The sequence below is a fragment of the Nocardioides sp. Z30_9 genome (genome assembly GCF_058215735.1).
In genome coordinates, this window is record NZ_JBZAJF010000001.1 from 1 (window position 1) to 54,798 (window position 54,798).

The 54,798-nt window shown below is 70.4% G+C and carries 56 protein-coding genes, 1 tRNA gene and 1 pseudogene (1 of these 58 only partly in view); 24 read left to right on the forward strand and 34 right to left on the reverse strand.

Features of this window, described 5'->3' with window-relative positions:
• Positions 1 to 101 precede the first annotated feature (101 nt).
• The 9 genes from AC4BGB_RS00005 (at position 102) to AC4BGB_RS00045 (ending at position 6,903) form a co-directional block, all read left to right on the forward strand.
• A complete protein-coding gene (locus tag AC4BGB_RS00005; RefSeq protein WP_490543893.1) occupies positions 102 to 740 on the forward strand; it encodes a CoA transferase subunit B in 639 nt (212 codons plus the stop codon).
• A 56-nt stretch (positions 741 to 796) separates the two neighbouring features.
• On the forward strand, positions 797 to 1,180 hold the full coding sequence (gene aroH / locus AC4BGB_RS00010) for a chorismate mutase (protein ID WP_490543894.1): 384 nt from the start codon (positions 797 to 799) through the stop codon (positions 1,178 to 1,180).
• Between the two features lie 17 nt (positions 1,181 to 1,197).
• Entirely contained in the window at positions 1,198 to 2,286 is a 1,089-nt protein-coding gene (locus AC4BGB_RS00015) for a prephenate dehydrogenase (protein ID WP_490543895.1), read from the forward strand.
• A 59-nt stretch (positions 2,287 to 2,345) separates the two neighbouring features.
• A complete protein-coding gene (gene cmk, locus AC4BGB_RS00020; RefSeq protein ID WP_490543897.1) occupies positions 2,346 to 3,098 on the forward strand; it encodes a (d)CMP kinase in 753 nt (250 codons plus the stop codon).
• Between the two features lie 7 nt (positions 3,099 to 3,105).
• The gene (locus AC4BGB_RS00025) at positions 3,106 to 3,846 is read left to right on the forward strand and encodes a lysophospholipid acyltransferase family protein (protein ID WP_490543898.1); all 741 of its coding nucleotides are present in this window, start codon (positions 3,106 to 3,108) and stop codon (positions 3,844 to 3,846) included.
• The gene (der, locus tag AC4BGB_RS00030) at positions 3,843 to 5,195 is read left to right on the forward strand and encodes a ribosome biogenesis GTPase Der (RefSeq protein ID WP_490543899.1); all 1,353 of its coding nucleotides are present in this window, start codon (positions 3,843 to 3,845) and stop codon (positions 5,193 to 5,195) included. Before AC4BGB_RS00025 ends, der begins: the two co-directional genes overlap by 4 nt.
• A 195-nt stretch (positions 5,196 to 5,390) precedes the next feature.
• Positions 5,391 to 5,464 (forward strand) — tRNA-Pro (locus AC4BGB_RS00035).
• Between the two features lie 191 nt (positions 5,465 to 5,655).
• Positions 5,656 to 6,051, forward strand: a complete 396-nt coding sequence (locus tag AC4BGB_RS00040; RefSeq protein WP_490543901.1) for a helix-turn-helix domain-containing protein — start codon at positions 5,656 to 5,658, stop codon at positions 6,049 to 6,051.
• A 9-nt stretch (positions 6,052 to 6,060) separates the two neighbouring features.
• Positions 6,061 to 6,903: an SCO6745 family protein gene (locus tag AC4BGB_RS00045; RefSeq protein ID WP_490543902.1), complete on the forward strand. Its 843-nt coding sequence runs from the start codon at positions 6,061 to 6,063 to the stop codon at positions 6,901 to 6,903.
• Positions 6,904 to 7,044: 141 nt separating this feature from the next.
• On the opposite strand, the gene AC4BGB_RS00050 is transcribed toward AC4BGB_RS00045, so the two are convergent.
• Genes AC4BGB_RS00050 through AC4BGB_RS00065 form a run of 4 tightly spaced genes read right to left on the reverse strand, consistent with a single transcriptional unit; the run spans position 7,045 to position 8,530 of the window.
• Positions 7,045 to 7,377, reverse strand: coding sequence for a rhodanese-like domain-containing protein (locus AC4BGB_RS00050; RefSeq protein WP_490543903.1), 333 nt, complete (start codon positions 7,375 to 7,377; stop codon positions 7,045 to 7,047).
• Positions 7,374 to 7,637 carry a hypothetical protein gene (locus AC4BGB_RS00055; RefSeq protein ID WP_490543905.1) on the reverse strand — a complete coding sequence of 88 codons (264 nt, stop codon included), beginning with the start codon at positions 7,635 to 7,637 and terminating at the stop codon, positions 7,374 to 7,376. Before AC4BGB_RS00055 ends, AC4BGB_RS00050 begins: the two co-directional genes overlap by 4 nt.
• Entirely contained in the window at positions 7,634 to 8,089 is a 456-nt protein-coding gene (locus AC4BGB_RS00060; RefSeq protein ID WP_490543906.1) for a hypothetical protein, read from the reverse strand. The genes AC4BGB_RS00055 and AC4BGB_RS00060 overlap by 4 nt, the downstream gene beginning before the upstream one ends.
• Before the next feature lie 24 nt (positions 8,090 to 8,113).
• Positions 8,114 to 8,530 (reverse strand): MarR family winged helix-turn-helix transcriptional regulator, encoded by a 417-nt coding sequence (locus AC4BGB_RS00065; RefSeq protein WP_490543908.1) that lies wholly within the window; start codon positions 8,528 to 8,530, stop codon positions 8,114 to 8,116.
• A 605-nt stretch (positions 8,531 to 9,135) separates the two neighbouring features.
• Here AC4BGB_RS00065 and AC4BGB_RS00070 point away from each other — a divergent pair.
• Positions 9,136 to 9,429, forward strand: a pseudogene (locus tag AC4BGB_RS00070) (CPBP family intramembrane glutamic endopeptidase); the annotation flags it as partial.
• A gap of 332 nt (positions 9,430 to 9,761) precedes the next feature.
• On the opposite strand, the gene AC4BGB_RS00075 reads toward AC4BGB_RS00070, so the two are convergent.
• The 5 genes from AC4BGB_RS00075 to AC4BGB_RS00095 form a co-directional block, all read right to left on the reverse strand.
• A complete protein-coding gene (locus AC4BGB_RS00075) occupies positions 9,762 to 10,454 on the reverse strand; it encodes a GAF and ANTAR domain-containing protein (RefSeq protein ID WP_490543909.1) in 693 nt (230 codons plus the stop codon).
• Between the two features lie 588 nt (positions 10,455 to 11,042).
• Positions 11,043 to 11,342: a hypothetical protein gene (locus tag AC4BGB_RS00080; protein ID WP_490543911.1), complete on the reverse strand. Its 300-nt coding sequence runs from the start codon at positions 11,340 to 11,342 to the stop codon at positions 11,043 to 11,045.
• Between the two features lie 202 nt (positions 11,343 to 11,544).
• The gene (locus AC4BGB_RS00085; protein WP_490543913.1) at positions 11,545 to 11,676 is read right to left on the reverse strand and encodes a hypothetical protein; all 132 of its coding nucleotides are present in this window, start codon (positions 11,674 to 11,676) and stop codon (positions 11,545 to 11,547) included.
• Between the two features lie 567 nt (positions 11,677 to 12,243).
• Entirely contained in the window at positions 12,244 to 12,918 is a 675-nt protein-coding gene (locus AC4BGB_RS00090) for a sigma-70 family RNA polymerase sigma factor (protein WP_490543914.1), read from the reverse strand.
• Positions 12,919 to 13,664: 746 nt separating this feature from the next.
• A complete protein-coding gene (locus tag AC4BGB_RS00095; RefSeq protein WP_490543915.1) occupies positions 13,665 to 14,006 on the reverse strand; it encodes a nitroreductase/quinone reductase family protein in 342 nt (113 codons plus the stop codon).
• Between the two features lie 140 nt (positions 14,007 to 14,146).
• On the opposite strand from AC4BGB_RS00095, the gene AC4BGB_RS00100 reads away from it, so the two are divergent.
• A complete protein-coding gene (locus AC4BGB_RS00100; RefSeq protein ID WP_490543917.1) occupies positions 14,147 to 15,145 on the forward strand; it encodes a zinc-binding alcohol dehydrogenase family protein in 999 nt (332 codons plus the stop codon).
• A gap of 63 nt (positions 15,146 to 15,208) precedes the next feature.
• Here the strand turns inward: AC4BGB_RS00100 and AC4BGB_RS00105 are convergent, their stop codons facing one another.
• The 6 genes from AC4BGB_RS00105 to AC4BGB_RS00130 form a co-directional block, all read right to left on the reverse strand.
• Positions 15,209 to 16,723, reverse strand: coding sequence for a sensor histidine kinase (locus tag AC4BGB_RS00105; RefSeq protein ID WP_490543918.1), 1,515 nt, complete (start codon positions 16,721 to 16,723; stop codon positions 15,209 to 15,211).
• Entirely contained in the window at positions 16,716 to 17,480 is a 765-nt protein-coding gene (locus AC4BGB_RS00110) for a hypothetical protein (RefSeq protein ID WP_490543920.1), read from the reverse strand. The genes AC4BGB_RS00105 and AC4BGB_RS00110 overlap by 8 nt, the downstream gene beginning before the upstream one ends.
• Before the next feature lie 68 nt (positions 17,481 to 17,548).
• Positions 17,549 to 17,785 (reverse strand): DUF3099 domain-containing protein, encoded by a 237-nt coding sequence (locus tag AC4BGB_RS00115; RefSeq protein WP_490543922.1) that lies wholly within the window; start codon positions 17,783 to 17,785, stop codon positions 17,549 to 17,551.
• Positions 17,786 to 17,795: 10 nt separating this feature from the next.
• Positions 17,796 to 18,665: a hypothetical protein gene (locus tag AC4BGB_RS00120; RefSeq protein WP_490543924.1), complete on the reverse strand. Its 870-nt coding sequence runs from the start codon at positions 18,663 to 18,665 to the stop codon at positions 17,796 to 17,798.
• A 180-nt stretch (positions 18,666 to 18,845) separates the two neighbouring features.
• A complete protein-coding gene (locus AC4BGB_RS00125) occupies positions 18,846 to 19,331 on the reverse strand; it encodes a flavodoxin family protein (RefSeq protein WP_490543926.1) in 486 nt (161 codons plus the stop codon).
• Entirely contained in the window at positions 19,331 to 20,350 is a 1,020-nt protein-coding gene (locus tag AC4BGB_RS00130; protein WP_490543929.1) for a zinc-dependent alcohol dehydrogenase, read from the reverse strand. Before AC4BGB_RS00130 ends, AC4BGB_RS00125 begins: the two co-directional genes overlap by 1 nt.
• 284 nt (positions 20,351 to 20,634) lie before the next feature.
• Here AC4BGB_RS00130 and AC4BGB_RS00135 point away from each other — a divergent pair, with 284 nt between their 5' ends.
• Positions 20,635 to 21,498, forward strand: coding sequence for a class II glutamine amidotransferase (locus AC4BGB_RS00135; protein ID WP_490543931.1), 864 nt, complete (start codon positions 20,635 to 20,637; stop codon positions 21,496 to 21,498).
• On the opposite strand, the gene AC4BGB_RS00140 is transcribed toward AC4BGB_RS00135, so the two are convergent.
• The 3 genes from AC4BGB_RS00140 to AC4BGB_RS00150 all read right to left on the reverse strand — a co-directional run bounded on the left by AC4BGB_RS00140 (position 21,495) and on the right by AC4BGB_RS00150 (position 23,552).
• Positions 21,495 to 22,097: an ion channel gene (locus AC4BGB_RS00140; RefSeq protein WP_490543933.1), complete on the reverse strand. Its 603-nt coding sequence runs from the start codon at positions 22,095 to 22,097 to the stop codon at positions 21,495 to 21,497. The two genes, AC4BGB_RS00135 and AC4BGB_RS00140, sit on opposite strands and share 4 nt — an antisense overlap.
• A 64-nt stretch (positions 22,098 to 22,161) precedes the next feature.
• A complete protein-coding gene (locus tag AC4BGB_RS00145; protein ID WP_490543934.1) occupies positions 22,162 to 23,181 on the reverse strand; it encodes an FUSC family protein in 1,020 nt (339 codons plus the stop codon).
• A gap of 23 nt (positions 23,182 to 23,204) precedes the next feature.
• Positions 23,205 to 23,552: a winged helix-turn-helix transcriptional regulator gene (locus tag AC4BGB_RS00150; protein WP_490543935.1), complete on the reverse strand. Its 348-nt coding sequence runs from the start codon at positions 23,550 to 23,552 to the stop codon at positions 23,205 to 23,207.
• A 64-nt stretch (positions 23,553 to 23,616) separates the two neighbouring features.
• Between AC4BGB_RS00150 and AC4BGB_RS00155 the strand changes: the two genes are divergently transcribed.
• Positions 23,617 to 25,863 (forward strand): LLM class flavin-dependent oxidoreductase, encoded by a 2,247-nt coding sequence (locus AC4BGB_RS00155; RefSeq protein WP_490543936.1) that lies wholly within the window; start codon positions 23,617 to 23,619, stop codon positions 25,861 to 25,863.
• A 47-nt stretch (positions 25,864 to 25,910) separates the two neighbouring features.
• Positions 25,911 to 28,169 (forward strand): helix-turn-helix transcriptional regulator, encoded by a 2,259-nt coding sequence (locus AC4BGB_RS00160; RefSeq protein WP_490543937.1) that lies wholly within the window; start codon positions 25,911 to 25,913, stop codon positions 28,167 to 28,169.
• On the opposite strand, the gene AC4BGB_RS00165 is transcribed toward AC4BGB_RS00160, so the two are convergent.
• The 3 genes from AC4BGB_RS00165 to gadC all read right to left on the reverse strand — a co-directional run bounded on the left by AC4BGB_RS00165 (position 28,164) and on the right by gadC (position 30,501).
• The gene (locus AC4BGB_RS00165; RefSeq protein ID WP_490543938.1) at positions 28,164 to 28,514 is read right to left on the reverse strand and encodes a carboxymuconolactone decarboxylase family protein; all 351 of its coding nucleotides are present in this window, start codon (positions 28,512 to 28,514) and stop codon (positions 28,164 to 28,166) included. The two genes, AC4BGB_RS00160 and AC4BGB_RS00165, sit on opposite strands and share 6 nt — an antisense overlap.
• A 74-nt stretch (positions 28,515 to 28,588) precedes the next feature.
• Positions 28,589 to 29,023: a hypothetical protein gene (locus AC4BGB_RS00170; RefSeq protein WP_490543939.1), complete on the reverse strand. Its 435-nt coding sequence runs from the start codon at positions 29,021 to 29,023 to the stop codon at positions 28,589 to 28,591.
• 5 nt (positions 29,024 to 29,028) lie between these two features.
• Complete coding sequence (gene gadC / locus AC4BGB_RS00175) at positions 29,029 to 30,501, reverse strand: glutamate/gamma-aminobutyrate antiporter GadC (RefSeq protein ID WP_490543940.1); 1,473 nt, start codon at positions 30,499 to 30,501, stop codon at positions 29,029 to 29,031.
• Positions 30,502 to 30,703: 202 nt separating this feature from the next.
• On the opposite strand from gadC, the gene AC4BGB_RS00180 reads away from it, so the two are divergent.
• Positions 30,704 to 31,771: a DUF2776 family protein gene (locus tag AC4BGB_RS00180; RefSeq protein WP_490543941.1), complete on the forward strand. Its 1,068-nt coding sequence runs from the start codon at positions 30,704 to 30,706 to the stop codon at positions 31,769 to 31,771.
• A gap of 31 nt (positions 31,772 to 31,802) precedes the next feature.
• Positions 31,803 to 33,419 carry an APC family permease gene (locus AC4BGB_RS00185; protein WP_490543942.1) on the forward strand — a complete coding sequence of 539 codons (1,617 nt, stop codon included), beginning with the start codon at positions 31,803 to 31,805 and terminating at the stop codon, positions 33,417 to 33,419.
• Positions 33,420 to 33,423: 4 nt separating this feature from the next.
• Here AC4BGB_RS00185 and AC4BGB_RS00190 read toward each other — a convergent pair whose 3' ends face one another.
• Positions 33,424 to 34,035 (reverse strand): TetR/AcrR family transcriptional regulator, encoded by a 612-nt coding sequence (locus AC4BGB_RS00190; RefSeq protein WP_490543943.1) that lies wholly within the window; start codon positions 34,033 to 34,035, stop codon positions 33,424 to 33,426.
• Between the two features lie 81 nt (positions 34,036 to 34,116).
• Between AC4BGB_RS00190 and AC4BGB_RS00195 the strand changes: the two genes are divergently transcribed.
• Positions 34,117 to 35,547, forward strand: a complete 1,431-nt coding sequence (locus tag AC4BGB_RS00195; RefSeq protein ID WP_490543944.1) for an MDR family MFS transporter — start codon at positions 34,117 to 34,119, stop codon at positions 35,545 to 35,547.
• Positions 35,548 to 35,607: 60 nt separating this feature from the next.
• Here the strand turns inward: AC4BGB_RS00195 and AC4BGB_RS00200 are convergent, their stop codons facing one another.
• The gene (locus tag AC4BGB_RS00200; protein WP_490543945.1) at positions 35,608 to 36,477 is read right to left on the reverse strand and encodes a universal stress protein; all 870 of its coding nucleotides are present in this window, start codon (positions 36,475 to 36,477) and stop codon (positions 35,608 to 35,610) included.
• 164 nt (positions 36,478 to 36,641) lie between these two features.
• Between AC4BGB_RS00200 and AC4BGB_RS00205 the strand changes: the two genes are divergently transcribed.
• On the forward strand, positions 36,642 to 36,845 hold the full coding sequence (locus AC4BGB_RS00205; RefSeq protein ID WP_490543946.1) for a hypothetical protein: 204 nt from the start codon (positions 36,642 to 36,644) through the stop codon (positions 36,843 to 36,845).
• Between the two features lie 21 nt (positions 36,846 to 36,866).
• Here AC4BGB_RS00205 and AC4BGB_RS00210 read toward each other — a convergent pair whose 3' ends face one another.
• Both AC4BGB_RS00210 and AC4BGB_RS00215 read right to left on the reverse strand, forming a co-directional pair.
• The gene (locus tag AC4BGB_RS00210) at positions 36,867 to 37,532 is read right to left on the reverse strand and encodes a response regulator (RefSeq protein WP_490543947.1); all 666 of its coding nucleotides are present in this window, start codon (positions 37,530 to 37,532) and stop codon (positions 36,867 to 36,869) included.
• A complete protein-coding gene (locus AC4BGB_RS00215) occupies positions 37,529 to 38,689 on the reverse strand; it encodes a sensor histidine kinase (protein ID WP_490543948.1) in 1,161 nt (386 codons plus the stop codon). Before AC4BGB_RS00215 ends, AC4BGB_RS00210 begins: the two co-directional genes overlap by 4 nt.
• A gap of 164 nt (positions 38,690 to 38,853) precedes the next feature.
• Between AC4BGB_RS00215 and AC4BGB_RS00220 the strand changes: the two genes are divergently transcribed.
• Together AC4BGB_RS00220 and AC4BGB_RS00225 are read left to right on the forward strand one after the other, a co-directional pair.
• Positions 38,854 to 41,034, forward strand: coding sequence for an MMPL family transporter (locus AC4BGB_RS00220; protein WP_490543949.1), 2,181 nt, complete (start codon positions 38,854 to 38,856; stop codon positions 41,032 to 41,034).
• Positions 41,027 to 41,890, forward strand: a complete 864-nt coding sequence (locus AC4BGB_RS00225; RefSeq protein WP_490543950.1) for an alpha/beta fold hydrolase — start codon at positions 41,027 to 41,029, stop codon at positions 41,888 to 41,890. The genes AC4BGB_RS00220 and AC4BGB_RS00225 overlap by 8 nt, the downstream gene beginning before the upstream one ends.
• Before the next feature lie 83 nt (positions 41,891 to 41,973).
• Here the strand turns inward: AC4BGB_RS00225 and AC4BGB_RS00230 are convergent, their stop codons facing one another.
• From AC4BGB_RS00230 to larB, 4 genes are all read right to left on the reverse strand, one after another.
• Positions 41,974 to 42,891 carry a DUF6910 family protein gene (locus tag AC4BGB_RS00230; protein ID WP_490543951.1) on the reverse strand — a complete coding sequence of 306 codons (918 nt, stop codon included), beginning with the start codon at positions 42,889 to 42,891 and terminating at the stop codon, positions 41,974 to 41,976.
• 216 nt (positions 42,892 to 43,107) lie between these two features.
• Positions 43,108 to 44,313 (reverse strand): nickel pincer cofactor biosynthesis protein LarC, encoded by a 1,206-nt coding sequence (gene larC / locus AC4BGB_RS00235; RefSeq protein WP_490543952.1) that lies wholly within the window; start codon positions 44,311 to 44,313, stop codon positions 43,108 to 43,110.
• Positions 44,310 to 45,176 (reverse strand): ATP-dependent sacrificial sulfur transferase LarE, encoded by an 867-nt coding sequence (larE, locus tag AC4BGB_RS00240; protein ID WP_490543953.1) that lies wholly within the window; start codon positions 45,174 to 45,176, stop codon positions 44,310 to 44,312. The genes larC and larE overlap by 4 nt, the downstream gene beginning before the upstream one ends.
• Positions 45,173 to 45,874 (reverse strand): nickel pincer cofactor biosynthesis protein LarB, encoded by a 702-nt coding sequence (larB, locus tag AC4BGB_RS00245; RefSeq protein WP_490543954.1) that lies wholly within the window; start codon positions 45,872 to 45,874, stop codon positions 45,173 to 45,175. The genes larE and larB overlap by 4 nt, the downstream gene beginning before the upstream one ends.
• 231 nt (positions 45,875 to 46,105) lie before the next feature.
• Here larB and AC4BGB_RS00250 point away from each other — a divergent pair, with 231 nt between their 5' ends.
• A complete protein-coding gene (locus AC4BGB_RS00250) occupies positions 46,106 to 46,546 on the forward strand; it encodes a hypothetical protein (protein WP_490543955.1) in 441 nt (146 codons plus the stop codon).
• A gap of 89 nt (positions 46,547 to 46,635) precedes the next feature.
• On the opposite strand, the gene AC4BGB_RS00255 is transcribed toward AC4BGB_RS00250, so the two are convergent.
• Together AC4BGB_RS00255 and AC4BGB_RS00260 are read right to left on the reverse strand one after the other, a co-directional pair.
• The gene (locus AC4BGB_RS00255) at positions 46,636 to 47,466 is read right to left on the reverse strand and encodes a phytanoyl-CoA dioxygenase family protein (RefSeq protein ID WP_490543956.1); all 831 of its coding nucleotides are present in this window, start codon (positions 47,464 to 47,466) and stop codon (positions 46,636 to 46,638) included.
• 36 nt (positions 47,467 to 47,502) lie between these two features.
• Positions 47,503 to 49,485 (reverse strand): family 43 glycosylhydrolase, encoded by a 1,983-nt coding sequence (locus AC4BGB_RS00260; RefSeq protein WP_490543957.1) that lies wholly within the window; start codon positions 49,483 to 49,485, stop codon positions 47,503 to 47,505.
• Positions 49,486 to 49,578: 93 nt separating this feature from the next.
• Between AC4BGB_RS00260 and AC4BGB_RS00265 the strand changes: the two genes are divergently transcribed.
• From AC4BGB_RS00265 to AC4BGB_RS00275, 3 genes are all read left to right on the forward strand, one after another.
• Positions 49,579 to 51,366 (forward strand): thiamine pyrophosphate-requiring protein, encoded by a 1,788-nt coding sequence (locus tag AC4BGB_RS00265; protein ID WP_490543958.1) that lies wholly within the window; start codon positions 49,579 to 49,581, stop codon positions 51,364 to 51,366.
• A 104-nt stretch (positions 51,367 to 51,470) separates the two neighbouring features.
• Complete coding sequence (locus AC4BGB_RS00270; RefSeq protein ID WP_490543959.1) at positions 51,471 to 52,343, forward strand: zinc metalloprotease; 873 nt, start codon at positions 51,471 to 51,473, stop codon at positions 52,341 to 52,343.
• Between the two features lie 35 nt (positions 52,344 to 52,378).
• Positions 52,379 to 52,675, forward strand: a complete 297-nt coding sequence (locus AC4BGB_RS00275; RefSeq protein WP_490543960.1) for a hypothetical protein — start codon at positions 52,379 to 52,381, stop codon at positions 52,673 to 52,675.
• 96 nt (positions 52,676 to 52,771) lie between these two features.
• On the opposite strand, the gene AC4BGB_RS00280 is transcribed toward AC4BGB_RS00275, so the two are convergent.
• From AC4BGB_RS00280 to AC4BGB_RS00290, 3 genes are all read right to left on the reverse strand, one after another.
• Positions 52,772 to 52,960 carry a hypothetical protein gene (locus tag AC4BGB_RS00280; protein WP_490543961.1) on the reverse strand — a complete coding sequence of 63 codons (189 nt, stop codon included), beginning with the start codon at positions 52,958 to 52,960 and terminating at the stop codon, positions 52,772 to 52,774.
• 91 nt (positions 52,961 to 53,051) lie between these two features.
• Positions 53,052 to 53,813: an SDR family NAD(P)-dependent oxidoreductase gene (locus AC4BGB_RS00285; RefSeq protein WP_490543962.1), complete on the reverse strand. Its 762-nt coding sequence runs from the start codon at positions 53,811 to 53,813 to the stop codon at positions 53,052 to 53,054.
• Positions 53,814 to 53,839: 26 nt separating this feature from the next.
• Positions 53,840 to 54,798: the 3' portion of a transketolase family protein gene (locus tag AC4BGB_RS00290; protein WP_490543963.1), read on the reverse strand. Its footprint extends 112 nt past the window's final position; 959 of the gene's 1,071 nt are visible here — the last part of the coding sequence; the start codon falls outside the window, past its right edge — the gene reads right to left on this strand; its stop codon occupies positions 53,840 to 53,842.

Genomic DNA, 54,798 nt, shown 5'->3' on the forward strand with positions numbered 1-54,798 from the left:
ACCCCGGGTGTGTTCGTGCAGCGGGTGGTCGAGCTGACCCCGGAGCAGGCCGCGGACAAGCGGATCGAGAAGCGCACGGTGCGACCCAAGGGAGAGCCGGCATGAGCTGGAGTCGTGAGGAGATGGCGGCGCGGGCGGCCTCGGAGCTGGCCGATGGCAGCTATGTGAATCTGGGGATCGGTCTGCCGACGTTGGTGCCGAACTATGTCGGGGACGACGTGGAGCTGGTGCTGCAGTCCGAGAACGGTGTCCTGGGCACCGGCGCCTACCCGGTGGAGGGTGAGGAGGACGCCGATCTGATCAACGCGGGCAAGGAGACGGTCACGTTGCGTCCGGGTGCCTCGTTCTTCGACTCCGCGACCAGCTTCGGGATGATCCGCGGTGGGAAGATCGATGCGGCGATCCTGGGGGCGATGCAGGTCTCGAGGACCGGCGACATCGCGAACTGGATGATCCCGGGGAAGATGGTCAAGGGCATGGGCGGTGCGATGGACCTGGTCCATGGCGCGAAGCGGGTGATCGTGCTGATGGAGCACAACGCCAAGGACGGGTCCTACAAGATCGTCGAGGAGTGCTCGCTGCCCTACACCGGCCGGGGAGTCGTCGAGCGGATCATCACCGACCTGTGTGTCCTCGACGTCACCGAGAACGGTCTCGAGCTCGTGGAGCTCGCCCCCGGAGTCACCGAGGACGAGGTCCGCGAGAAGACCGAGCCCGAGGTCCTCAGCCCGCGACGATAGGCTGCCGTAGGCGGCATACTGACCTCCGCCGACGAACCCCCAGCCCAGGAGGAGCCGTGTCCGTCCGCGCCGTGCGTGGTGCCACCCAGCTCGAGACCGACACCCGCGACCACATGCTCGACCGGGTCGCCGAGATGGTGCGGGACGTGATGACCTCGAACTCCCTGGAGCTCGAGGACTTCGTCAGCATCATCTTCACCGCCACCTCCGACCTCCACTCCGAGTTCCCGGCGTACGCCGCCCGGCAGTTGGGCTTCGACGACGTACCCCTGATCTGCGCCCGCGAGCTGGAGATCGAGGGCTCGATGCCCCGGGTAGTGCGGATGATGGCGCACGTCGAGACCGAGCTCTCCCGCAAGGACGTCACCCACGTCTACCTGCACGGTGCCGCCGCGCTGCGACGCGACCTGAACCGGGTCCGCGAGGTCCCGGATGCCTGACCGGATCAGCGATCGGCATGGCTGAGCCTGGACAGGCTCGCGCGGAGCTGGTCGGTCCGGTCCACGTCGTCGGCGCCGGCCTGCTGGGGACCTCGGTCGGCCTGGCCGCGGCCGGGGCCGGGCTCGAGGTGTGGCTCAGCGACGCCAACCGCGAGCACGTGCGCACGGCGAGCGGCCTGGGCGCGGGCATCCCCGCGCCCGCAGCCGGGGTGGCCCAGCTCACCGTCGTCGCCGTACCTCCTGACCACATCGCGTCGGCGGTGGTCGAGGCGCTCGAACGCGGCGGCGTCGTCACCGACGTCGGCAGCGTGAAGAGCCTGCCGCTGGCCCAGATCGCCGACCACGTCGGGGAGGACCTGCTGGCGCGCTACGTGGGCAGTCACCCGATGGCCGGCAGCGAACGCTCCGGACCGCTGGCCGCGACGGCTGCCCTGTTCGACGGCCGGCCGTGGGCGATCACCCCGCACGTCCACTCCTCGCCCGACGCGGTGGCACTGGTGGAGTCCCTGGCCGTGCTGTGTCGTGCGGAGCCGGTCCGGCTCTCCCCGGTCGAGCACGACCGTGCCGTCGCACGCACCTCCCACCTGCCGCACCTGCTCGCCGTACTCACCGCCGGGCAGCTCGCCGAGGCCGAGCCCGAGCACCTCTCGCTGTCGGGTCAGGGGGTGCGCGACGTCACCCGGATCGCGGGCGGCGACCCCGACCTGTGGAGCCAGATCCTGCGCGCCAACCACGCCGCCGTGGGGGAGATTCTGCGCGACGTGCAGGGGGAGCTGGGTCGTCTCGTGGAGGTGCTCGCCGCCGACGACCCCGACCAGCTCGGGGAGATCCTCACCCGCGGTGTCGCAGGCACCCGCGCGATCCCGGGCAAGCACGGTGGTCCGCTGCTCCGCACCGCCTCGGTGTTCGTCTCGGTGCCCGACCACCCCGGAGAGCTCTCCCGGCTGTTCGCCGACGTGGGCGACATCGGGGTCAACATCGAGGACCTGCACATCGACCACGACCCCGGCCGACCGGTCGGCCTGGTGGAGCTGGTGGTGCAGGACACAGCAGCGGAGTCGCTCCGCGCCTCGCTCGAGACCAGGGAATGGGTCACTCACCGGTAAGGTTGAGGTTTGCAGCAACGCCCCCGCCGGGGGACTCGAGACAGCGGGAGTTCAGCGCAGTGTCCATCACCGGATCCACCACTGGGATCAGCAGCGTCGTCGTGGCGATGGACGGCCCCTCCGGGTCGGGCAAGTCCAGCACTGCTCGCGGCGTCGCGACGCGCCTCGGCCTGCGCTACCTCGACACCGGCGCCCAGTTCCGCGCGATGACCGCCTGGATGCTCCAGCACGCCGTCGACCTCGAGGACCCGGACGCCATCGCGGCCCGCTCCGGCGAACCCGAGCTCGTCTCCGGCACCGACCCGCAGGACCCCACGATCACCGTGGACGGCGACGACGTCGCCGTCCGGATCCGCTCCCAGGAGATCACCGACCACGTCAGCGCGGTCGCCTCGGTGCCGCAGGTTCGCCAGCGCCTCCTGGAGCTGCAGCGCTCCATCATCGGCGCCGGCGGGATCGTCGTGGAGGGCCGGGACATCGGCTCCGTGGTGGCCCCCGACGCGACGGTGAAGCTCTTCCTCACCGCTGACCCGGCAGCCCGCGCGGCCCGCCGTACGGCGGAGAACGGCGCCGGTACCGTCGAGGCGACCCAGGCCGACCTGCTCCGCCGCGACGCGATCGACAGCGGCCGCGCCGCTGCGCCGCTGCTGATGCCCGACGGCGCCATCCACCTCGACACCACGCCGTACACCCTCGACGAGGTCGTCGAGCAGGTCGTCGACATCATCGGGCAGGCCGTCGCGGCCCCCGCCGAACCCACCCGGTCCTCGGCGTCCTCAGCGTCCTCAGCGTCCTCGGGGGCGCCGGGATGAGCCGGTCATGAGCCCGGCTCTCCCCATCGCCGGTGGAGAGCTGCCCTCGACCATCGGGGTGCCGGCCCCGCGCACGGGACTGCTCCGCGGCGGTCGTCCGGTCGCGCAGCGGCTGCTGCGGGCGTGGTACGACGTCGAGCTGTACGGCGCCGACCGGGTGCCCTCGACCGGACCGCTCGTGATGGCGGCCAACCACGTGGGCTGGATCGACGGTCCGTTGCTGGCGATCTTCACACCGCGGCCGGTGCACGCACTGACCAAGCAGGAGATGTTCGACCGGCGTGGCCTCGGAGAGTTCCTGCTGGCCGCGGGACAGATCCCGCTGGACCGGTTCCGGGTCGACGTGGCGGCGATCCGCAGCGCCGTCCGGACGCTCCAGGCAGGGCGGGCCGTCGGGGTGTTCCCCGAGGGCACCCGCGGCCCGGGGGACATGACCTCCCCGCGTGCCGGAGCCGCCTACCTGGCGCTGGTCACCGGAGCCCCCGTGGTCCCGGTGTCCTTCCTCGGCACGCGGGTGCCCGGCGGCGCCGACGGGTCGATCCCGCCGCGCGGCACCAGGATCGCGATGACCTTCGGGGAGCCGGTCCACCTGCCGAAGAGCCCGTGGCCGCGCACCCAGCACCAGGTTGCCGAGGCGGCGCAAGCCGTGACCTCGGCGATCCTCCAGACCATCCGAGAGGCCCAGGAGAGGACCGGCATGACCTTGCCCGGTCCGCTGGGTCCCAAGCGTGAGAAGAAGAAGGCATGAGCAACGACATCGACAGCACCGAGTCCGCCGACGTGCGGGTTCCGATCCTGGCCGTCGTCGGCCGCCCCAACGTGGGCAAGTCGACGCTGGTCAACCGCATCATCGGCCGACGGGAGGCCGTGGTCGAGGACAAGCCCGGCGTCACCCGCGACCGGGTCTCCTACGACGCGCACTGGAACGGCCGCGCGTTCACCGTCGTGGACACCGGTGGCTGGGACCCCGATGCCAAGGGGCTGGCCGAGAGCATCCGCGCCCAGGCCGAGATCGCGGTGAACATCGCCGACGCGGTGATGTTCGTCGTCGACGCCGGGGTCGGGGTCACCGACCACGACGAGGCCGTGGTCCGGATCCTGCGCAAGTCGGGCAAGCCCGTCGTACTCGCGGCGAACAAGGTGGACGACCAGCGGGCCGAGGCCGAGGCCTACGGGCTGTGGAACCTCGGGCTCGGTGAGCCGATCCCGGTATCCGCACTGCACGGCCGGGGCTCCGGCGACCTGCTCGACGCGGTGCTGGAGGCCCTGCCGGAAACCCCGCAGGAGTCCTTCGAGCCGGTCGGCGGGCCGCGCCGGATCGCGATCATCGGACGCCCCAACGTCGGCAAGTCCTCGCTGCTGAACAAGCTGGCGGGGGAGAACCGCGTGGTCGTCGACGACGCCTCCGGCACGACCGTCGACCCGGTCGACGAGCTGATCGAGCTCGGCGGCAGGACCTGGCGGTTCATCGACACCGCCGGCATCCGCAAGCGGGTGAAGACCGCGTCGGGGCACGAGTACTACGCCTCGCTGCGCACCGAGACCGCCATCGAGCGCGCCGAGGTCTGCATCCTGGTCATCGACGGCTCCCAGTCAGTCTCCGAGCAGGACATGCGGATCATCCAGACGGTGCGCGACTCCGGCCGCGCGCTGGTGATCGCGTTCAACAAGTGGGACCTCGTCGACGAGGAGCGCCGTTACTACCTCGACCGTGAGGTGGAGCGCGACCTGGTGCAGGTGCAGTGGGCGCCACGGATCAACGTGACGGCCCGCACCGGCTGGCACATCGACCGGATCGTGCCGGCGCTGGAGAAGGCCCTGGAGGGCTGGGAGACCCGGGTCACCACCGGCCAGCTCAACTCCTTCCTGGGCCGCCTGGTCGCCGAGCACCCGCACCCGGTGCGCAGCGGCAAGCAGCCCAAGGTCCTGTTCGGCACCCAGGCCACCACCGCCCCGCCGATCTTCGTGCTGTTCACCAGCGGCAAGCTGGACGCCGGCTACGAGCGCTTCATCGAGCGCCGCCTGCGCGAGGAGTTCGGCTTCATCGGTACGCCGATCCAGCTCGAGGTGCGCCCGCGGGAGAAGCGCAAGCGCTAGTCCTCCGAGACCCATGTAAATCGGGGTTATGGACGCTCATCAAGGCCGGGACCGGCCAGTGAGCGTCCACAAGCCGTGCGAAGTTAGGGCCGTGGGAACGGGGGCGACCAGCCCGATTCGGGGACGACGCAGGGGCTGGGGTAAGGTTCCATTCGCCTCGCCAATCGACCAGAACACCGGATTGATCGAGGCTTTCGGGCTGTGGCGCAGCTTGGTAGCGCACTTGACTGGGGGTCAAGGGGTCGCAGGTTCAAATCCTGTCAGCCCGACCGAATTCAGGCTCGGAGATCTGTGATCTCCGAGCCTGAAAGCGTCTGAGATTTGATACACCCTCCACTTCCCCTCCACTTTCAGATCGCGCCCCCGGCGAATCCCGGTCCGGCACCCACGGTGCTCCTGACGGTTCCGGATGACTCCCGTCGGTGCCGGAGCGCGTGCGCACCTGTCCTGCATGGACACGATGTCGAACCCAGCGGCCGCCTTGGAGCCACTGCTGAGCACCCAGCAGCTCGCCGACTACCTCGGCGTCCCGGTGAAGACGATCTACGAGTGGCGCACAGGCGGTCACGGGCCGTGCGCCGTGCCGGTCGGTCGACATTTGAAGTTCGCGGTCTCCGACGTTCAGGCCTGGGTTGCACAACAGCGCGAGAACTCCCCGGGGCGCGTGCTCGAGCGGGGTGATCTGATGCCCAGACCGCGCACCCCGATCGGGACCTTCGGGCAGATCGAGTTCACCAGGATGCCCAATGGCACGGTCCGGGCACGTACGAGGTGCAAGGACGCCGATGGCAGGCTTCGCCGCATCGAGGTCGCCGTACCCACGCGCAAGCACATCATGGAGGTGAACCACTTGTAGGGTGCGGCCATGGAAGAGTCGGTCGCGCAAAGGCTGCATCAGGTCATTCAGCCGGTGCACTCCTTCATATATTTCGCCCCGGAGCCGGCCTCGGAGTATGCCGCCCTCGGCTACACCACCCACGCGGGCTACTTTGCCGGACGCGGAGCCGCGCTTGGGCCGGTCAGCGCTGAGGTGCTCACCGCGACCTTCTTCAACTTTCGCCATGACACGGTCGTCGCGGGTACGCCTTCGGACTGGACGCGGGCCGACACCGACGCCATCCAGCAGGCGCGTTACCGCGCAGTCGGGGCGGCGCTGGACCGGTTGGCCTCGGGGGTGCTGTCGGAGACTGAGATCGCCGAGGCGACGGACTTGTGTCAACGTGCCTGCGACCGGATCGGATACGAGGGCAAGCCGCTCGCGGCTGGCAACCGGTCGGCTCCACTGCCCGCCGACCCGCTCGTGAAGCTCTGGCAGCTCCTTGCCGTCATCAGGGAATGGCGCGGCGACGCCCACGTCGCGGTCCTCTGCTCAGAGCCGCTCACGGCACTGGAGGCCCTGGTGCTCGAGAGCAACCGGTCGTTGCCGGTCAAGCTGCTCAAGGCGACGCGTGGTTGGTCGCAGGACGAGTGGAGCGGCACCGTCGAACGACTGGCTGCGCGGGGACTGGTCACCTCGGGCGGTGAGCTCACCGATGCCGGCAACCGGTTCCGCGACGCCATCGAGGAACGCACGGACCGAGCGAATCTGCCCCTGTGGGAGACGATCGGTGAGGAGGCAACGATCCGGTTGCACGACCTGTTGGTCCCCCTGCGTTCAGCGATCGTCCGGAACGGCGGCTTCGCACGTCGCGACGCAGCGTTCGGGTGAGCTGTCGGTCGGCGGGCTCGTCAGTGCCCGTCGGCGCGACTTCGCCAAGCCACGCCATGGGGGTGGGAGAGTCATGGTCGTTCCACGCCGGCGCTCCGCACGCTCGCTGTACGGGCGCAACATGCGCCAGCTGGTTCTGAGTCAGGGGCTGGTGAGCGGGCCTCCGACGGCCCGCCAGTCGATCAGGCCGCGGCTCATGTTGACCGCCTCGAAGCCGTTCTCCAGGAGCAGGTTCGCCGCGCCCGCGGAGCGGATGCCGCCCGTGCAGAAGGTGATCAGCAGACGGTCGTCGGGGAGCTCGAGGCAGCGTTCGGCAAGCTCCTCCAGCGGCAGGTGTACGGCGTGCGGGATGTGCGCCCGGTTCCACTCGAAGTCCCGTCGGACGTCCACGATGAGCGCGCCGTCGGCGACCCGTCGTACCGCTTCGGCGGCGGTGATGGCTGGGGGTCGGTGCAGGTAGTGCCGCAGGCTCATCCTCGCCGGCCCTCCAGTTGCAGGTTGACCAGCGTGAGTGGGCCGCTCAGCACTGGCACGAGCGCACCGACACGGGTCCGCGTCCGCAGGCCACGACACAGGAGCGCGGTGACAGCGACGGTCAGGTAGAGCGCTCCGTGGATCGGGCCGAGGAGCCCGGTCACCGAGGGGTCGTGTGCGGTGGGGAGATTTGCCAGCAGTGCGAGGACGCTGATGAGCTCGAGCGCGGAGAGCGTGCCCAGCACGCGCAGCGGGGTCACGGCGTGCTCGATCCTGGGCGGATGACCATCAGCACCACCACGACGGCCCACAGCAGGTTGAAGACGCCCGCGAGCATGCCCAGTCGACGCAGCTGGCTGCCGTCGTCAGGTGAGCCGAGTGCCTCCTCCTGACGCGGCGTGATCTGCAGCGCGAGCAGGCCGCCGGCGCCGGCGGTGAGCACCATCGCGATGACGACCCAGACCTCCGTCGTACGGCCCTGTACGCCGGCCAGCGCGAGGCCGACGACAGGGACGACGAGCGCCAGGACGCCGTAGAAGCGGGTGATCCGGTGCAGCAACCGCGCGGTCTCGAGGCTCCGCTCGGTGGCTCCGGCGCCGCCGAACATGACGGTCACGGGCGCGTAGCGGGGGAACAGGCTGGTGGCCACGGCGACGGGCCCGACGAACAGGATGCCCGCGACGACGTGGAGGGACAGCAACAGTGACTCCATAACCTTCAGGTTATCTGAAGGTGGTTAGGACTCGCCGGTCACCCTGCCCATGTGTGCACGGAGCGCCTCGGTCAGCTCGGGGTGCCGCGCGGTGAACTCCACGTCGAGCTGCTCCACCACCTGTGCCGCGCGAGCCAGCAGGTCCTCGCCCTCGGCGGTCACCCGCAGGCTGGACGCGGACCCCGCGTGGGCGGTGCCGTCGTCGACGAGCCCGGCGTCGACCAGCGCCGCCACCATCGTGTGCGTGCTCTGCACCGTGATCCGTGAACGGCGGGCGAGCTCGCTGAAGGAGATGCCTGGAGTCCCGCGGACGTGGCCGAGCAGCCCGTACTTGCGGGTGGTCAGGCCCAGTGGCTTCAGGGCGCTGCTGAACGATTCCTCCCACACCCGGGTGATCGTCAGCAGCGCGACGACGGGGCTGAACGGAGGCGGCGCGGGCATGTGGGCAGGTTAGACGAGGAGGCGGACGCTCTCGGAATCCGTGGGAGCGACGGTCGTCCACCAAGCGCTTGCACCTTTCGATGGAGCCCGTGAGGTTCATGCCTTTGCCTCAGGTGGGCAGCGGCGCAGACACCTAGCGTCAAGGGGAAAGCGCATCCCAAGAGCCACAGAAGGGAGCGGTCATGACCGCCATCGACACCACCACGAGTACGCCGCCTCGCGCAGACCGGCTCGGCCTCATCCGCCGCCACCCCCTGCTGTCCTTCTTCATCCTCGCGAACCTGCTGAGCTGGATCGCCTGGGCGCCGTACGTGCTGTCGGAGGACGCCCTCGGTGTCCTTCCCATCCACATCAACGAGATCGCCGGGATGCTTCCCGGTGCCTACCTGGGGCCGATCTTCTCGGCCTTCCTCGTCACGGCGATCACCGACGGGCGGCAGGGAGTGCGCGACTGGGCCGGACGTCTGCTGCGTTGGCGGGTCGCTCCGCGCTGGTACGCGGTCGCCCTTCTCGGGATCCCCGCGGGGATGCTGCTGACCGGACTCGCCTTCTCCGGGGGCGACGTCCACGCACCCTCCGCCATGGCGCTCGCCATGTACGTCCCCATGCTGGTCGTTCAGTTCGTCACGACGGGACTGGCCGAGGAGCCGGGCTGGCGCGACTTCGCCCTGCCGCGCTTGCAGGCCCGTTTCCGTCCCCTCGTCGCGTCGATGATCCTCGGCCCCATCTGGGCCGTGTGGCACCTGCCCCTGTTCTTCACGCCCTGGGGGGACTACCCGGATGCCAGCTGGACCCGGGCAGCGGCATTCCTGCTGTTCTGCGTCGGGTTCAACTTCGTCATGACCTGGATCTTCAACCGGACGGGGGAGAGCCTGCCCGTGGCGATCCTCGCCCACGTCAGTGTCAACTCCTTTGCCTCCCTGATCTGGGGCGAGATGTTCCCCGGGATCGACGGCGACTCGTGGACGCACGCACTGGCCGCGGGAGCGCTCGTCGCCGGGGGAGCGGTGATCATCGGCACGCGCGGCCGGTTGGGCTACTCCGGGCCGCTCACGAGGTAGGACATGGAGTCACCGCGACCCCGGGGCCCAACCGGGCCTCGGGGTCCTGCGCTCAGGACCCGGTCCTCGAACCCGATGGCCCTGCTGCACGACGATCTCATCGGGGCCGGTGGCCCCGGGCGTTCGTGGCGAAGGGTCACCCTGCCCGCGGCCTCGGGGACGGTTGGCGTCTACCCCTTCGGAACGCTCCGGGTCTGGGTGATCTGCTCGGCGAGTTGTCGCAGCTTCAGGTTCTTGTTGCGTGACAGCCTGGTCAGTACGTCGAAAGCGCGGTCAGCGTCCAGGTCGAACCGCTCCATGACGATGCCAGTTGCCTGGCCGATCACCGTCCGGCTACCCAGTGCCTTCTCCAGGTTCTCCACTTGTTGGGCCCCCGCCAGGGCAACACCGACGTGCGCTGCGAGAGCGAGACCGTCGTGCTCGTCGTCGGCACTGAAAGCGGAACGGACCTTGCCGTAGAGGTTCAACGCGCCGAGGCTGTCACCGCTGGAGAACAGGCGGTAGCTGACGATGCTGAAAAGTCCTAGTCGCCCGGAAACTTCGCGACCCCAGTCCGGCCACCGCTCGTCGCGGGACAGATCGCTGCTGCGAACGGTGTCGTGCTCCTGCAGGGCGTCGATGCAGGGCCCTTCCTTCAATTCATGTTGCAGGGCGTCCACTTCGCGAAGTGAGTCGATGCTCGTCGCGTGGGTGTCGACACGCTCTCCGCGGTAGACGACGCACACGCCAGCGGCGTCGCAGCCGGGCAGGATCTTGGTTGCGATGTCCACCGCGCGCTGCATCGCTTCCTTGGGGCTGGCCTCGTCCTGCATCCCCCTGGCCGCGGTTGCCAGCTCGACGCTGAAGTCCTCGTAGTTAGGCATCAGAGCAGGATGTCCCAAGGGCTGACGCCGTGCCAACCCGGCACGCGCGGGACGAGGCGTCGTGTAGAGCCCTCCCGCTCAGTGGCTTGTTCAACTGCGGCTGACCGAGTCGCGCGCAGTCATCGGGCAGGCCATGGGGCTACTCATGCGCGCGGCCAGCCTCACTGACGTCGCAGCCTTCCAGGTGTCTGTGCCTTCGCTCGATGAACGCCAATAGCAAGGTGCGCGTCCTCGCGCAGCGCATGGTCGATGAGGCCGGCAAGGCCGGGCTGCCCCTGCGCTCCCGGGCAGACGGCTGAGCCTCGCTCGAGGTTAGGCCTCGATGTCACCAGCGCGGCGCCGCTGGCGAGCGGCGGCCGGGGTACTGAGCGCTGGCGTCCTATCGGGCGCGTCACCCCGGCCCTCATGAGGAGTAGACGTGGAGAAGTCGATGGTGTTCCTCATCCCCGCTCCTGGTCATCGCGATCGCAGTGATGGCCTGCTGGTGATCGGCCTGCTGGTGATCAGCCAGCTGGCTACCTAGAGACGGCGGGTGCCGAAAGGGCCCCGGTCACCTGGTGGTGTCCGGGGCCCCTCAACAACTGTGGGTCAGCGAGCGTCGCGGTCGTCGTCGAAGAAGTCGCGGCTGCCGGACTTCGCGAGTCCCCGGCTGATCATGTAGCCGATGGTCAGGAAGGTGACGTAGCGCCAGGCCTCCTGGGCTCCGAAGTCGCTCGAGTCGACCATCGCCGAGGCGATCAGGACGGCGATGACGGCGACGACGTAGGCGATGAGCTCGGTGGTCTTGAACGACGCCTTGGTCTCGGTGCTGACGCGGCGGGCCGGGCTGTAGGCGTGGTCGCCGGTCGCGTGGTGGTCGTTGTGGGTGGCGGTGTCGATGTTCGACATGGAGACTCCTGTTGCGTAGTGCAGGCACAGATGCCTCGCTGTTGAAGCGCGTAGTGCAAGCGTGAATGCCCGCCAGTTGGCGGGACACGTACACATTGCCCCCAGGGAGCGCGCTCAACCGAAGTATCCGAGTGATCCGAGTCTCACTCAGAGAATCAAGGCTAGAAATGCCCGAGTAGCCACGCGTCTCGGGGCTCGGTGCCTACCAGGCGTCTGGGGTGTCCTGGTCGGGGTCCGGTGTGTCGCCCGGGTCCTCCCCGGGGGCGATGGGGTTCACGGAGGGTTCGGAGTCAGTGCCCGGGTCGCTGATCGGCTCGCTGGTTGTCGTTGGCATGGCTGCTTCGTACGTGGCCCCGATGGACGGTGGGCATCCGTTGCTGAACAAGTGTCCTCACTGCGTCCTTGCGCGTCCGCTGAGCACGAGTACGCAGTTCAGCACGGCTACAACCCGTCTGGCTCCGAACCAGATTCGCAGCCTCCACCTGCTCGAGGGCACCACACCGGAGTCGGAGTGACGCCGAGGCGGTTGGCGACCCAGCCGATCGTGCTCGGTGGTCGCCATATCGGTGGGCGAATCTGGTTGCCCGTGGGCCGCGGACAGAGCTTGCCTGACCTACACACGTGAAAGGGAGCCGCCGCTTCCGGCCCCGACGTACCCGACCTGCAAGCACTCACCGGCATCAAGCACACGTCACCGTTCTGTGGCTACCTCTGTTACTTCGCCACGCCGAGAAAGCCCTGCTCGCCGTCGAGGTACTGGAACGCGTCGACGCGGGCATGCTGGCGCCCTCTCGGGATGCCAGATTCCGGTTACGCGGGTTCGGTCCACCGGCGGCTGCCGGAACCTCAGGACAGCGCCTTGAGGTTAGCCAGCACGATCCCGTGGATGAACAAGCTCAGATCAGGCGCACGGGATCTCACCGACGCGGTGGCGGAGCTGTCCCAGGATGCGGCTGAGAATTCGTGACACCTGCATCTGGGTCACCCCTAGCCTCTCGCCGATCTCACGCTGGCTCAGTCCTTGGTAGAAGCGCAGGCGGAGGATCAGCCGGTCACGTTCATCCAGCGTGCGAAGCACGGGATCGAGCATCAGGCGGGCCTCGGCAGTGTCGCGGTCGCTGTCCTCGTCGGGCACCAGGTCGCCCAAGGTCGCGGTGTATCCCTCGCCGCCGACCGGGTGGTCCAGGGAAGTCACCGTGAAGTAGCCATCGCTCGCCAGGGCCTCGATGACGGATTCGGCGGGCTCGTCCAGATGCCGGGCGATCTCCAGAGGCTGAGGGGATCGCCCCAGTTGGTGGGAGAGCTCAGCTTCCGCGGCGTTGATGCGGGCCTGGAGCTCCTGGATCCTGCGCGTGGGCCGGATCATCCAGGCGTGGTCGCGGAAGTGCTTGCGCAGTTCTCCACGGATCGTGGGGGCCGCATAGGACAAGAACTCATTGCCGGTGGTGACGTCGTAGCCTCGCGCTGCCTTCGTCAGGGCCATCGCGGCCACCTGTCTGAGGTCTTCGAGGGGTACGCCGCGGGAGCGGTAACGAGCCGCTTGGGCGTGGGCGTAGTCGAGATGCAGCTCGATCACGGTGTTCAGCAGCTCGCGCCGTTCGTGCTCGCACGCGCACGTCTGGGCCAGCTCGAAGAGCTCGCGGGTGCGGACAGAGCGTTCTTCGGATGCGCTGTGTCGTACCGCGTTGCGGGTCTGTAGGGAAGCAGTCATGGCACACCAACCGTGACGTCTCCAAGGAGACGGAGTGGTGAGTGCCGCTCGTTTGGAGCACCCAGGAGCCTGGTCGATTGGCTTCAACGAGGCAGACGTCGCCCAGAGGGGCAACTTGGTGTGTAAGTCTAATCACCGTGTGGCCGGCCCGGCAAACACCGAGGCCCCAAGTTGGCGCTTCAGGCGCCTGGGCTCGGCACATGCGTGCTGGGACGCTCGCCCCGGCGCATGATCGGCAGCCGCTCGACCCGGCCAGCAGCCTGCGCCAAGGCGTGGCTCGAGCGCTGGAGGGTGCGGGCCAATCGGGGTTGGCTGCGGGCGGTGACCTCGAGAAGGTCACGCTCCGCCGACTCCTCGGTCGTGACGCCCGGCCGCTTCCCGCCGTCGACCTCAGCCTGTCGACACCAGGCGTCCCCACCCCAGCAGCGTCGCTACGTCGGCGGCAATGGCCGGCTTGGCGATGCAGAGCTCGCGTGTGTCGCCGACGATGGATGCGCGACTTGTTCGAACGGGAGCGCGTTGAGGATGGTGGGCCTCTCTCGGGCACGACTTCATGCTCCTGAGGGACTTGGTGGGAAGTGCCTCGCTGAGGTTGGTCATGAAGCTCCGGGTCAGAGCTCGGCAACGACCTCGACCCGGTCGCCCTGGCAAACGACGCGGGCGGTCGTGTCGTACTGGTTGCCCGCGAGCTGAAGGCGCACCGGGTGCCCCGTGGTGAAGTTTCGCCACCACGTCTTCCGGCTGGGAACCCCCACGTCGATGCGCACAGTGCTGCCGTCGACCACGTACTGCGTGACGAGTCGGTGCGGCTGACCTGAGCGTCGGCCGAGGTACTCGACCACGGCGAGTCTGCGTCCCAGACGCCGACCAGCCTCGCTCTGGAGCACCGGGATGAGCAGCCGGTTGAACACGAGGTTCGTCGGGGCGAACGGTCCGCGGGCGGATGACCCCATGTGTCGATCGTCCTGCGTGCGTGTCGAGGTGCGTAGTGCCGAAGGTCCCAGGCCAGGGCGTGCTGCAGGACTTCGGTCCCTGTCGCCTCGGGCGGGGTTGGGTCATCGTTGAGCTGTCCACGGACGATGCGGAGGACCCGATGCGTGGTTGGGCAGTCAGCGGCAGGGCCGGTGGGCCGGGAAGACTGGTCGAGGTCGAACGCGACCAGCCTGCTCCCGGGGCGTTCGAGGTGGTCGTCCGGGTCGAGGCGTGCGGCGTGTGTCGCACGGACCTGCACCTGGCGGACGGAGATCTGGCTCCTCGCGCCGCACGTCGGATACCGGGACACGAGGTGGTCGGCAACGTGGTCGCGGTCGGTGGCCAAGCGAGCCGGTTCCGCATCGGGGACCGGGCCGCGATCGCCTGGCTGCGCCACACCTGCGGCGTGTGCGGCGCCTGCAGACGGGGCCGGGAGAACCTGTGCCGTTCCGCGTCGTTCACCGGGTGGGACGCAGACGGCGGGTTCGCGGAGTACGCCGTCGTACACGAGGCGTATGCCTACGCGCTACCCACGTCCGTGCCGGCGGAGCAGCTCGCCCCGCTGCTGTGTTCGGGCATCATCGGCTACCGCGCACTCAAGCGAGCGCAGCTTCCTCCGGGAGGCCGCCTGGGCATCTACGGGTTCGGTGCCAGTGCTCACCTCACGGCCCAGCTCGCCCTTGCCCAGGGTTACGAGGTCCACGTGCTGACGAGGGGTGAGTCCGCGCGCCGCCTGGCCCTCGAGCTGGGAGCAGCATCGGCCGGCGCGGCCACCGACGCCCCGCCCGTACCGCTGCACGGCGCGGTGCTCTTCGCGCCGGCCGGTGAGCTGGTGCCGGTTGCGCTGGCGGCGCTGGAGCAGGGCGGCACCCTCGCGGTGGCAGGCATCCATCTCGGCGACATACCCGTCCTCGACTACCAACGACACCTGTTCCGCGAGCGCACGCTCACCAGCGTCACCGCCAACACACGTGCGGACGGGGAGGAGTTCTTGCGGCTGGCCGCTGCGGTGGGAATCACGCCGCACGTGACCGGCTATCGGTTCGAGGAGGCCGACCGGGCACTGGACGACCTGGCCGAGGGAACGCTGACGGGTGCGGCGGTCCTGGTCCTCAGCTGAGGGCGCCGCGGTCACGACTGAATCGGTTCCTGAACAGCGCAGCGGTGCGCCCCACGTTCAGGCTCACTTCTCGGACAGCGTGAGAGTCGTGGCATAGGCGTCCGACTCCACGTGCAGGTCCCGGTCGGTCTGGGAGGAGACCACCTGGGCCAGAGCCTCTTGCGGCAGGGGAGGGATGACGACGAGGCGGGCAGCTGGTCTCGTGCCCGTCGTACTGCTCGTCAGCCTGAGCTGGTGCTCCGGGGACAGATCGGGCAGGACGGCAGCGAGGAGCGCCCTGCCGAGGGCGGTGTCGCGCTCGGCGTCGAAGCCGGGGCGGATGTCGATCCGGCCTCCGGCCGTGCGGAAGAGCTGAACCTGGCGCCGGAGCTCAGGGGTGTAGAAACCCGGGATGTAGAGGTCGTCGCGGGCCAGGTGCTGCAGGGTTCGGGCTCGTTCCCGCGACTTCGGGTCGCTGTGGCTCAGCGAGCCTTCCGCGATCTGGTCCAGCCACGGGGCGATCTCGTCCCTGGTCATGGCGAGGTGCCGGTCGGATGCCTCCACCAAGGACTTCTGCTCATGGCTGGCGGCCATGGCGACCTGGAGACGTCTGCGCTCCCGGTCGACGACGCGACCGGCCCGGCTGACGAAGGCGCCGATGAGGCAGGAGCACACTGCCGGTGTGACCGTGGCCTGCAGGGCCCCGGTGGCCTGCAGGGTCGAGGTCGAGGGGTCGATCCAGATGCTCAGCCAGACCGTGAGCAGCTGCGGGACGGTCAGCAGCCAGATCAGTCGGAGGGGTACGAAGTAGGCGAAGATGAACAGCGGCAGCTCCGCCAGGGCGATCGGCCACGACGCGTATCCCTGCGTCGCGCCCGGCCCTGCGAGGTAGAGACCGATACCCGTCAGGGCGCTGAGCCCACAGCTCCACGACGTCAGACCCAGCACGGTGGGCGCCCGGGTCTCGATGCTGCGGACGGCGCAGACCAGCACGACCACCAGCGTCGGGGCGAGCATCGCCAACGGCAGCGGGTGACTCGCCTCGTCGGTGTGGCGCGCGGCCAGGATCAGGTGGGCGACCACCATGGGCGCGACGATCCGTCGGGCAACGCGCCTGTTTCCCGTGGCTGCCCAGATGTTCTCGTAGTGCGTGGCGGTCGTCGCTCGGGCCGGCTGCGGTTCTGCGCGCGGTGACCAGGTCAGGGTCACGGTGGTGCCATCTCGGGGGTCATGGGTGACCGTCGCGTGGCCACCTGCGGTTGCCATCCGTCCCAGGATCGAGTGCTTGATGCCGAAGCCGGTCAAGGCTCCGCTGATGGGGCGACCGTGGTCCACGACCTGGACCCGCACCCCCGACGCGTCGGCGTGCACGTTCAGGTCGACCTCGTCCACGCCTGCATGGCGCACGGCGTTGCGACAGGCCTCGCGGCTCGCTCCTCGAAGAGCGGCGAGGACGCCGGTGGGTACGACGCAGGCGTCATCGGTCGTGTCGAGCCGCAGTCGCACCCGGAGGGCGCTCTCGGCCTCCAGAGTGGTCCGGAGCTCTCGCACCCAGGCATCGAACGAGACCTGGGTGCGAGGGGCTGCTCGACTAGGCATCTGCTCGATCGAAGGAGGCGACCGAGCGGACAGCCTCCTTGCAGGCGCGGCGTACCAGGAGACGGTCCTCGAACGGCAGCTCCGAGACCGCTCGCAGGGCGCTGAGCACGTCGTCGTGGAGGACGCGCCGGACCGCGTCGGCCGCAGCAGCCTCGGTCTCCTTGCGTTCGAGGTCCAGCTCGGCGGCCGCAGCGGCTGCGGCGGACCGATCCGCGCTGCGCGCAGCGGACACCACGGACGCCCCGAAGGCTGAGCAGGCGATCACGGTGCACGCGTTGAGCACGAGGGTGTCCAGTGAGGTCGACAGCACGTCTGCACCCTGGGCGCCCGGCTGGAGGAAGACATAGGCGTAGAACGCGGGCGCCAGGCACAGCGCGACCACCGGCGGCCTGAACGTCATGGCGCAGCACAGGCAGTAGGCCACGAGGACCAGATCGCTCGGGAAGCGAAGCGGGGTTCCGGCAACGCCGGAAAGGGGCAGGCTGCACAGCACCGTCAAGCCGAGCAAAGTCACGTTCACAAGACCTGAGCGCCCCCGGACCAGCTGCGCCGCGACCCACAGCTGACAGGCGGCGACGAGCAGGAAGCCTGCCTGTGGTGTTCCGCTGAGGTCCTCGGACATGGCGACGCCCAGCGACACCGCAGCGAGACAGATCAGGCCCATGCCGAGCGGGAAGAACATCGCGCGCCGGACGCTCAGGGCCATCGGACCGTCGTCCGGAAGCCAGAGCAGGAGCAGGTCGAGGCGCACGTCCACGATGTTTCACTGCGAACCCCGCGGTGACCTGCGAGTTCTCACGCCGTGGGACACGATCTTGGCTGCTGTCAGCGGTCCTCGTCCCAGTTGGCGATCATCACCGCGAGCGGTGGGATGACCGCCGCGACGGCGGACATCACGACAGCCGCCGTCGTGGACCAGAGCCGGACCAGGCCCCACGCCAGCGCGATCAGGGTGATGCAGGTGCCCATCAGGGCCAGGTACCAGCGCCGGCGCCGTCTCAGGCGGGCGCTGTGCGCCTCGCGAGCGTCGCTCACCGTGAAGCGTCGGCGGTCGTGCTCCATCACCCCAGTCTCACACCCACAGCGTCCGCCGCACGTACTCGGTCGGGTGCGGTGACAGGGCGCGGAGCCAGCGACCGACCAGGACGACACTGACCCCCAGGAGGGCGGCACTGGGCCCTGCATCCGCAGCCAGGGTGACGTGTCCGTCCTCGACGAAGCCGGCGAGGACACCGGCCCACAGGGCCGCGAACAGGGTGACGATCTTGATCAACGCCACTGCGGCCAACGGGCCGGCGACCCGGTGCCCGCGCAACAGCATCACCCCGACTGCCGCGACGGCGGGCAGCACGATCACGAGGTCGAGGACGTAGACCGGGTACGCCGCTCCACCGGGTCCGGCCGGTGAGGGCGCAGCCCCGCCGAACGCGAACGGAAGCAGGACGCTGAGCCACAGGGCGGCGAACATCGCGGCGACGGCGACGAGCAGCCAACCCGTGGTGCGTTCCAGGCGCCGGCTGGGCACCCGCGGCCACGCCTCGGCGCGGAGTCGCAGCAGGCCGTCCAGGAAGGCCGCTCCCGAGACGGTGACGATGACGGCGTACACGAGGAAGAACCGGTTCATCGGGAGTCCGATGAGGTAGATCGCGTAGCTGTAGGCGACATAGGCGAGCAGCCCGAGACGAACCAGGTGGGCCCGCGGTGAGGTCCGCCGCAGGAGTACCAGCAGCAGGCCTGCGACCCCGATGCTGCACAGGTCCTGGGCACGGGCAGCCACTACGGTCTCGTGGGCGATTCCTCTGTAGGGGTCGGCCGCGACGAAGCCGTAGACCGACGAGGCCACGATGCCCGAGGCGAGGACCAGGCCCGTAGCGACGCCCCACGACCATCGTGGAGGCGAGGCTGCCAAGGTCAGGGTCGGGTGGTTGAGCGGAATGGTCATGGCAACCTCCTCGATGAGCCCTCCTGGCGAGACCTCTCAAGTCAGTCAGGTGAGAGCCGGTCGCTCTCAACTTCAGCCTTGGGCATCCGGGAGCGATCGGCCAGGGCACAGGGACTGCTGTGCCGGGACCAAGTGCCCATCTACGCGGGCCACCCCCGTCGGCCAGTCGGCGCACGCAGGTCACCGGGCCAGGGACTTGCCCCACTGCTCCGCGCGGTCCAGCTCCCCGTCGAGCAGCGGACCCGGGCTGTCGACGACGTAGAAGCTCTCGGTGGTGACCACCCGGCCCAGGTGGTGGCGGCGTACCTCCTTGCCGGCTGCCTTCGCCGCGGAGCCCGGGAGGTGGCGCACCTTGGTCACGCGGGTGTCGAAGGTGGCCACGTCGAGGTGGTCGGACTCCGGCAGCCGATCGAGCCATTCGCGCAGCCCGGGCTTCTCGTGGCCCGGAGCAGCGCCCTGCTGCACAGCGGTGTCCCGGGTCGCAGGCCTCGTCATCGAGAACGCGTGGGTGGGGCCGCCCATCACCACCAGGTCGATGCCGTCTGGGATCGGGACGGGGGCGTGCGCCACCTCGACGACCTCCACGTCGCCGAGCCCACGAGCGACTGCCTTCGCGACCTGTCCGGTGTTGCCCCACATCGACTCGTAGACGACCAGCGCGCCCATCACCCTGCTCCTTCCATGTCGAAGACCAGGCGCGCCGGCACTTCGCCGGCGAGGACCTCGGTGAAGCACTCGTTGACGTCCTCGATCCTGCGGCGCGCGGTGATCACCCGGGTGCGGCCGGCTGCGTGCAGGGCAAGACAGTCCGCCAGGTCGTTGCGGGTCCCCACCAGGGACCCGATCACCGACTTTCCGCTCAGCACGGTCTCGAAGATGGGGATCTCGAGCGTGTTCTCGGCGGGCAGGCCGACCAGGACCATCCGGCCGTTGGGGTTGAGTGCAGCGTGCGCGGCGCGCATCGCGCTGGGGGAGGGGACCGTGACCAGGGCGACGTCCACACCGCCGATCGCCGCCAGCTCGGCCTCTTGGTCCCCGCGGGCGTCCACGACGTGATCGGCACCCAGGTCCTGGGCGAGCCGCAGCTTGTCCTCGTGGACGTCGACCGCCACGGTCGTGGTGCCGAAGATCTTGGCGTACTGCAGGCCCAGGTGGCCGAGTCCTCCGATGCCGACCACCATCGCTGTCTCGTTCGGCTGGGGGTGGGCGACCTTGAGCGCCTTGTAGGTGGTCACCCCGGCACAGGTCAGAGGTGCGGCGTCGATCGAGCTGACGCCGTCGGGCACCTTCACGACGTGGCTCGCGTAGGCCAGGGCGTACTCGGCGTAGCTTCCGTCCATCGTGTAGCCCATGTACTGAGGAGTCGTGCAGTAGGTCTCCCACCCACCGACGCAGTAGCGACAGTGTCCGCAGGCACGAGCGAGCCACGGGAGCGCGACCCGGTCACCGACCGTGAGGGGCACCTCGGTCTCGCCCATCTCGGTGATCGTGCCGACTCCTTCGTGGCCGGGCACCAGAGGGATCTTCGGCTTGACGGGCCAGTCCCCGTGGGCTGCGTGGATGTCGGTGTGGCACAGCCCCGATGCCTCGATCCTGACGAGGACCTGGCCGGGTCCGGGAACGGGGACGGGGACGTCCCGGATCTCCAGGGGTGCCCCGAGCTGGGGGACGACTGCTGCCTTCATGGGTTCCTCCTGCAGGTGATCGCTCCCTCGACGCTAGGGCGGCCAGCTGCTCCCGGGCAGGGACACCGGACCGCCCGAACGGGGACCTACGTCCCGAACCGTCGACTCGTGACCGGGCGACGACCTCCGAGGGCCGGGTCGCCCCGGGTCGCCGGGTGTGTCGGTGTTTGCGAGAGCGCTATCGTCCGAAGGGGGATGCCCGCACCGGTGCGCGCCGGGATTGCGACGGTGGCACGGCGAGCCGAGCAGGTCCTCGATCGCCGGATCCCCGGAAGGAGTCCGCGATGTGCAGGTGGCTCGCCTACACCGGTTCACCGGTGCTCGTCCACGATCTGCTCTACCGGCCGAAGCACTCGCTGATCGTGCAGAGCCTGAGCTCCACGATGGGTGCCGAGGCGACGAACGGCGACGGCTTCGGCCTCGGGTGGTACACCGACCTTCCTGCTCCTGGTGTCTTCCGAAGCGCCGAGCCTGCGTGGAACGACCGCAACCTCGAGGAGATCTCGGCACACATCAGGTCGCACTGCGTGCTCGCCCACGTCCGTGCCTCCACCGGCTCACCGGTGCAGCAGAGCAACTGCCACCCGTTCCGGCACGGGCGCTGGCTCTTCATGCACAACGGAGGCATCCAGGACTTCATCAGGTTGAAGTACGACTTGGCGATGGCTGTGGACCCCGTCCTGTTCGGCGCCATCGAGGGGTCCAGCGACACGGAGATGTTCTTCTACCTGGCGTTGACCCTCGGCCTCGAGGAGGACCCGGTGGGTGGCGTGAGTCGGGCCGTGGGGCTGATCGAGGAGACCGGTCGTCGCCACGGCGTGCAGTTCCCCATGCAGATGACCGTCGGGATGACCGACGGTGAGTCGTTCCACGCCTTTCGGTACAGCAGCGAGGGACGCTCCCGCACGCTGTTCCACAGCACTGAGGTCTCGACCCTGCAGCAGCAGTACCCCGACAATCCGCTGCTGCGGGGGCTCTCCGAGGACGCCCGGTTGGTGGTCTCCGAGCCGTTGAGCGACCTGGAGGGTGCCTGGCGGGAGATCCCCGAGTCGACGTACCTGGTGATCCGGAGGGGCGAGCAGCAGATGCTGCCGTTCGCCCCGACAGCGGTCCGTGGTGGCGGTCGGGACGCCCCCTTCCAGGCCTAGGTGTCGTCGTACCGCTCGTCCTGCTCGGGAGCGTCGAGGGTCCGCCGACGCTCCTGAACGGTTCCGACGAGCACGCGGGCAACGACCCCGATGAGCACCATGTTCGCGATCATCTGCAACGTCACTGCCGCTCGGGCGGCGTCGCTCCGCGCCGCGATGTCGCCGAACCCCACCGTGGCGAAGACACTGACCGTGAAGTACACGGCGTCGAGACGGGACAGGGTCTCGGTGAAGCTGTGCGGATCCGCGCGGTCCACGATGACGTACGACGAGCTGAAGCTGAGCACCAGCAGCAGCACGCTGATCGTGATCGCCTCCACTGCACGGAGCCCCGGGAAGGGCGACCGGGCGACCAGCACGATCTGCCAGGTGACGACGAGGGCCAGCACCAGCAGGGACAGGGTCAACCGGATCGTGGCCGCGTGACCGAGGCGCGGCTCCATCGGCGCCGTGACGTAGACGAGGACGAGGACGCCGGTCAGGACGAGGATGCGCGCGATGCAGGCAGTCAGCTCTCGGGCGGGGCCCGCGCGTCGGACGACTGCAGGACGTGCTCCGAGAGCCTCGCCCACCGTGAAGCGTCGGCGGTCCTGCTCCATCACCCGATTCTCCCACTGTGCTCCTCAGGCAGTGGGGGATCGTCGGGTCGCGGCGAAGGGCGCCTCAGGTCGTGACGTGGCGGTGGGGCGCGCGGGTGAACCAGCCCACGGTGATGCCGACGAGGACCCCGATGACGGTCTCCACACCCCGGTCGAAGAGCAGGGTGCTGGTCGGCGCGGGGGAGACCAGGTGGACCATGAGCAGCGCCAGCGGCGTCACGGCGATCAGGGCGATGGCGTAGTTGCGCCCCACCCAGAGCTCGGCGCCCGCCTGGAGGACGACCACCACCAGGATCAGGGCGAGACCGGGAAGGTCGGCTGCCAGGAGCGCCGCTGCGAGCCCCAGGCCGGCCAGCGTGCCCAGGACCCGCTGGGCGCCCCGCGCGAGCTGGCCGGTGAAGTCCTGGTGGGTCAGCGGCACCACGGCCGACACCATCGCCCAGTAGGGGTGCCCGATGCCCGCGGCGGTGGAGAGCGTTCCTGCGATGGCGCAGCTCGCCACGACCCGCCCTGCGTGGCGCGTCGCGATCGCGCTCAGTGGGACCCGACTCCGCGCGTGGTTCGCGGACGCGTGGCGTCCCGGCCGGGCCGCGCCGAGTCCGCCCACGAGGACCGAGAAGGCCGCTGAGGACCCCGCGACCGCACCGGCGATCCAGAGGTCGGTCGGCTGGGACGGGATCGAGGCGCAGGCGGCGAGGGCGAAGACCACGAATAGGGATCCAGGGGGGTGCCAGTCCTGGGCGTCGGAGAGCAGCGAGGCGAGTCCCGCGGCGGCCGCCGTGACGGGGATGGCGAGCCAGTCACGATGCGACGACAGGCCGACAGCCACACCGACCAGCACCGAGCCGGTGAGCACCGCGCCCACCGTGAGCTGCATCCTCAGGCGCGAGAGATGGACGTGGTTGCGGCCATACAGCGAGGTGAAGGCACCGAAGGCGGCGTAGATGGCCCAGTCGAGGTGGCCGACCGACCACAGCGCCAGCAGGGGCACCGCCACCAAGACGGACGCGCGGGCGGCGACGCGGTGCGAGCCTGCGTGCGGCCCGACGCGCAGGACGCGTGCGATCAGAGGTGGTCCCGACATCGGGAACCATCTTCTCCCAGTGGTCAGCTGCCCCAGCGCAGGTGGTAGGCCATCAGCGGTTGCATCGCCGCCAGCAGGTCCCGGCCGCGCGGGGAGAGCCGGTAGCGCACCGAGACCGGCGTCGTGGGGATCACCTCGCGCTCGACGAGGTCGTGGGCCTCCAGCTCGCGCAGGCGGGCGGTGAGCAGCCGCGCGGAGATCCCGTCGACGGCAGCCTCGATCTCGCCGAACCGCGTGGCCCCGCGACCGAGGGCCAGCATGATCGCGCCCGTCCAGCGGCGACCGACGAACTCGAGGGGGGACGTGGCCTCCCGGCAGGTGGCGTCGTCGATCGAGTCCTGGCGTACGGCGGTCGAGCTCCTCGTAGTCACTTACTCATCGTAACCTACTTACGCGTGGTTGGCGCTTCGTCGGCGTACGACGCATGCTGGCGTCATGCCCGACTACGGTCACACCTTGCGCTTCGGATCCTTCATCACGCCGACGGCCGGCTCGCCGCAACGGCCCGTCGAGCTCGCAGTGCTCAGCGAGGAGCTCGGCCTCGACCTCGCGACGTTCCAGGACCATCCCTACCAGCCGTCCTTCCTGGACACCTGGACGCTGATTTCGTACGCCGCCGCCCGCACCGAGCGGATCCACCTGGCCGGCAACGTGCTCAACCTGCCGCTGCGCCCGCCCGCCGTGCTGGCGAAGTCGGTTGCCAGCCTCGACCTGCTCTCCGGTGGCCGGGCCGCGCTGGGACTGGGCGCCGGCGGGTTCTGGGACGCGATCGAGGCCTACGGCGGCACCCGGCGGACCCCCGGGGAGGCGGTGGACGCCCTGGCGGAGGCGATCACCGTCATCCGCGGCATCTGGGACACCTCGGACCGATCGATGCTCGCCGTCGACGGCGCGTACCACCGGGTCCGCGGCGCCAAGCGCGGCCCGGCGCCCGCGCACGACGTGCCGATCTGGCTGGGCGCGCTCAAGCCGCGGATGCTGCGCCTGATCGGCCGCGCGGCCGACGGCTGGCTGCCCTCGCTGCCCTACCTCCAGCCCGGCGACCTGCAGCGCGGCATGGCGGTGATCGACGAGGCCGCCCGGGAGGCCGGCCGGGACCCCGCGGAGGTCGTGCGGCTGCTCAACATCCCCCCGGACACGGACACCGACGAGCTGGTGCGCCTGGCCCTCGAGGACGGCGTCAGCACCTTCATCGTGATCGGCGACGACGAGGACGGCCTGCGGCGCTTCGCCGCGAGGACCGGCGAGCTGCGCGAGCGCGTCGCCGAGGGACGCGAGAGCTCCGGGGTGCGCGAGCGTGTCGGCCGGGCCCGTGGCGCCTCGGCCCTGGCCAAGCGGCTCCCCGGCATCGGGTACGACGAGCTGCCGCCCGAGCTGGCCGAGCGCGCCGTCGAGCCGGGGGACCCGGGGTACGCGCGCTACACCTCGAGCTACCTCCGCGGCGGTGCCCCCGGTCTCGCGCTGCGGCCGCGGACGGTCGCCGAGGTGCAGAGCGCGGTCGCCGTCGCGCGTGAGCACCGCGAGCTGCCGCTCGGCGTCCTCAGTGCCGGGCACGGCGTCTCCGGCCGTTCCCTCAACCGCGGCGGGCTGGTCATCGACGTCAGTGCTCTCGACACCGTCGAGGTGCTCGACGCCGAGACCGGACGGGTCCGCCTCGGCCCCGGCGCCCGGTGGGTCGACGTGGCCCGCACGCTCGCGCCGTACGGGCTCGCGATCAGCAGCGGCGACTACGGCGGCGTGGGTGTCGGCGGGCTCGCGACCGCCGGTGGGGTCGGGTGGTTCGCGCGCAGCCACGGCCTGACCATCGACCACCTGACCGCGGTCGAGATGGTCCTGGCCGACGGGCGCATCGTGCGCACCAGCGCCGACCAGGAGCCCGACCTGTTCTGGGGCGTGCGCGGCGCCGGGGCCAACTTCGGCATTGCCACCTCCTTCGAGCTCACCGCTGCCCGGGTCGGCACGATCGCGTTCGCCCAGCTCGCCTTCGACGCCGACGACACGGCGACCTTCCTGGAGCGGTGGGGTCGGGAGATCGAGTCCGCCGACCGCAGCGTCACCGGCCAGGTGATCCTCGGCGCTCGACGGGACGGGAAGCGGATCGCCCAGGCGATGCTGGTCGTGGACTCCGAGGACCCCGACACCGTCGTCGAGCGCCTGCAGCCGATCGCCGAGATCGCGCCGCTGGTGCAGCAGCAGGTCGCGCTGGCCACCTATGACCAGCTGATGGGGCTGTTCAGCAGCGACGAGCCTCAGCGCGGTCGGAGTGAGCCGCACATCCACTCCGGCCTGGCCGACCACCTCTCTGCCGAGCTCGCGACGGAGGTCGCAGACCTGCTCGACGCGGGCACCTCCTACTACTTCTCGATCCGCGCGGTCGGCGGCGCCGTGTCCGAGGTGCCGAGCGAGGCCACGGCGTACGCCGGTCGCAGCGCCGCGTTCTCGCTCTCGGCCTTCGGCGCCAGCTCGGCCTTCGACGCGGCCTGGGAGCGGCTCGTCCCGCACCTGTCCGGCAGCTACCTCAGCTTCGAGACCGGCACCGGACCGCAGTGGATCGAGCGGGCCTTCCCACCCGCCCACCTCGCGAGGCTGCGTCAGCTCAAGGGCCGCTACGACCCCACGGGCCTGTTCCGCGACAACTTCTTCATCGCCCCGGCCGACGTCGAGGAGGGCTCCGCCGCCTGACTTCTCCGCACCCTCTCCGTTGGGCCGTGCTGCCTACAGTTGAAAGGGTGGCAGGCAGCCCCCGCAGGTCCAGTCGGCCGGGAGTCGGACTCGACGACGTCCTCCTGGACGTCAAGCTGTCGGTTCCCGAGCCACGTCCGGGGCTGGTCAGCCGGGCGACGCTGACGGACACGACCAGGGACTGCGGGGTCGCCGTGGTCGGGGTCACCGCAGCCGCCGGCTACGGGAAGTCGACGCTGCTGGCCGAATGGGCCCGGCGCGAAAGGCGCGGGGTCGGGTGGATCTCGTTCGACGCGCACGACGACGACCCGAACGCCCTGCTCTTCCTGCTCGCCTCGGCCTTCGAGCGCGCCCTCCCCGAACAGGCCGGCCTGGCCGCAGCCATGACCGGGCTGGGCACTGCTGCGCTCGGACGGGGAGCCCCGCGCCTCAAGCGTGCATTCAGCCAGGCTCCGGCGCCGTTCGTGCTGCTGCTCGACGACCTGCACGAGCTCAGCTCACCGCAGTGTCACGACGTCCTCGACGTCGTGCTGTCGGCGATCCCGCCGGGCTCCCAGGTCGTGACCGCCAGCCGTCACGCCCAACCACACCTTCCTCGCCTGCGCGCCCACGGGGACGCCCTCGAGCTCACCGCGACCGACCTCGCCCTGGACGCGAGTGCTGCGGAGCGCATCTTCGCGGCGGCGCGCGTCGAGGTCACCCACGAGCGCGCCCTGGAGGTGACGGAGCTGACCGAGGGCTGGCCGGCGGGCCTGCATCTGGCTGCCCTGATCGAACGTGACGGGCGAGAGCGGGAGTGCGACGTCACCGGGAACGACCACTACATCGCCGACTACCTGCAGCGCGAGGTCTTCCACCGCCTCGATCCGGCGACCCAGCGGTTCCTGCGGCGTACCGCCTTCCTCGACCAGCTGCACGGCCCGTTGTGCGACGCCGTCCTGGAGGAGTCGGACTCCCAGGACCGGTTGCGCGCCCTCGCAGGCTCGAACTCGTTCGTCGTCGCCCTTGACCGGCGCAGGGAGTGGTACCGCTACCACTCCCTGTTCCGGGACTTCCTGCTGGGAGAGGTGCGCCAGCATGACTCGGAGATGATCGAGAAGCTGCACGTGCGGGCTGGGGACTGGTTCCAGTCGCACGACGCACCGGCCCTGGCGGTGGAGTGCCTCCTGGACACCGAGGAGCGCGACAGGTGTGCGCAGCTGGTCGCAGAGCTCGTGCAGCCGACGTACGCCGCGGGGCACGTCTCCACGGTGCAGCGATGGCTGCGTGCGCTCGGTGACTCCACGATCGCGGCCAACCCACCCCTCGTCGTGCTCGCCGGCTGGGTCGCCGCGTCGGTGGGGGAGCCGCTCGCCGCCCAGCGTTGGGCCGCCGTGGCGGCCGACGCTGCACACGACCTTGCACCGAGGCAAGGGGAAGCGTCGTTCGCGTCCTCGCGCTCGATTCTGCGCGCCATGATGTGCGCCGAGGGCCCCGAGCAGATGATGGCCGACGCGACCTCCGCGGTGGCCGCGGAGACGCCGTGGAGCCCGTGGCGTGCCACCGCTCTGTGTGTCCTGGCCGAGGCACACCTGCTCGCCGGCGCGCCTGCCCGGGCCACGACGGCGTTGGAGGAGGCGACTGCGACCGGACTCGCCTTGGGGAGTGCTGACGCGGTCGTGCTCAGCGAGTCCGGTCTGGCCCTCATCGCCATGGACGACGGACGGTGGGCCGAGGCGACAGCGCATGTGGACGTCGCGCTGAGGTTGTTGGACGAGCACTTGATGGAGGACTACGCGATCAGCCTGCTCCCGCTCGCGGCCGCGGCCCGTCTGGCGGTGCACCAGGGCGACCTCGTGGACGCCGATCATTTGCTCACTCGCGCCATGCGGGCCCGTCCGGGGGCCACGTTCGTGCATCCATGCCTCGCCGCCAGGGGCCGCCTCCAGCTGGCAAGGGTGTACTGGACCCGTGGCGACCACAGCAGCGCCCGCCACCTCCTGCGCGAGATCGACGACGTCCTGCGTCGTCGTCCACGACTCGGGACCCTGGTCGACGAGGTCACCGCCTTCCGAGAGACGACCGTAGCCGCGACCACCCGCAGCGTCCGCCACGACGTGCCGCTCACACCCGCAGAGCTGCGCCTGCTGCCGTACCTGCAGACGCACCTCAGGATCACCGACATCGCGCAGCGGCTGCACGTCTCGCGAAACACCGTCGCCTCCGAGGTCTCGGCGATCTACCGCAAGCTCGGCGTCACCTCGCGGGGCGAGGCGGTCCAGCAGGCGACCTCGCTCGGCCTGCTCGGGCAGGAAGCGGCGTCATGACGGGCGTGACCAGCCGTCCGGCAGGTCGTCGATGTCGTCCCCCAGCGCCAGGGCCACGTTCGTGGCGGCGGTCGACACGCGCACCGGGCCGATCAGCGGCAGCAGGACGAGGAGGACGTCGACGATCTCGTCGAGGCTCGCCCCAGCGCTCAGCGCACCGTCGGTGAGTGTCCCGTAGGCGCTCACACCGCCACCACCCATCGTCACGAGAGCACCGAGCCGCACCAGGGCGGTGGTCTTCGGGTCCAGGTTCGGGACGAGCCAGCTGTCTGCGTCGCCGGGCGCCCTCTCCAGCTGCGCCACCTGGGTGAGCGCCAGCCGGTGGAGCCGCTCGCTGTGATCCATGCCTGAGTCTCGTCTCGCGCACAGGTGCGCCGGGGTCGGTGTGTGCTTGGGACGCCTGCCTGATGCTGATCGCCCTACTGGATGGTCTCCTCGGTCTCGAGCTCCGCGACGAGCTCCTGGAACGAGTCGAGCTTGTTGGGGCAATAGGTCTCGATGACGGCGAGGTCGTAGGCGATGAGGCTCGGGTCCATCACCACTCGTCGCAGGTTGTTGGAGTTGTTGCCGAACTGGAACAGCGACAGCTGGTGCTGGAGCTCTCCGGCGTTCTCACAGCTCACTCCGCCGTCGGTGCCGTAAAGGGTGGTCGCCGTCTCGACGTCGAGCTTGGGAAGTCCGGCGTCGGTCAGGTTCCGGTTGAGCTGTTGGGCCAGGCTCTTGGCTCGGGCGCTGTCGGGGCCGCTCGCGGCCCCACCCGCGCTGCAGGCGGAGAGGCCCAGAGCCACCCCCACGGCCATGGCTGCCATCCGGAGTGCTGCGGGACGGGCCGCGCGTGATCGCTTCGTCGTCATCGAACTCAGGCCTCCTTGACCGGTGCGTCGGAATGGGTGTTGTCCGGGGAGGTCTCGATCTTCCACTCCGGCTTGCGCAGCTTGTACAGGACGAACGGCCACACGCCGAGGAGGACGATGCCGGCCACGAGGATGAGGACGTAGACGCCCTGGGGTGTCGCGTCCGCGTTCCCCGAGGGCTCCACGAACCCGAGCAGGAAGGCGGCGAGGCTCGCGAGGAACCCGATCGACCCGATCACCGGCATCGCCGGCGTCCGGAAGCCGCGCGGCACATCGGGGTGCGTACGCCGCAACCGCATGGCCGCCAGGAACATCACCATGTACATCAGCAGGTAGAGCTGCACGGCCATCGCGGTCAAGATCCAGAACACCGACTGCACCGACGGCAGCACCGCGAACAGGACCGCCATGGCGGTGACGATCAACCCCTGCACCATCATGATCGGTACCTGCATCCCGCGGCTGTTGGTGCCCTGCAGGCGCGGAGGCAGGTAGCCCTCCTTGCCCACGAGGAGCAGGCCCTTGCTGGGTCCGGGGATCCAGGTGACCACGGAGGCAAGGATTCCGATCACGATCAGCAGGGACATCACCACCGTTCCCCAGGGCATCCCGAGGTGCTTGAAGAAGACGTCGAAGGCCTGGAGCACCCCCTGGGTGAGGTTGACCCCGGACTTCGGGACGCCGACGGAGATGGCCAGCGTGGGCAGGATGAAGACGAACAGGATGAGCACGACCGAGAGCACGATCGCCTTCGGGAAGCCGACACTGGGACGGCGCATCTCGGTGACGTGGACCGCGTTCATCTCCATGCCGGCGTAGGAGAGGAAGTTGCTCACGATGAGCACGATGCTGGCCAGTCCGGTGAACTTCGGGAACCACTCCGCGTCCGAGACTGCCGGGAGGTGCGAGGTGCCGCCGTCCTGCCAGTAGATGAAGGCGAAGATGATCAGGGCAGCGGCCGGGACGATCGTGCCGACGATGAACCCCCAGGTCCCCACCTTGGCGAAGGCGTCGACGCCCCGGGTCGCGATCAGGGTCGAGAACCAGTACACGATGAGGATCACCAGGCCGGTGAACAGGCCCGAGTTCGCCAGGCCCGGGTCGAAGACGTAGGCAAGTGCGGAGGCGAAGAACGCGAGCTGTGCGGGGTACCACGCCACGTTCTGCATCCACTGCTGCCAGATCGCGAAGAAGCCGATGCGGTCGCCGTACGCCTCCTTGACCCAGACGAAGACGCCGCCCTTCCAACCGCTCGCGAGCTCGGCGGCGACCAGGGCCACCGGCACCATGAACAGGATCGCGGGGAGCACGTAGAGGAAGATCGACGCCCAGTCGTAGGCGGCCATCGCCGGCAGCCCACGGACGCTGGCCACCGCCGTGGCGATCAGGATGGCCATCGAGGTCCAGCTGATGTACGCGCGCTTGGGCGCCGAGCTCTGCGCAGCCTGGGGCTGCTGACCGTCGTCCCGAGTAGCCATCTCAATACCTTTCGATGGTTGCCGTGAATCTTCGACGCTAGAAGGCCCTGCTGCGTCGGACATCACTCAGAATCAATGATTCAGCGCAGGCAGCAGGACGGCTGGTACGCCGTGCTCTACTGGAAAGGGCCGGTGGAGCGGGCCGCCCGGCCAGGGCCTCAGCAGCGCAGCCCGACCGTCAACGCACCGAGGTGGTGCTGTCGTGAACTACTGGGTCAGTGTCATCTTCCGGGCCATCCCGCTGGCGATGATGGGCGTGTGCGTCGGGTTCGGGGTCTACGTCTGGAACGCAGGTGATGCGCCGGGCAACTTCGTGGCCGGGCGGGTGGTCACGTTCCTGGGCGCGATCTGCCTGTGCCTGTTCTGCACCGCCGCCACGATCATCCGGCAGCTGATCGGACGCTTCAACGCCGTCGACAAGGTGCTCTACCCCGCGCTCGGCTACCTGGCGGGGATCACCGCGGCGGCGTACGGCATCTCCGTGTTCGCCGGCGTCTCGGGCAGCGGCCAGAACCCCGAGTACGTCGCCGGGCACGTCGTCCTCGGGCTCGGCCTGATCTGTGGCTGCGTGGCCACCGTCGCGGCCGCCTCCACCAAGTTCAGCCTGATCCCCGTCAACTCCGCCAAGCCGGCGGGGGACCGGACCCCGCCCAAGGAGGCGTTCTCCCGAGGTGCCGTCGCCGTTCTCGCCGCCATCCCGGTGCTCCTCGCGGCGGTCGCGTGGGTGTTCGCGTTTGCGAACCTGTTCGCGACCACCTCGCCGAGCAGGTTCACGGTGGGGCACGTGGTCGCCGGCCTCGCGATGATCTGCACCAGCCTGATCGGGCTGGTGTGGAGCATCCTGCGTCAGGTCCAGAACTCCTACGGTTTCCGCGACCGGGTGATGTGGTCGTGGTTGGTGATCGCGATGGGCGCCGCCGGCATGGTCTGGGGGATCGTGCTGCTGTGGCTGGACAGGGAGCCCTACTACCGAACTCCCGGGTTCGTGCTGATCGGCCTGGGGCTGGTCTGCTTCAGCATTCTCAGCAAGGTCGGCCTGCTCGCGCTGGTGTGGCGTCGTACGTTCAGCCTGGCCAACCGGGTGCCCCTGATCCCGATCGTGACGGCTCTCAGCTGCCTGTTCCTGGCGGCGTTCGTGTTTCAGGCTGCGTTCACCGACACCAACGTCTTCATCGCCGCACACGTGCTGGTCGGGCTGGGTGCGGTCTGCTTCACGCTCTACTCGATCGTCTCGATCCTCGAGAGCGGTACGTCATCGGGCCAGGACTGAGGCGCGGACCAAGGACGAGAGGTTGTCAGGGATGGACGAGCCGCAAGCCCCCAACCGTTCGGTTGGCACGCTGGGGTTGACCTTCGTCGCGGTCGGCGGCGTGGTCGGGTCCGGAGTGCTGTTCGCCCCGCTGTTCGCGGCGCAGCAGGCCGGACCTGCCGCCATCATCGCGTGGCCGATCGCAGGTCTGATGCTGATCACGGTCGCACTGGTCTATGCCGAGATCTCCGCGATGCTGCCGGTGGTCGGGGGCCTCGGCCTGTTGCCCACCTTCAGCCACGGCAAGGGGGTGGGCATCGCCATCGGCTGGGTGGCGTGGGTGGGCTACGTGACCGCCGCGCCGATCGAGACCCAGGCCATGCTCGAGTACGTCAGCAACGAGCCGGCCTTCGACTGGCTCTTCGTCGCCGAGGCCTCCTCGAGCGGAGAGAGTCCGCTGAGCCTGCCGGGGGTGGTGGCGGCCGCCGTCGTGCTGATCGCCTTCACCGGGCTGAACGCGTTCGGCGTGGCGCTGTTCACCCGGGTCAACAGCGCGCTCACCTGGGTGAAGGTGATCATCCCGGTGGTCATCGCGGGCGCACTGCTCACCAACTTCTCCACCGCACCCATCCGCGAGACCGGGTTCGCTCCGGAAGGGATGACCGGGGTGCTGAGCGCCATCACCACCGGCGGTGTCGTGTTCGCGTTCCTGGGGTTCCGGCACGCGCTGGACCTCGCCGGTGAGGCCCGCCGGCCGCAGGTGACGATCCCGGTGGCCCTGGTCGGGGGCATCCTCATCTGCATCGTGCTGTTCACCCTCCTCCAGCTCGGCTTCGTCGGCGCGGTCAATCCCGAGAACCTCGGCGGCGGCTGGGCCGGCCTGGACAAGGGCGGGGTGAACGGGCCGCTCGCGGCTCTCCTCACCGGCCTGGGGATGGCGGCGCTGGCCAAGCTCGTGGTGGCCGACGCCGTGCTCGGGCCGTTCGGCGCGGGCCTGGTCTCCACGGCCTCCACCGGTCGGCTCGCGGTGGCGGTCGCCCAGAACGGTCTCTTCCCGCGCGCCCTGTCGGTCTTCAACCGGCACGGCGTTCCGATGCGCGCGATGGTGCTGAACTTCGCGGTCGGGCTGGTGCTGCTGCTCGCGTTCCGCGACGGGTGGTCGGAGCTGCTCTCCTTCAACTCCGGCGCCATCGTGCTGTCGATGTGCCTCGGGCCGGTCACGGTCCTCGCACTGCGCCGGCAGGTCCCTGACCGGGCCCGGCCGTTCCGGCTCCACTCGGCGTCGGTGCTTTCACGGGTCGCCTTCGTCGTGATCACCCTGATCATCTACTGGACCGGGTGGGAGACGATGATCAAGCTGACCATCCCGATCGCTGTCGGTGTCGTGGTGCTCGTGTGGCGCGTCGTCCGCGAGCCGCAGCTGCGCCACTCGCTGGCGTTGGGATCGCTCGCCTGGCTGGGGCCCTACTACGCAGGCGTGCTGGTGCTGTGCTTCCTGGGCAGGTTCGGAGGTGGCCGCGACGTGCTGCCCAACGGGATCGACATGCTCCTGGTCACCGTCTTCGCGCTGGTGTTCTTCGAGTGGGGCCTGCGCTCGGCCCTGCCCGCGGCCGTCGCTGCGGCGAAGGTCGCCACGGTCCCGGAGGTCCGGCCTGTCCGGGGCGGCTGACGCGTCAGGCCACTATCGAGCGCAGCCGCCGGCAGGCGTCGTCGTAGGTCGCGACGAGGTCGCTGGAGCGACCCGACTCCCGGTCCGTCGCCCACCGGTCGAGGGCGGTGCGCACGACCGCCGAGCCGGTGGCGACCACCAGTCGCACCTCGAGGTCGTCGTCGGCACCGAGTAGCGCGACGAGACGGGTTGCCAGGCCCTCGACCCGCTCCTCGTCCATCCCGAGGACGGCGAGGTGCAGAGCCGGCTCGGTGCACATCAGCCGTCGCAGCCGGAGCATCTGCTGCCCGGCCTCGCTGCGGCCGTCGTCGAAGCTGGTGAGGATCTCGCGCCACACGCCCTCGAGCTGGGGGAGCAGAGCAGTGTCGGCCCGCAGGGAGTCGAGCATCTCCTCGACCCTGTCCTCGAGCTCCTGCTGCGGGAGCAGGGCGGCGCGCTCCTTGGTGGGGAAGTAGCGGAACACCGTGCGGGGAGAGACGCCGGCGGCCTCGGCGATGTCGTCGACGGTGGTGCCGTCGACGCCGTGCTCCTCGAAGAGCCGCAGCGCGGCGTCGCCGATCTCGCGCGCCGTCTGGCGACGGCGGCGCTCCTGGAGGCCGGGGGTGGCGTCGGTCACGAGGCCCATTCTAGGGAATGCCGGCGTTCGCCGCCGTGTTGACAGTCACTGCCAGCAAACACTCGACTCACGAGGAGCACAGTGACGACCAGCACCACCTCCGCACCACCGGCACGGGGCACCGACCGGACGGCACGCCTGATCGCGCTGCTCGTCGGCTCCGCGTTCGTGGTGATCCTCAACGAGACCATCATGAGCGTCGCGTTGCCGGAGCTGATGCGGGAGTTCGACGTACCCGCGACCACCGCCCAGTGGCTGACCACCGCCTTCCTGCTCACGATGGCGGTGGTGATCCCGGTGACCGGGTTCCTGCTCGCCCGCTTCCCGCTGCGGCGGGTGTTCATGGCCGCGATGGTCTCGTTCGCCGTGGGCACCCTGCTGGCCGCGCTCGCGCCGACCTTCGCCGTGCTGGTCGCGGCGCGCGTGGTGCAGGCAGTGGGTACGGCGCTGATGATGCCGCTGCTGATGACGACCATCCTCAACCTCGTCCCGCCCTCGCGGCGCGGCCGGATGATGGGCACGGTCTCCATCGTGATCTCGGTGGCCCCGGCCATCGGGCCGACGATCTCGGGCATCATCCTCGACCAGCTCGACTGGCGCTGGATGTTCTGGCTGGTGCTGCCGATCGCCCTGCTCTCGCTGGCGCTGGGCACGGCCTGGGTGCGCAACGTGACCGAGCCCGTCGACGTACCGATCGACGTCGTCTCGGTGGTGCTGTCGGCGCTGGCCTTCGGCGGCCTGATCTACGGGCTGAGCAGCCTCGGCGAGGCAGCCGCGGGCGACACCCCGGTTCCGTCCTGGCTGCCGCTGAGCGTGGGCGCGGTCGCCCTGGTGCTCTTCGTCGCGCGCCAGCTGTCCCTGCGCGAGCGCGCCCTGCTGGACCTGCGCACGTTCGCGAACAGCACGTTCACGATCGCGGCCGCACTGATCGCGGTGAGCATGATCGCGCTCTTCGGCACGCTGATCCTGCTGCCGATCTACCTGCAGTCGGTGCTCGGCCTGAGCACCCTCGACACGGGCCTGGTGCTCCTGCCCGGTGGTCTGGTGATGGGTCTGCTGGCGCCGTTCGTCGGACGGCTCTTCGACAGGTTCGGTCCCCGGCCGCTGGTCGCACCGGGTGCCGCCGTCACCTCGGTGGCGCTGTGGTTGATGTCCACCCTGGACACCAGCACGACGCAGGGGACGGTCGTGAGCATCCACGTGCTGATGAGCATCGGCCTCGCGTTGATGTTCACCCCGCTGCTCACCGCGGCGCTCGGCTCACTTCCGCACCACCTCTACTCGCACGGCAGCGCCACCATCTCGACGATCCAGCAGGTCGCCGGCGCTGCCGGCACCGCGCTGTTCGTGACCGTGATGACGCAGCGCTCGGTGGCCGACATCGAGGCGGGCGCCTCGGTGGTCGACGCCACCGCCGCCGGGATACACGCGGCCGTCTTCTACGGCGGCGTCATCTCCGCGGCGGCGGTGCTGGTCGCGCTGCTGGTGCGTGGGCAGAAGGCCGTCGACTGACCGGGCCGGAGGCCCAACCGGCGGGAGCCCAGGACTGACGGGCCCTGCCGCCTCCGGCGCCTAGGAAGGGACGATCTCCACCGGGCACCGTGACTCGTGGAGGACGGCGCGGCTCACGGCTCCGAGGTGGTGCACACGGCCGCCGTGGGTCGGCCGGGCCAGCAGCAGCCGGTCCGCTCCGGAGGAGGCGTTGACCAGGGCGAGGGCCGGCTGCGCGTGCACGACCTCGATGCGCACCGCCACCTCGGGGTAGTCGCGGCGCAGCTCGTCGACCACGGGTGTGATCAGCTCCTTGGCCCGGGCCTCGTACTGGTCGGCGCTGGCTCGAGCGGCGATCATGTCGTCGTACCCGGACTGCAGCTTCCAGGCGTGCAGGACGACCAACTCGGCGCCGCTGTGGCCTGCTGCCGCGAGCCCCCCGGCGAGCAGCGGCGCGGCGGTGTCGACCGACTTGAGCCCGACCACGACTCGGCCCAGGTCCTTGCCGGGCGCCCACTCAGGAGCCACCACCACGACCGGGCAGGTGGCTCGGGCGGCGACGCCGCCGACCACGTCGCCGGTCCAGAGCCGGCCCACGAAGGAGCGGCGCTCCGCGCCGAGCACCACCATCAGCGACTGCTCGGCGCTGGACACCAGCGTGGTCACGGGGGTGCCCGAGAGCAGCCGGGTGCGTACGGCGAGGTCCGGGGCCGCTTCCCGGGCCGCGGCGGCGGCCTTCTCGAGCAGGGTGTGCCCGTAGCTCGACAAGGTGGCGTCGTCGATCAGCGGGATGTCGCCGCGGAGGTCGCCGTACCCGGGGGTGGCGTGCACGATCTCCAGCTCGGCTCCGCGGCGAGCCGCCTCCAGGGCGGCGTAGGTGACCCCCCTGGTGCTGGCGGGGGTCGCGTCGATCCCGACGACGAGGCGCGCGGCGGTTGTCTGAGTGTCCATGGGACTTCCTTCCTGGCCTCCTCCAGTGTCGCGGATCTCCCCCAGCGAGGGGAGGGCCGACGGACCCCCGGAAGCCGACGGAGGACATCTCGACGCTGTGGGGGCTTCCCTCCAGGCGGTGGTTGCACCATCTTGGTTCCGAACCCCTGAGCGAGGAGCACGAGATGGGCCGTCTGATCGGGATCATCGTGGTGGTGTGGTTGCTGATCGGCGTGTTCGCCGCCTACCAGCGCGACTACTTCACCGACAAGGCTGAGGTCGACTGCAAGAAGGTGGGCGACACCGCGCTGACGGTGGTGGCGGGCCCGTTGAACTACGCCGGGGTGAACCCGAAGGTGGAGTGCCGGGTCCCGAAGCCGTCCGAGTAGGGCACGGCCCCGACGTCGTACTCATCGGCCGGCGTCCGGATCCACCAGCCCGGCCCGGTGGGCCAGCACGACCAGCTGGGCCCGGTCGCGGGCGCCGAGCTTGGTCAGCAGCCGGCTCACGTAGGTGCGCGCGGTCTCCCGGCTGAGGAAGAGCGCCTCGCCGATCTCCTCGTTGGTCAGTCCCAGCCCGACGTGGGTGAGGATCTCCAGCTCGCGCTCGGTCAGGCCGGCCAGCTCCTCGTCCCGGCGGCGCCGCGTCGGGAGCCGGGCGATCCGGCTCATCATCTGTCGCAGCACGCCGGGCGCCATCTCGGCCCTGCCGTCGGCGGCGTTGCGGACCGCGCGGCGGAGGTCCTCGGCCTCGAGGTCCTTGAGGAGATAGCCGTTCGCACCCGCGGCCAGGGCCTCCACCACGTCGTCGTCATCGTCGAAGGTGGTGAGCACGAGCACGGGGGTGGCGGCGAGGAGCGGGTCCGCCCGGATGGCCCGGATCGCCTCGTGGCCGTTCATCTGCGGCATCTGCAGGTCCATCAGCACGACTGCCGGCCGCAGCTCGCGCGCCATCGCGAGGGCCTCCAGACCGTTGTCCGCCTCGCCGACCACCTCGAGGTCGTCGGCGATCTCCAGGATCGCCCGCAGCCCCGCGCGCAGGAGGCGCTGGTCGTCCACCAGCAGGACCGTGGTCACGGCGCGGCCGCCAGGGGGATCCGTGCCCGCACGACCCAGCCGTCGGGTCCGGCCTCGACCCAGAGGTCGCCGCCGAGGTCGAAGACGCGCTCGCGCATGCCGCTGAGCCCGTGGCCCCCGGCGAGCTCGGGTGTCGCCGTACGCCCATCGTCGTACGCGGCCCGATCGCGTCCGTCGTCAGCCACGCAGACCTCCAGCGTGCCCGGCGAAGCCTCGGTGATCCGGATCCGGATGCTGCGTCCACTGGAGTGGCGCAGCACGTTGGTGATGCCCTCCTGCACCAGCCGAAAGACGGCGGCGTCGACCTCGGGGGACAGCGTCACCGGGTCGGCCTCGATGCGGACGTCGTACCCGGCCGTGGCCGGCGCCCGGGTCAGCCGGGCGAGATCCCGGAGCCCGGGAGCGGCCTGGGGGCGGTGCCCGTCGCGCAGCACCCCGACGGTTCGCCGCAGGTGGGAGAGGGCCTCGGAGACCGCCGTACGAACCACCCCCAGGGACTCGTGCCGCTGGGCGGCGTCGGCCTGCTCGTCGGCGGCCAGGCCCGCGTGCAGCGAGGCGAGCGTGAGTGAGTGCCCGATGGAGTCGTGCAGGTCGCGGGCGAGGGCGAGCCGGTCCTCCCGGCTGCGGGCGTCGGCGTCCAGCACCCGCTGCCGGTTCAGCAGCCGGGTCACCTGGTCCCGGCGGCGACGCAGCTGCCGGCCGGTGCGCAGGCTGTGCCCCAGGGCGATCACCGCCGCCATCAGGGTCACGTGGGTCGCGAGCTCGTAGCCCAGGACGTAGGCGATGCTCTGCTGGTCGATGACGCGGTACGCCGTGGAGCCCACGAGCGCGACCAGCGCGGCGACGAGCGCTGCTCGGGTGTGCCCGGTCTCCGCGGCGGAGAACAGCGCGGCCGCGACCGGGACCGCGACACCGAGCGCCGGGAACCCGGCGGCGTGGTAGCTGAAGAACCCGACGAGAGTGAGCAGCAGCATCAGCAACGGGTGCGTACGCCGCACCAGCATCAGCAGCCCGAGGCCCAGGGCCCAGGCGTAGGCCAGCGGGTCCACCGGCCCGCCCTGCCCCTGGTCGGAGGACACGATCACCGCCAGCACGGTGGTGACGACGACGCAGAGCAGCAGGTCGATCCGCCGGGCGCTCATGTCGATCACTGCCACGGCTTGCATGCTAGATCGGTGGCGCCGCGATCGGCAGGCGCGTGAGGCGACGAAGGAGTCGCTCCGGAGCGATCGGGTCCTCGCCCCAGGCGGCCTGTGCCACGGCGGCAGCGCTCCTAGCGTGATCAGTCCGAGGTCGGACAACGTTGGAGAGGAGTGCGGGGATGGAACGTCTCGCGCTGGCATGTCGCCGCTTTCGTCACGCCGTGGTGGGGGCGTGGATCGCGGCGGTCGTCGCCGTGTCTGTGATCTCGGGAGCCCTCGCCGGGGACGTCAGTGACGAGTACGACCTGCCCGGCTCAGAGAGCCACCGGGCCACGCAGGTGATGGAGGAGGCCGGCTTCGACTTCCGGTCGGGCACCCAGGCACAGCTGGTGTTCCGGGTCCCGGAGCCGGACGTCGGGTCCGGAGCGGGCGAGGAGTTCCGCAGCCGGGTCGACCGGGTCGCGGACGAGGTGAGGCAGCAGATCCCGCGGGCTCAGGTGACCAGCCCCTACGAGCCGGGCGGCGGCCGCCAGGTCTCGGCGGACGGGACCATCGGCTATGTCTCGGTGGACCTCCCGACGCTGCCTGCCGAGCAGCTGGCCGGCGTGCAGGACCGGCTCGCGGAGATCCGGGAGGGCCAGGACGGGCTCGACCTGGAGCTCGGCGGCGTCCTGACCGACCAGGAGACCGCGTCGGGACCGCCGGCCGAGCTGATCGGGATCCTGGCGGCCGTGGTGATCCTGCTGCTCGCGTTCGGGTCGGTGTTCGCGATGGGGCTGCCGATCCTGGTCGGGATCGTGGGAGCGGCCAGCGGAGTGGCCGTGGTCGGTATCGGTGCCCGCTGGGTGGAGATGCCCAGCTTCGCGGCGCCCGTCGCCGCGATGATCGCGATCGGTGTGGGCATCGACTACGCGCTGCTCGTGGTGACCCGCTACCGCGAGGCGCTGGTGGCCGGGGAGGGCCCGGTCGAGGCCGTGGTCACGGCGCAGACGACCGCGGGACGGTCGGTGCTGTTCGCCGGGGTCACCGTGGTGATCGCCTCGCTCGGCCTGGTCCTGATGGACCTCAAGCTGATCACGGGCGTCGCCCTCGGCATCGCGGGAGCGGTGCTGCTCACCATGGCGGCCGCGGTGACGCTGCTGCCGGCGCTGCTCGCGATCGTGGGCCGCCGGATCGACCGTCTCTCGGTGCACCGCCGCCGAGGGACCAGGAGCTCAGACGGCATCCTGGCGCGCAGGTGGAGCCGCCAGATCCAGCGTCGTCCGCTGCCCTGGGCGCTCGTCTCGGTGGCGGCCCTGGTGGTGATGACCGTCCCCGTGCTCGACCTGCGGCTGGGCTTCTCCGACGCGGGCACCAGGCCCGGCTCGGACACCGCGCGCCGGGCCTACGACCTGATGTCCCAGGGGTTCGGTCCGGGCTCGAACGGCCCGCTCGTGGCTGCGGTCACGCTGCCTGCCGGGGCTGGGACCGAGGTCCTCGATCGTCTCGGCCGGGACCTCTCCGACGCCGCGGGCGTGGCCCGGGTGAGCCCACCCGCCATCAGTGACGACGGCGAGGTCGCGGTCCTCCAGGTGGTGCCCGCCACGGGCCCGCGCGACGAGCGGACGACCGACCTCGTGCACCGGTTGCGGGACCGGGTGATCCCCCCGGTCACCGAGCAGACGGGTGCAGAGGTGGCCCTCGGGGGCACCACCGCGGCGGCCGTCGACTTCGCCGACTACACCGCGGACCGACTGCCGCTGTTCCTCGCAGTGGTGCTCGGGCTGGCGATGCTGCTCCTGCTGGCGGTCTTCCGGGGCGTCGCCGTCGCGGTGAAGGCGGTGGTGGCCAACCTGCTCTCCATCGGGGCCGCCTTCGGCGCGACCGTGGCGGTCTTCCAGTGGGGCTGGGGAGTGGACCTGCTCGACCTCGGAGGAAGCGCGCCCGTCGAGGCGTGGGCGCCGATGATGCTGATCGCGATCGTGTTCGGCCTCTCCATGGACTACGAGGTGTTCCTGCTGTCCCGGATCAAGGAGGAGTACATGAGGACCCGTGACAATGCCTCCGCGGTGGCGGAAGGGCTGGCGCGCACGGCGCGGGTGATCAGCGCGGCCGCCGCGATCATGATCTGCGTGTTCGGCAGCTTCGTACTCGGCTCGAGCCGGGAGCTCCAGCTCTTCGGGTTCGGGCTGGCGTTCGCGGTGCTGGTGGACGCGACGCTGGTCCGGCTGGTGCTGGTGCCGTCGCTGATGGAGCTCCTGGGGGACCGCAACTGGTGGCTGCCCGGGTGGCTCGACCGGTTGCTGCCCGAGCTGGTCCTGGAGCGGCGTACGACGCCTCCGGTGCCCGCTTCCACACCCGCCGGGAGGACCCATGTCTAGCGTGCGACTGACCGCCGGCGAGGTCGACTACCTCGACACCGGGGGCTCGGGACCGGTGCTCGTCCTGCTGCACGGCGTGAACATGGACGCCAGCCTGTGGGCCGAGGTGGTGGAGCAGCTCGCTCCGGACTTCCGGTGCGTGGTCCCGACGCTGCCGCTGGGCAGCCACCTGCGGCCGATGGAGCGACCCGAGCTGGTCACCCACCGGGGCGTCGCGGCGCTGGTGGGGGAGCTCCTGGAGGCGCTGGACCTGCGCGAGGTGACGCTCGTGCTCAACGACTGGGGCGGTGCGCAGTTCCTGCTCGCCGACGGCCCGACCGACCGGCTGGCGGGAGCAGCCCTGGTCGCGTGCGAGGCGTTCGACAACTTCCCTCCGGGTCAGCCGGGGAAGGCCATGGCGATGAGCGCGCGGCTGCGGGCGCTGCTGTGGACCGCGATGCAGCTGCAGCGCTTCGGCTGGTTCCGGCGTGCTCCCGGCGGCTGGGGATGGATGAGCAAGCGACCGGTGGCCACCGACGTGATGGACCGCTGGTTCGCACCGGCCCAGCGCGATCCTGCGATCCGTCGCGACCTGCGCAGGTTCGCACTCTCCACGCCGACCCGGGCGGAGCTGGCGGACCTCGCCTCGCGACTGCCCACCTTCACGCGGCCGGTGCTGGTGGTGTGGGCGAGCGAGGACAGGCTGATGCCGCGCGAGCACGGCCCCCGGCTGGCGGCCCTGTTCCCCCGTGGTCGCCTCGTCGAGATCGAGGACAGCTACACCCTGGTGCCCGTGGACCAGCCCAAGCGGCTGGCCACGGAGCTGGCCGGCTTCGTCCGCACCGACGTACTCGGCCCGGACCGCGAGGTGCGGTAGTCAGCCCATCGCCTGGCCCTCGATGTCGTGCTTCTTGGTCGCGTTGCTGGTCGGTGGACCGAAGGTTGCTGACTGACCCGGCTTCAGCGGTGAACGTGCAGCCGCAGGGCCAGGGAGGGGGCGCCCGGGTCGTCGCCGTCGACGACGGCCAGGAGCCTCGTCCCCGGGTCAGTGGACGCGAGCGCCATCAGTCCCTCCACCTTGCTCACGCGTCCCTCGACCAGGGGCAGGAGCGAAAGGTCGGCGATCATGTCGCCCTCCAGGCGGACCAGCGCTGATCCCACGACCGGGCCGTCGTCGCGCGGATTGGCACTGGCCTCGGCGGCGGCGCTCGCGAGGATGGACCCGTCCGGGAGGGTGACGGCGTCGGTGATCGCGAGACCCACCCCGTGGACGGTGCCGAGGTCGTAGTGGCGCGGGTGGGTCACTGTGACGGAGTCCGCCGGGACCTGTCCGCGCGCAACCGCCAGCAGCTGGGAGAGGTCGAGATCGACGCTGCCGGAGGGCAGGCCGGCGGCGGGCATCCCGCGGTGGAACCACCGCAGTGAGGATCCGACGACGCAGGCGCCCTCCAGGTTCAGGTGCTCGGGCCCGACGTCGAGGGCTGCGGCGACGGCGGCGTACAGCGGCCCGAGCTCGGATTCGATGGCCCTTGGTTCGCCTCGCTCCAGCCTCAGCAGCACGGCACGCATCCGGGCGGGTGCGGAACCCGATCCCAGGATCAGCAACGTGGGGTCGCCGTCGACTCCCACCTGGCACGCAGCCTCGAGGTCGGGCTTGAGGTGCTTGGTCCCGGCCGCCTCCGCGAAGACGTCGAGCCCGGCCACCGGGGCGAGCAGGCGCACAGCGGACACGCCCGCCTGCTGGAACCAGGCGCCATGGGTGGTGTCGTCCTGGACGACGAGGTGGCCGGCGCCGAACGGTGCGACGGCTGAGGCCGCTCGCACCGGCGATCCGTCACCGAAGTGAAGCCGCTCGACACCTGCCAGCTCGATCTCCACGCGGCCAGCCTGCCGGAGTCGAGCACCTCACGCCATGGCACCCCGGCGCTGGACCGCGTCCCGCACCCACCCGCGCACGAGGCGGACGGCAGACTGGTCGGCTTGGCGGCGAGCTCCTTCAGGTCGGTGAGCCTCGACCCGCCGCTGGTCTTCCATCGCAGTGCGTTCGGTCTTCGCTGACGCCGTCGAGCCGGGTTCGAGCTTGAGCGCAACCGGTCAAGGCTCCAAGTCGAGCAGCTCGGCCGCGGCCCGTTGAGCCCGGCTGAGGACCCGCTTGGGCGAGGTCCCCAGTTCCTCGGCGGCCTGCGCGACGTCGTCGTACTCGGGGGTGGCGCTGACGACGTGGCCGTCGAGCCGAGCGAGCTTGACCCTGACCCGCTCCCCGGAGACGTCCACCGCCACCTCCTCACGTTCGAGGGCACGCCGGTCGACGGCGACGCGTCGCAACCCGATGGTGGAGGTGTGCTCGAAGACGATCCGCTCGAGGCGCTCGGCCTTGCTGGCCGTCGTCAGCACGGACAGCGTGTGGGCGGGACGCCCCTTCTTCATCAGGATGGGGGTCAGCCAGGCATCCGCCGCGCCCGCGGCCATCAGGGTGGTGAGCACCGCCGGCCACAGCCGTGGGTCCAGGTCGTCCACGTTCGCCTCGAGCACCACCGACGGCGCGGCGCCGTCAGCCGGGTGGCCGGGGCTGTCCACCGCGGATCCCACCACCAGGCGGGTGACGTTCACGTGGTCGGCCGGGTCCTGGGTGCCGGCGCCGGTCCCGATCCGTTCCGGACGCAGGTGCGGCAGCGGGCCGAAGGCGTCGGCGAGGGTCACCATCAGAGCCACGCCGGTCGGGGTCGCGAGCTCGGACTGGACGGGACCGCCGAACGCGGGAGCGTCGTGTGATCGCAACAGTTCGAGCACCGCGGGTCCCGGGATCGGGATGGGCCCGTGGGCGCCGCGCACCCGGCCGCCTCCGAGAGCGATCGGGCTGCACACCAGGCGACTCAGGCCCAGTGACTGGACAGCGGTGACGACCCCGACGATGTCCGCGATCGCGTCCAGGGCGCCCACCTCGTGGAAGTGCACCTCGTCCAGCGGTACGCCGTGGGCCGCGGCCTCGGCGCGTGCCAGCGCGCGGAACACCGCACCCGCTTGGGCGGCGACGGGCTCGACGGCGCCCTCGAGCAGGGAGAGCACGTCAGGCAGCGTGCGCTGGACCGTCGAGCGTTCGGTGCTGACCACTGCCTTGGTGGCGGCGAGTCCGCCGCGTCGGGTGCGGGTGGCGGTGACCGTGACCTTCTCGGGCAGGCCCAGGCGGTTGATCTGCTCCTGGACGAGGGCCGGGTCCACTCCGCTGTCGATGCAGGCCCCCAGCAGCATGTCGCCGCTGACGCCCCCGGAGGCGTCGATCCATCCCACCGACCGGGTCATGGTCGTGCCTGGCGCGTCAGCGCCTCGTTCATCGAGCCGGACCGGAAACCGTGTGGGTCGACCTCGACCGCGTCGAAGCCGGTGACTGCTGCGAGGAGGTCGGGTGAGTCGGTGACGACCGGGACCAGGTCGGCGTCGACCTCGACCCGGGCACGATCGCCGAGGTCGCGCACGCGGACGTTGCCCTCGGGGAGTCCTGCAGCGGTCATGGCCGCGCGCAGGTCCTCCTCGGCCCGTTCGATCCGGTTGAGGCGATCGGTGCTGATGGACAACCCGTAGGCCACCCGGCTGGACAGGCAGGCCGCGGCCGGCTTGTCCGCGGTCGCCAGGCCCCATGCCCGGGAGGCTGCTCGCACCTGCGCCTTTGTGAACCCGGCGTCCGCGAGCGGGGTCAGGGCGCTGGCGAGGACAGCGGCGCGGATGCCGGGCCGGAACCCGGCCACCAGGTCGTCCGCGTTGGTGCCGGTGGCCACGGAGGCGATCCCGTGCTCCTTCGCCAGTGGGAGCAGCACGTCGAGCAGCTCGGCCTTGCAGTGGAAGCAACGGTCAGGGCCGTTGCTGACGTAACCGGGCCGCTCCATCTCGTTGGTGTTCGCGGTGAGATGGCGGACGCCCAGCCCACGGGCGAACGCAGCTGCCTTCTCGAGCTCGCTCGCCGGCAGCGACGCCGACACCGCGGTCGCCGCGACGACGTGCTCCGGGCCGAGGGCACGCGCAGCCGCGGCAACCAGGAACGCAGAGTCGGCACCACCGGAGTACGCCACGACGAGCGAGCCCAGCCCACGGAGCCGGAGCTCGAGAGCCTCCAGCCGGGAGCGCAGCTGCGCGTCGACGGGCGACAGATCGGGGGATCGATCGGTCACCGGGACTCCTCCGGAGCCGCCGTCGCGGGGCCACTTCTGCGGAGCATCCGGACCGCAGCACAGCCGGCCCCGAACCCGTTGTCTATGCCGACCACGCTGACGCCCGGGCTGCACGACGCCAGCATCCCCAGGAGCGCGGTGACGCCCTCGAGTCCTGCGCCGTAGCCAGTGCTGGTGGGCACGGCGATCACGGGCGCGGGAGTCAGCCCGGTGACCACGCTGGCCAGCGCGCCCTCCATGCCGGCCACCACGATCACGAGGTCGGCCGAGGCGATCCGGTCGCGCAGCGCCAGGACCCGATGGAGCCCGGCGACCCCGACGTCGGCGACCGGTGTGGTCGCGAAGCCGTAGGCGGTGAGCACGGCCGCCGCTTCCCGCGCCACCGGGAGGTCGCCCGTGCCCGCGGTCAGGAGGAGCGGGTCCCCCTCGCGGGGGGCCTGGACGCGCCACGTGAGGGTCGTGAGCTCGGTGCCGTGGGCGTCGTACGCCACCGTGGTGCAGGTTGCGCCCGGATGCACCGCCAGCACGGCTGCCGCCTGTGCGGGATCGGCGCGGGTGAGCAGGACCGGACTGTCGTCGGGTTCGGCGAGAAGACCGGTCACGGCCTCGACGCACTGGGCCACCGACTTGCCGGGCGCATAGACCGCCTCGGCAATCCCCGTCCGGGCCGCTCTGCCGAGGTCCAGGCGGATGTCCATGCGGGGGATCATCCCATGTGCCGGCGGCGCGGCTCACGGCCACCGGGTGGTGCAGCTCCCGGCATTGGTTCGCGTACTCCCGGCGAGCCTCGGCCGCGCACAGACACCCCATCTGCCACGTTGGCCCCACCAGGCATACCCGCTCAACTGATTTGTTCCAACGCATTGCGATGCCTCAACTGAGTACCTGTACGGATGCGCGGTCCCACACCCAGGACGAAGGATGGAGCCATGAGACGACCACTGCTCCTGCTTCGCGACATCGGGTTCCGCACGGCCGCACTGCTGCTGCTGACCGAGGGGGTCGCCGAGATACTTTCGGCGCTCAGTCCCGGTGACGGCCTCGGCACCGGCCTCACCGTCATGTTCGTGCTCGTCTGCGCGGCGGCGGCCTGGGGACTCTGGGACGGGTTCCACCGGCACCCGGCACGACTGTGCGTGACCTGGGTGGTCACCGGCGTGCTGGTCTCGCTGGGATCGACCCTCTACTCGCACCTGCGGTTCGACGAGGGGTCCTGGTCCGGGCTGGCCGACCGGCTCCTCGACGGGCTCGGGTTCTGGTCCGCGCTCGTGTTCGTCCCCGCGATCTGCTGCGGGCTCGTGCAGTCCGTCATCGGCTCAGGGACTCCCTCCCGGCGGCGGTTGCAGGATGCTGGTTCTCGCAACCGGTGAGTGAGGAGCACGACATGGGTCCGTTGGACTGCGCCGGGGTCAACCCGGAGGTGGAGTGCCGGGTCCCGGAACCCTCCGAGTAGGAGACCTCAGCCCATCACCAGGCCCTCGATGTCGTGCTTCTGGGTGATCGGCTCGAGCTCGTCGACCACGGGGCAGGAGAGATGGTCGCGGACCCGCGGGGGCAACGCATCCCAGTAGCCCGTGGTGACGGCCAGGTCGTGGTGGGCGTCGTTGCCGGCGCCCGGAGCGTCCACCCCCAGCACCAGCACCGGTCGGGACACCTGCGAGGTGTTCGGCGTCCCGCGATGGATCGTCAGGGCCGACCGGGCCGAGATGTCCCCGACCCGGGGGTACTTGCGTTGCGCGAGCTCCTCGAAGCGGGCGTACTCCGACTTCGCCGGGAACTGCTCGTGGTCGAAGTCGTCACCGCGGTCCCACTGGGTGCCCAGCGCGATCTCGAACGGGCCCATCTCCTCGGTGGTGTCAACGGTGGTCAGGTTGAACGCCAGCGAGGTCAGCCGGTGCTCGTCCTTGGTCTCCGGGGGACTGGGGAAGTCGCGGTGCCAGGGCTGCAGCGTCGCGCCGGGGAACGGGGTGTCGAACCCGACCTCGACGACCCGGTAGTCCGGACCGAGGATCGTCTCGCACACGGCGCGCACCCAGGCGTGGTCGACCAGGTCGACGAAGCCGCGAAGAGCCTCGGGGTGGATCTCGACGTACCAGCGGTTCGGACCGCGTCCCACGGCTCCGCCCTCGCGGGACCTGGCCTCCTCGAACGCGGCGTCCACGTCCTCGCGGACCTGCTGCACCCAGCCGGGGGAGAAGGCGCCCTTGCAGGCGATGATCCCGTCGGTCTCCAGACCGCGGCGGATCTCCTCGAGGTCGAACTCTTCGTCGGTGGCGGTGGTGTCTGTCATGGCACGCTCCTGTGACGGGGTTGGTGAGGTGGAGCCTCAGCGCCGGAGGGTCCACGCCCGGACGTCGAGGAAACGGGCGGTGAAGCCGGTGCCCCCCATGGAGACCAGCCCGATGCGTGGGGTCTGGCCGAGGTCGTGGGTCCAGGTGCCGCCGCGGACCAGGCGGCTCCCCGGGGTGCCGGTGTACGCCGTGTAGCGGTCCTCCCCGGGCCGCTGCTCCACCACGATGCGCAACCGGGTGACGGCACCGGGCGGACCGACCACCCCGTTGCCGTAGCGCGGGTACTCCGGTGGCGCCATCGGCACCTCCTTGGCCCACTCGGTCTGACGCGTCTCCCAGATCGAGGCGTGCACCAGCTTGACGAAGGTGTCGTCGGCGCGATCGTCCCCCGAGGTGAGCACCAGCCCTGCCTGCACGTAGTTGTGGCAGCAGCCCTCCGCGGGCAGGTTCAGTGCGACGTCGGCCTCGACCACGAAGTCGCCGCGTGGGGCGGGCCGGCTCAGCACCGACGCGGTGTTGTCGTCGGCGTGCAGGTCCGCGGCCTGGGTGTCGAACCGCAGGGCGCCGTTCTCGATCGCCCAGGTGCCGGGTGCCGGTTCGCGGCGCCAGCTCCAGGTCGCGTCGAGGCCGCCCGCGAAGTCCTCGGAGAAGCCCGGGAGCGCCCGTCCGGGCCCGACCGGTGCCGGCGGCTGCGGGCGGTAGCGGCTCGGGTGCCCCTTCCGGTTGGCCGGCGCGGGCATCCTCGTGTCGGACGCCCAACGGCCGGCACGCACCTGCGGCCAGCCCTGGACCCAGTCGAGCGGGTCGAGCATCGCGGGGCGCCTGGTGAACCCGGGGTCCGGATCGAAGTAGGGGTCGGTGCGGTCGGCCGCGTGGTAGACGGTCCACCAGCGGCCGGCGGCGTCGCGGAACACCGAGTTGTGGCCGACGCCGACCCAGCGGTTGCCGTTGGGGAGCAGCACCGGGGAGCCTCCGACCCGACCGGCCAGCAGCGAGTGCCCGTCGCGGCCCCGGAACGGTCCGAAGGGTGATCGCGAACGGGCGGCGAAGACGCCGTACGACGTCAGCGGGCCGTTGCAGCAGTTCGTCGCGGAGCCGAACAGCCAGTACCAACCGCCGCGCTCGACGACGTTGGTGCCCTCGTAGCGGTTGCCGATCGTGATCCTGGTCGGGGTGCCGGCGGTGCGGGCGCCGTTCCGGTCGAGGACGACCCGGGTCGCGTGCACGCCGCCGTTGTAGCTGCCGTAGTAGAGGACGCTGGAGGTGCCGATGTCGTCACCGAGGATGTCGGGGTCGTAGGTCCAGAAGAACCCGCAGTCCGCCCCTGGGTCAGGTCGCGGACCCACCAGCGGTGCCGCCGAGGTCCTCCACGGGCCCAGCGGGCTGGTGCTCACGGCCACGCCGATCGCACTGTCCTCGGAAGAGGCGCACGCGCCGGGGCCGCGCAACGAGTCGTCGGTGTCGGTGACCACGAACGTGAGGTAGTACAGGCCGGTCGCCCGGGAGTGCACCACGTCCGGGGCCCACAGCCCGGCGCCGTCGGCGGCCCAGGCGGGCGGCTGGGGGAGTGCGTCGCCGACGTAGGTCCAGTTCACCAGGTCCTTCGAGCGCAGCATCGGCATCGGGTGGAAGGCCAGCTGCGGGGCCACGGCGCGCAGTGCCGCCAGCTCCGGGTCGTCCGCCTCGCTGCGTGGGGGCACGGGACCGGGCCGGACGCTCCTGGCCCCGGGGTCGGCGTCCGGCTGGACGAGGTCGGTGTCGTTGAGCGGGTCGGTGGTGCAGTACATGAACCACGAGCCCCGGTCCCGTCCGGCGCCGCGCGGCACCGCCGGATCGGCGCAACTGTCCACGGTCGCGCCCCCTGCACCCGGGATCCGCGGGGCCAGCGGGTTCCGGTAGCTCCCCGGGCCCGGTGCACCGGTGCTCGCGTCCGCTCCAGAGGGACTCCCCAGCGCCAGGAGCGTGGCGAGTACGGCGACCAGGGTCGCCGTACCGGTGCCGAACCCGAGACGGGTCATGGATGACAACGTCGCAGGCATCCGGCCCACCTGGCAAGGGGCCCGGGCCCGGGACTCGGTGTGGTCCACATCGTGCTGGGTACGTTCCTCCGCGTGACCCAGACACGACTCGTGGCCGACCTGATGGTGGAGCGTCTGCATGCCTGGGGGGTGACCCGGATCTTCGGCTACTCCGGTGACGGCATCAACAGCTTCATGGGGGCGTTGCGGCGCGACGAGGGCGGTCCGCCCCTGATCCAGGCGCGGCACGAGGAGAACGCGGCCCTGATGGCGGTCGGGCACGCCAAGTACACCGGCGAGGTGGGGGTGGTCACCAGCACCCAGGGGCCGGGGGCGGTGCACATCCTCAACGGCCTCTACGACGCCAAGCTCGACCACGTCCCCGTGGTGGCCCTGGTGGGTCAGCAGCAGACCTCGGTCCTCGGCTCGGAGTACCAGCAGGAGATCGACCTCACCAGCCTGTTCAAGGACGTGGCCGCCCAGTTCTGCCAGACGATCCTCTCCGCGGACCAGGCGCCGATGGTGCTGGACCGGGCGTTCCGCACCGCGCTCGCCACCAGGTCCCCCTGCGTGGTGGTGGTGCCGCACGACGTGCAGAAGCTGGAAGCCCCGTCCGAGAAGGCCCAGGAGCACGGCGTGGTGGTGACGACGCCGGGGTGGCGACGACCGCACGCCGTGCCCCGCGAGGAGCACCTGCGCGAAGCTGCCGAGGTTCTCAACTCCGGCGACCGGGTGGCCCTGCTCGTCGGCCAGGGTGCTCGCGACGCCGGCGACCTCGTGGCTGCCGTTGCCGATCGGCTGGGCGCCGGAGTGACCACGAGCCTGCTGGGCAAGCCCTGGTGGGACGAGGGACTGCCCAACAGCTGCGGGGTGATGGGCCACCTCGGCACCACCGCGTCGGCATGGCTGATGGAGAACTGCGACACCCTGCTGGTCGTGGGGAGCAACGACCCCTGGACCGAGTACTACCCACCGCCGGGTGCGGCACGTGCCGTGCAGATCGACCTCGACGGACGCCACCTGGGCAACCGCTACCCGATCGAGGTCGGCCTGCCCGGGGACTGCGTCGACACCCTGGAGGCGCTGCTGCCGCTGCTCGAGGAGCGACCCCGTGGTGACTGGCGTGAGGAGGTGGAGTCGCGGGTCACCGAGTGGCACGAGATCGCCGAGAAGCGCGCGGCCCTCCCGGCGGATCCGCTGAACCCCGAGCACGTGGTCCGGACACTGAGCGACCACCTGCCCGGTGACGCGCAGGTGAGCGTCGACGTCGGGTCGGTCGTCTACTGGTACGCCCGGCACCTGCGGCTGCCCGACGGCGTGCCGGCGCACCTCTCCTCGACGCTGGCCTCCATGGGCTCGGCCCTTCCGTACGGCATCGCGGCGAAGCTGCACGCACCCGACCGCCCGGTGATCGCACTCGCCGGCGACGGGGCGATGCAGATGAACGGTGTCGCCGAGCTGATCACGGTGAGCCGGCTCTGGCCCGGTTGGGCAGACCCACGCTTCGTGGTGCTGGTGTTGCGCAACCTCGACCTGGCCGAGGTCACCTGGGAGCAGCGCGAGATGGAGGGCGAGCCCCGGTTCGACGAGAGCCAGTCACTTCCCGACTTCCCCTACGCCGAATACGCCAAGCTGCTGGGACTCGAGGGGATCAGGATCACCGATCCCGCCGAGGTCGACGACGCCTGGCGGCGCGCCCTCGCGGCGGACCGGCCGACCGTCATCGAGGCCGTGGTGGACGCCGACGTACCGCTGCTTCCCCCGTTCCCCGCAGGGAAGGAGAAGCTCGACAGCTTCCGCCAGGGCCTCGACGCCGAGGGGGAATCCGGCAAGGCCGCCCGCGAGCTCCTCGACCGACACGCCGAGATGGAGGGTGGCTGAGGCCGCGCCGCGGTCCTCGTCCTTGACAGCCGGTGCCGGGCGGGGGAAGCCTCGTTCGCAGAGGTGGTGGTCTCATGGCCCCGAAGCGACGGCAGTGTGCCGCAATGCAGGAGTACGAGCGTCTCCTCGAGGAGGTGCCCTCGTTCCGGGCCAACCAGCGGCGGGCGGAGGAGTTCACCGCTCGTGCGTTCGCCTCCGGCGATGCAAACAGGGTGGCGCGCAGGCTGGTCACGATCCCGACCGTGGTGCACGTCGTGCACAAGAACCCGCGGCAGAACATCAGCCTGGCCCAGATCCGGAGCCAGATGACCGCACTGAACAAGGACTTCCGGTCCACGAACCCTGACGTCGCCAAGGTCCCCGCGCCGTGGAAGGGCCTGGTGGGTGACCCGAAGGTCAGGTTCCGCCTCGCAACCACCGATCCCCACGGCAAGCGCACCAACGGGGTCGTGCGCGTGCACACCGACCGGGCGTCGTTCGGTGCCGGCGATGCGGTCAAGCGGGCCAAGGACGGGTCGGTCGCGTGGCCCGCGGACAAGTACCTCAACATCTGGGTGTGCCAGCTCGGTGGCGGGCTGCTCGGCTACGCCCAGTTCCCCGGCGGGCCCAAGGCGACCGACGGCGTGGTCATCCTGCACTCGGCCTTCGGCACGGAGGGTACGGCGGCGGCGCCGTTCAACCGGGGCCGCACCCTGACCCACGAGGTCGGGCACTGGCTCAACCTGCGCCACATCTGGGGCGACACCCTCGACTGCAGCGGCGGCGACCGGGTCCCGGACACACCGAACTGCGCGGGGCCGAACGTCGGGAAGCCGTCCTTCCCCACGGTCAGCTGCAGCAACGGACCCAACGGCGACATGTTCATGAACTACATGGACTACGTCGACGATGCCGCAATGTTCATGTTCACCGCGGGTCAGGTCGCGCGGATGAGCGCCTGCCTCGCGGGTCCACGCAAGTCGTTCCTCGGGGCGTAGCGACTGTGCGCAGCGACCAGGTCAAAGGGCGGTGGGTGCACGTCCAGGAGGAGGACACCGAGGACAACATGGTGTTCCGGCCCGCAGGCACGCCCCTGCCTCCGGCTCGCGGACGGGTCGCCTTCGAGCTGCGCGCGGACGGCAGCTTCGCGGAGTCCGGTCTCGGCGCCGCCGATGCTCCGGAGGAGGCCACCGGCAGCTGGTCGCTCGACGGCGACACGATCACGTTGAGCGAAGGCGCGGCGCAAGGCGTCCCACGCAGGATGGAGGTGCTGTCGGCCGACGAGGAGCGGCTGGTGGTGCACAAGCCTGCCGCCGACCAGGACGGGTGAGCAGCAGTCAGCTCGAAGCGGGTGACCGACGCGGACGAGGGTGTCTGCGACGTCGGGTGGTCCGACGCGGACGAGGGTGTCTGCGACGTCGGGTGGTCAGCTCACCGGGGTGCGGGGAGCTCGGCGTGGTGCACGGGCTCCGGTGTGTCCGAGGATGCTCCGGATCATCACGGCCTCGGTGCTCTTCTCGTCGCGGATGCGCTCCAGGACGGCATCGACCTGGGCGTCGTAGGTGTGCGACGACACCTCGTGGTTATTGGTGTCGGGTCGGGGTGTCGTGCTCATGCCTCCAGTCTCCGTGCACCGGAACCATGAGCCCAAAGAACGAGACGGGGCTCACTCACCCGCCGCCTGGCCGTTGGCTGAGCCCCTCCCACTAGTGGATGTGTGAGCCGCCGTTCACGTCGTAGGTCGCGCCCGTGATGTAGCCGGTCTGCTCGCGGCACAGGAAGGTGATCAGATCGGCCACGTCGCTGACCCGGCCGCTGCGACCTACCGGGATTCCGGCGACGAGCTGGGTCCTGGAGTCGCCCTCGAGGGCTCCGCCGGTGATGTCGGTGTCGATCAGCCCGGGGGCCACGCTGTTGACGGTGATGCCGTGCGGACCGACCTCACGGGCCAGGGCTCGGGCGAAGCCGAGCTGGGCGGCCTTGGCGGCGGAGTAGGCGACACCACCGAAGACTCCGCCGCCTCGTTCAGCCGAGACCGAGGACAAGAAGACCACCCGTCCGAAGCCGCGATCGGCCATGCCGGGGGTGACTCGGCGGGTGATGTTGTAGGCACCGCGCACGTTGACCGCGAAGATGCGGTCCCACTCGGCGCCGGTGACGTCGTGGAAGCGAGTGGGGGAGGTGATCCCGGCGTTGTTGACCACTGCGCCGATCGGAGGCGCGGAGCTCTCGAGGGCGGCCAGAGCGCTCTCGACCGAGGCCTGGTCGGTAACGTCGCCCACGAGTCCGAAGGCCTGGACGTCGTGTGCGGTGGCGATCTCGTCGGCTGTCTCCTTTGCGCTTGCTTCATCGAGGTCGAGGATGGCGACGTTCCACCCGTCCCCTGCGAGGGCGTGTGCGGTGGCGCGGCCGATGCCGCGCCTGGACGCGGCTCCGGTGATGATCGCGGTGAGGTCGGAGTGGGCCATCGGGTGTTTCCTTTCGGCTGTGGTGCTCAGAGGGTGGGTGGGTCGCCCGCGTCGTTGACGCTCTTGCTCCCGGAGGCCTGGAGCTCGGCCCTGACCCGGGAGACGATGGAGTCCGTGGACAGTCCGTAGCGGTCGTGCAGCGTCGGCAGTGCACCCGCGGCCAGGAACTCGTCGGGCAGTGCCACCGGCACGATGCGGTTACCGACGCCGGCGAAGGCGAGCGTGGCGGCGACCGACTCGGTCAGGCCACCGACGACGGAATGGTTTTCGCAGGTGAGCAGCAGTCGGTCGGTGCGCGCCGCAGCAAGTACCGCCACGGTGTCCAGCGGCTTGATCGTGGGCACGTGCAGCACCGCCACGTCCACGTGGTCGGCCTCCAGCCTGGCAGCCGCCTGCAGCGCCCGCATGGTCATCAATCCGGTGGAGATCAGGACCACGTCGCGGCCGGTGCGCAGCTCGGCCGCCTTCCCGAGCTGGAAGGTGTAGTCGTACTCGTCGAGGACCCGCGGCACTGCTCCGCGCAACAGCCGCAGGTAGGTGGGCCCAGCATGGTCGGCGAGCTGGGGCACGGCCTGCTCGAGGTCGACAGCGTCGCAGGGGTCGACGATGGTGAGGTTCGGGCAGCCGCGCAGGATCGCGAGGTCTTCGGTTGCCTGGTGACTCGGGCCGTACCCCGTGGTGAGCCCCGGCAGCGCTCCCGCGATGTTGACGTTGAGGTTCGGCTCGGCGATGTCGAGACACAAGAAGTCATAGGCCCGCCGGGTCGCGAACACCGAGTAGGTGGAGGCGAACGGCACCAGGCCGACCTCGGCGAGACCGGCAGCGGCCCCCATCATCGACTGCTCGGACATGCCCATCTGGAAGAACCGGTCGGGGTGCGCCTCACGGAAGATGTGCATGTCGGTGTACTTGGCCAGGTCGGCGGAGAGCCCGACGATCTCGGGGCGCTGCTCGGCCAGCTGTGCCAGGGCGTGGCCGAACGGGG

Bases quoted from the DNA above. Each gene is read 5' to 3' on its own strand.
- AC4BGB_RS00005 (WP_490543893.1), top strand. From the start codon at position 102: ATGAGCTGGAGTCGTGAGGAGATGGCGGCGCGGGCGGCCTCGGAGCTG.
- AC4BGB_RS00015 (WP_490543895.1), top strand. From the start codon at position 1,198: ATGGCTGAGCCTGGACAGGCTCGCGCGGAGCTGGTCGGTCCGGTCCAC.
- AC4BGB_RS00025 (WP_490543898.1), top strand. From the start codon at position 3,106: ATGAGCCCGGCTCTCCCCATCGCCGGTGGAGAGCTGCCCTCGACCATC.
- der (WP_490543899.1), top strand. From the start codon at position 3,843: ATGAGCAACGACATCGACAGCACCGAGTCCGCCGACGTGCGGGTTCCG.
- AC4BGB_RS00040 (WP_490543901.1), top strand. From the start codon at position 5,656: ATGTCGAACCCAGCGGCCGCCTTGGAGCCACTGCTGAGCACCCAGCAG.
- AC4BGB_RS00045 (WP_490543902.1), top strand. From the start codon at position 6,061: ATGGAAGAGTCGGTCGCGCAAAGGCTGCATCAGGTCATTCAGCCGGTG.
- AC4BGB_RS00050 (WP_490543903.1), bottom strand. From the start codon at position 7,377: ATGAGCCTGCGGCACTACCTGCACCGACCCCCAGCCATCACCGCCGCC.
- AC4BGB_RS00060 (WP_490543906.1), bottom strand. From the start codon at position 8,089: ATGGAGTCACTGTTGCTGTCCCTCCACGTCGTCGCGGGCATCCTGTTC.
- AC4BGB_RS00065 (WP_490543908.1), bottom strand. From the start codon at position 8,530: ATGCCCGCGCCGCCTCCGTTCAGCCCCGTCGTCGCGCTGCTGACGATC.
- AC4BGB_RS00075 (WP_490543909.1), bottom strand. From the start codon at position 10,454: ATGCCTAACTACGAGGACTTCAGCGTCGAGCTGGCAACCGCGGCCAGG.
- AC4BGB_RS00080 (WP_490543911.1), bottom strand. From the start codon at position 11,342: ATGTCGAACATCGACACCGCCACCCACAACGACCACCACGCGACCGGC.
- AC4BGB_RS00085 (WP_490543913.1), bottom strand. From the start codon at position 11,676: ATGCCAACGACAACCAGCGAGCCGATCAGCGACCCGGGCACTGACTCC.
- AC4BGB_RS00095 (WP_490543915.1), bottom strand. From the start codon at position 14,006: ATGGGGTCATCCGCCCGCGGACCGTTCGCCCCGACGAACCTCGTGTTC.
- AC4BGB_RS00100 (WP_490543917.1), top strand. From the start codon at position 14,147: ATGCGTGGTTGGGCAGTCAGCGGCAGGGCCGGTGGGCCGGGAAGACTG.
- AC4BGB_RS00105 (WP_490543918.1), bottom strand. From the start codon at position 16,723: ATGCCTAGTCGAGCAGCCCCTCGCACCCAGGTCTCGTTCGATGCCTGG.
- AC4BGB_RS00115 (WP_490543922.1), bottom strand. From the start codon at position 17,785: ATGGAGCACGACCGCCGACGCTTCACGGTGAGCGACGCTCGCGAGGCG.
- AC4BGB_RS00120 (WP_490543924.1), bottom strand. From the start codon at position 18,665: ATGACCATTCCGCTCAACCACCCGACCCTGACCTTGGCAGCCTCGCCT.
- AC4BGB_RS00125 (WP_490543926.1), bottom strand. From the start codon at position 19,331: ATGGGCGCGCTGGTCGTCTACGAGTCGATGTGGGGCAACACCGGACAG.
- AC4BGB_RS00130 (WP_490543929.1), bottom strand. From the start codon at position 20,350: ATGAAGGCAGCAGTCGTCCCCCAGCTCGGGGCACCCCTGGAGATCCGG.
- AC4BGB_RS00135 (WP_490543931.1), top strand. From the start codon at position 20,635: ATGTGCAGGTGGCTCGCCTACACCGGTTCACCGGTGCTCGTCCACGAT.
- AC4BGB_RS00140 (WP_490543933.1), bottom strand. From the start codon at position 22,097: ATGGAGCAGGACCGCCGACGCTTCACGGTGGGCGAGGCTCTCGGAGCA.
- AC4BGB_RS00145 (WP_490543934.1), bottom strand. From the start codon at position 23,181: ATGTCGGGACCACCTCTGATCGCACGCGTCCTGCGCGTCGGGCCGCAC.
- AC4BGB_RS00155 (WP_490543936.1), top strand. From the start codon at position 23,617: ATGCCCGACTACGGTCACACCTTGCGCTTCGGATCCTTCATCACGCCG.
- AC4BGB_RS00165 (WP_490543938.1), bottom strand. From the start codon at position 28,514: ATGGATCACAGCGAGCGGCTCCACCGGCTGGCGCTCACCCAGGTGGCG.
- AC4BGB_RS00170 (WP_490543939.1), bottom strand. From the start codon at position 29,023: ATGACGACGAAGCGATCACGCGCGGCCCGTCCCGCAGCACTCCGGATG.
- gadC (WP_490543940.1), bottom strand. From the start codon at position 30,501: ATGGCTACTCGGGACGACGGTCAGCAGCCCCAGGCTGCGCAGAGCTCG.
- AC4BGB_RS00185 (WP_490543942.1), top strand. From the start codon at position 31,803: ATGGACGAGCCGCAAGCCCCCAACCGTTCGGTTGGCACGCTGGGGTTG.
- AC4BGB_RS00200 (WP_490543945.1), bottom strand. From the start codon at position 36,477: ATGGACACTCAGACAACCGCCGCGCGCCTCGTCGTCGGGATCGACGCG.
- AC4BGB_RS00205 (WP_490543946.1), top strand. From the start codon at position 36,642: ATGGGCCGTCTGATCGGGATCATCGTGGTGGTGTGGTTGCTGATCGGC.
- AC4BGB_RS00220 (WP_490543949.1), top strand. From the start codon at position 38,854: ATGGAACGTCTCGCGCTGGCATGTCGCCGCTTTCGTCACGCCGTGGTG.
- AC4BGB_RS00225 (WP_490543950.1), top strand. From the start codon at position 41,027: ATGTCTAGCGTGCGACTGACCGCCGGCGAGGTCGACTACCTCGACACC.
- larC (WP_490543952.1), bottom strand. From the start codon at position 44,313: ATGACCCGGTCGGTGGGATGGATCGACGCCTCCGGGGGCGTCAGCGGC.
- larB (WP_490543954.1), bottom strand. From the start codon at position 45,874: ATGGACATCCGCCTGGACCTCGGCAGAGCGGCCCGGACGGGGATTGCC.
- AC4BGB_RS00250 (WP_490543955.1), top strand. From the start codon at position 46,106: ATGAGACGACCACTGCTCCTGCTTCGCGACATCGGGTTCCGCACGGCC.
- AC4BGB_RS00255 (WP_490543956.1), bottom strand. From the start codon at position 47,466: ATGACAGACACCACCGCCACCGACGAAGAGTTCGACCTCGAGGAGATC.
- AC4BGB_RS00260 (WP_490543957.1), bottom strand. From the start codon at position 49,485: ATGACCCGTCTCGGGTTCGGCACCGGTACGGCGACCCTGGTCGCCGTA.
- AC4BGB_RS00270 (WP_490543959.1), top strand. From the start codon at position 51,471: ATGCAGGAGTACGAGCGTCTCCTCGAGGAGGTGCCCTCGTTCCGGGCC.
- AC4BGB_RS00280 (WP_490543961.1), bottom strand. From the start codon at position 52,960: ATGAGCACGACACCCCGACCCGACACCAATAACCACGAGGTGTCGTCG.
- AC4BGB_RS00285 (WP_490543962.1), bottom strand. From the start codon at position 53,813: ATGGCCCACTCCGACCTCACCGCGATCATCACCGGAGCCGCGTCCAGG.